Raw genomic sequence first — 57,671 nt, forward strand, 5'->3', positions numbered from 1 at the left:
AACAATAACGCACGTTCCAGAGCAGGGTCTGACGAGCGAATGGCTGCATCCAATAGAAAATTCATTTCTCTCAGCGGGAATACACCGTGTCACGGGCGCTGGGCCTTTCCTACGCATAATCGGTAAGATATTGAACAAGACTGGCCTTTTTCGTAAAGTAATATACAGCGGAGGTGAGGCATCGATAGTTCAACTGGCGCAGTTAACAGCTTATAGAGCATTTCCTCGTGCAATGTGGCAGGAGATTATTCCAGATTGTTTCGACTGCTGGGAGCCTGATTACGCAAAATGGACGGACTTGCTGCAACGTCTAGCGCCCAAGGTCGCTTTCTTCTCGGCACGTCAGTCTGCCGCCTACATGGAGAAAAACGTGCCCGGGCTTCAGGCAATCTGGGCTCCGGAAGGCATCGATCCGACTGACTTCACTCCACACAAACCGTTGCGCGATCGCGCCATTGACGTCTTGGAACTGGGGCGTAGAAACAATTCATATCACGCCGCGATAAGGGGTATTTCCTCACGTCGACCTTATTCACATCTCTTCGAAAAAGAGCCTGGAGCGATCGTCTTCGCTTCACGGGAGAAGCTCGTCGCTGGACTCGCCGACAGTAAGATATCCATTTGCTTTCCATCATCGATCACGCATCCGGGCCGCTCGGGGAACGTAGAAACGTTGACCCAGCGCTATCTTGAATCGATAGCGTCCGGCTGCATCCTTCTCGGTCGTTGCCCGATTGAGCTACACGACCTGTTCGGCTTTGATCCGGTTATAGCGGTAGACGAAGGCGATCCGGTTGGCCAAATCGAGCATATTGTGGCCAACATCGACGATTATACCGAACTGACTCATCGGGCGCTTATCCGGCTCCATGAGGTTGCAACGCTTGAGGTGCGGACACAGCGCATGCTGTCGCAATTAGAGGCCTGCGGCTATCGTCGATAATTAAGTGGCGGACACCGCTTTGTGAGGTGGCCCCCTGAATGACCTGACAGGGCCCGCTCTCAAATATAAAATGAAGCGCATGACTGACAGACTGATGGACTGACGTAGACCAAGCATTATAACGATGGCGAGGTTCTCTCCGGTGTTCAGCGCCGGAGACGGTCGAGATCTGAGGAAGGGGTCGGATCGGCGAGAAGACGGATCTGCCCGAGGTGAGCGTTACTCCTTGCCCGCCAGCACGACATTGCTGGAAATCAGATATTACCTGGCGGCGCCTAATGGTGTGAGGTGTACCAACGGCCGTGGCAGTTGGTGAGGAAGCGGTGCCGGTGTCCGAGTACCGTGCGCTCGAGGCGCGGGTGCGCGAACTACGCCGGCTGCTCGGCAAGAAGGCCTGTAGAACGAGCTACTCGGCAAGCCGCGTCCCCGACCACGGCTACCAGATGCCGATTTGCTTGCCGACATCCGCGTGCTCGTCGCCGATTTCCTAACCTACCGCTAACGCCGCGCTCATGCTCTGCTGCGCCGGCAGACCGAAAAGACCGGAGCAAGGCGCCCAATCTGAAACGCGTCTACCGCATCATGAAAGTGCACGGGATGCTGCCATAACGAGACGGCGAATGCCGCGAGAACGACGTTACGATGGTCGCGTTGCCGTCGATCTGCACAATACCCACTCGTGCTCCGACAGTTTGGAGATCACCTGCGACAATGGCGAGAGGGTACCTGTCGCATTCCCGCTCGACTGCTGCGACCGCGAGGCGATGGGACAATGGAGACAACGGGCGAATGCACAGAGTGCTATCGCCTAACTGCTTGGGTAGCACATTCACCGCGCTTCGCATTATCAATCACCCAAAGTGTTTATCGCGCGACTTTTCGAGGTCTTGTTAGGTCTTTATAGGGTGACAACACGTTGCGTGGCACCAGGATGACGCGTATGCGGCAGCTTCGCGTAAACAACCGTAGCGCGGCGCGGGTGCGATTGTCGGTAGCAGGTCAGCGGTCACGTACGACGTCGCAATGGGCACTGTTATTATGTGCATACCGGCGGGGCTCACCCGCCGGTTCGATCCAACCAGCAAGCGTTTGGAAAAGGGGCTGCGTTAATGCGCATCGTAATATCAGCTGTTAATCTCACTGAAGGTGGCCCGCTCACCGTGCTACGCGACTGCCTTGCCGCCGCGCGCGCCTCGCTTCCACAAGAGACCGAGATCATTGCGCTGGTCCATCGCGCCGCACTGATCGAGACGCCCGGTATTCGCCTCATCGAGTTTCCCACTGTCAAATCGTCATGGCGTCGCCGGATCGCCTTAGAATATTACGGATTCCAATCGCTTGCGCGGGAGCTGTCGCCTGATTTCTGGCTGTCCCTTCACGATGTCAGCCCGCGCCTGGGGAGCACCCGGCAGGCTGTCTACTGTCACAATGCCATCCCCTTCTCCCGCTTGGTGCTGCGCGACATCCGGCTCGATCCTACACTTTTAATATTCCGACTCGCCTACCGCTTTCTCTACCGCTTTAACATCCACAGCAACGCAACTGTGGTGGTCCAGCAGGAATGGCTTCGTAACGAATTTCTGAGCCGTTTTGGCGTACAACGAGTGATAGTGGCACACCCAGACGTTTTTGACTTGCCACCTCCGCAAAAATCGTCGCGCAATCCGGAAATACTGTCACTATTCTATCCGACCGTGCCACGCGGATTCAAGAATGTGGAACTGCTGTGCGAAGCGATGCGCGATCTACCGGACGGCTTGCCACGGCGTCCTGAACTATGCGTGACGATCGACGGGACTGAGAACCGCTACGCGCGTTTTCTCCTCGACCGCTATCGCGATGTGCCTGGAGTGCACTTCGTCGGACGTCAATCGCGTCCAGAGATGGCGCGGCGCTATGCCGAGTGCGATGCGCTGCTCTTCCCCTCGCGTGTGGAAACGTGGGGCCTGCCGATTACCGAGGCTAAACAGTTTGCCCGACCGATGCTGGTAGCGGACGAACCCTATGCGCGCGAGACAGTGGGAACGTACGACGCCGTTGCATTCCTACCGTCGGATCAGCCACAATGTTGGCGAGACGCTATCGTCCAAGCCGCGAAGGGTCAGGCACCTTGGGGACCTGTTTCCACCCCGCCTCCAGCATCACCCTATGCAGAAGGCTGGATTGATTTGTGGAAGCAACTGCTCAACGCATGACGTCAGCGACGGCATGGTTTTAAGTCGCCCTGCCATCTTATAAGATCGGGCTTATCTGCAGCATGCCGCTCATCCTAGGCCTCCTCACGGGGATCAACCAGATCGCGCTTCTCACATCAATGAACCTGACCCTCACATCCGCCTAAAGTTAATATTTCAGTTAGTTTCATATTTATCTATTCATCGGCCAAGCATACACCGGAGGCGAAACCCGAGGGTCGCGCGCCATCGATCAACTGTAACAATCCAAACGGGAAGCCCCGAGTGACGCTGCTTGGCATGTGCTGTCTCAAGGAAAACTCGGTTGGACCGCCCTGAGCTAATCCCGCCCACGCCCATTTGCACGGTAATGACGTTTAAAAAGGCAGTCTTCAGTGTGTGGCCTGCACGCAAAAGTAGTTCATAGTCGCCGGTGATTATGAAACTATCATCGTACAAACCGATTCGGTCGAACAGAGAGCGCCGGTGCATGGAGCCGACATGCGCTGTCGTCATATATCGGCGGAATTTTTTCCATTGCCAAGGCAATCCTATTATTCGCGCATGTTCACCTTCACCGTAGCGTACACGTGAGGACAAAAATTCTGCCTCGGGCGATATCGCAATCTGCTGCGCGTAGGCGTCTATCGCTCCAGGTAAAAGAATGTCATCAGCGCCAAGGAAGCAAATATAATTCCCATGCGCCGCACGCACGCCTTTATTCCAAGCATCGTAGATACCGCTATCAGGCTCACTGATCCAATAGTCTATCTGCGACTCATAGCGCCGTATGATATTAATTGTATGATCGGTCGATTGACCGTCTATTACAATTAATTCAATATCATTCCGACCCTGCATCAAAACGCTATTGATAGCGTCTGACAATGTCGAAGACGCATTATAGCATGCTATAATGAGCGATACCAAAGGGGTTGTCTTAGATGACATAGAATTTACAAAATCTCATCGTTATTCAATAAAGTTATGCCTAAAGATAACTCGTAATTAAAAGCTCGGTGATTTTTAACTTTCCGATTGATAGAATCAAACATACAAATGTTGATCACTAAGTTATATATTCAAAACTAATCTATATTATTTGAGCTCGGGATCTTTTCGCAAATATCGTACCAAATCGACGATTAGCAAGCACATCAGCAGGCCGTATGCAACGCGGCTCAGCGCCGCGCCAACCAGATCCAGATGCTTTATGAGGAGCCACGTTGTCGCTAGCGAGATCACACCGCCAGCTAGACTGATCTGCGCGACTGCTCTCACTCTTCCCATCGCTAAAAGCACGTAATAGGCTACGCTGCTGAGCGCGAGGCAAATATACGCAATGACGGTCACGCGCAGGATTCCGGCACCGCGATCCGCGATCGCGCTACCAACCCACAGACGAAGGATATCGTGACTGAAAATGCTTAGTGGCAAGGCGATCGCTCCTGTCATCAGCGCAATGACCACGAAGGCGCGGCTGGTGATGGAGGTGATGTGACGTCGGTCATCGATGCGGCTGATGCGTGGCAGCAGGATTTGTCCCGCCGCAGCGGGAACGGCGTGAACCTGCTGGGCGAGTTGTATACAGACACTATAGGTGGCTAGCGCGCTCGCCCCAAGCATCCCGCCGACCAAGAAGCGGTCAACCGTCCCAAAGAGCGTTCCACCGATCATTTGCGCCCAGCTCCACAATCCGAACGAAAGCATGCCCCTGATGCGCCGAGGATCCCATGCTGGCAACAACGGCCCGGCCCCCATCAGGTACGACACCATGGTTGCCTTGATGGTAGTACGCAAGCACGTCAGCGCCAGCGTAGCCAGTATCACCGCACTTAGCTGATGAGTTGCCCAAGCCGCAGTCACCGCGGCGGTAATCGTGGCTAGCTTGCTACCAATCTCGACCCGTGCCGACCAGTCAAACCGTTCCAATCCACGCAACGCCGCGACAAAGATTCCGTCGATTTGTTCCAGCGCGATCAGCCCCGCCGCGCCATAGAACAACATCCCAACCGTCGCGGATGAGCCCATCCGTTTCAGTAATTCCGGTCCGTCGGTTAGCCCCACGATGATGATCGCAGAGCACAGGAGAGTGGTGGTAATCAGCGTCAACGCTAGCCCGTTCCGCACGGCGGCGATCGCCCCCGCGACATCACCACGGGCGTGCTGTTCCGACACATCGCGAACTACCACCGTCCCCATGCCAAACCCGGCGACCCCGCCAAAGCCGTTGAAGGCCAGGAGCAGCAGCCACTGGCCGTATTGCTCGGACCCCAGCAGCTTGAGGTAGATCGGCGTCGCCACGAACATCATCGCCGGGTAGGCGAGATATTCCGCCATTGCCCATATACCCTGCCGGCCCTGCCCGCCCAGACGCCGCAGCCCAGCTAGTCGCGCGCGTACGCTTATCATTGGTGCGGCCGCACGGGACGTAGCCAGTGGGTGGCAAAATACCGCAGGTAGCTTGCGGCGTGCCAGCGCAGGAATTTCATTTGACGGTGACTGTCGCGGCGCGCGTCATGGATGGCCGCAACCGCGGGGCATAGCATCACCGATCGTTTCGACCGCCACATTCGCGCACAGAGATCGATGTCCTCGCAATATAGGAAGTAACGCTGGTCGAACCCGCCGACCGCGCGATACGCTTCGGTGCGGGCAAGCATGAACATTCCCGCCACCCAATCGACCGGGGTCGGTGTGTCACCGCGCGCGTAGCGGTAGCGACCGTCGTCACCGCCCGTGCGCCGGCGCAGCAATGACCAAGGCGTCGGAAAACGACGCGCACTGTCCTCAACCGCCAGCGCCGCAGACAGGATCGCTGGCGCGACCAGTCCCACTCCCATGCGATCAGCCTCGCGCAGCAACGCAGGAAACGGGTTTTCAGTTAGGCGAATGTCAGGGTTCAATACGCACACATGCGTGCCTCGTGCCAGCGCCAACGCTTGGTTATGATTATGCCCAAAACCAAGTGGGACCGGATTGTCGATGATCTGCCCCGACAGTCCTGTCGGCAATTCTGTTATGCCTCCACTGGGCAAATTGTTGGTCAGGATGACCTCCAGCGGCGTAACCCGTGCGATCTCGACGAGATCGCCGAGCAGCGCGGCAACGAGTGAGCCTTGCCCATGACTGACGACGGAAACGCTAAGCATTTGTGCGAATAACCCTAGCGACCGTTGCCAGCAAGCCGCTGCGCCACGGACTGTGGCACATCGATAACCGAGCGCAGCGGTACGATTGAGAAGAGTAAAGCCCCCACCACGAAGTGTGAACGTGAATACGTCGGTTCCTTCAAGAGCACCCCGAACACCAGCGTAAAGGCAAAGGTGAAAAGAAATACTTGGGCCTGCGATTCTTCACATACCGGCAGCAATCCGCTGCCGGTCGCCCGCCATAGCTGTAACAGACGGGAACCGATGCCGCACAGCACAGCTGCCGTTAATATTGGGCCCAGTTCGATAGTGATTCGGAACAACCCCGAGAAGGCATCCTGGCGGTTGAGCTCGCTCAATCCAAGAGAGGCTAGTTCGGCCGAGTAAGGCGAGTAGAAGTCGAACTGGCCCGTTCCGCCAAGGCCCGCACCGACCAGCGGATAGCGCCAAAACGAGGCAACCATCTGATCGAAGCCCTGCAGCCAAGATAGCAATGAGAGATTTGACGAAGCACCCTGCACGTCGATCCGGCTATGATAATGCGGATCGTAGGTGAACAGCCAGTACAGCACTGCCAGTGCGATTCCGCCCAAGATCAAGGTGCGCATATTGATAGAACGCGACAGCAGGCCCAGCGATGTCAACGCAACCACGAACGAAAGGATATGCGTAGATTTCGTTAAGAAAGAGACACCGAAGATTAGCACCCCCCCCAAGACCGACAGCCGCGCTCTAGCACGGGTGGGCGCCCAGCGTGCGGAGAGTAGAAGACCTGCCGCCGTCCCCACCAATACGAGACCGGCAACGCTGGGCTCCGCCATTAATCCCGACGGGCGATCCTGCCCTTGCACCATATAACCAAAGAGAATGGAACTAGCTACCAATGCAACCCCTGTGAGGACGGTATAAAAGGCAGGCTTTGCATTTAACGGTAGCGAATCACGAGCACCAAATATTATAATGATACTAGAAAGACAGACGAACGCCGATGCGAACCGCGGGAGCGTTGCAGGGCCCACCAGGAACATAATCGCTTCAAGAGTGAGGTAAATAACCAGAAATAACTTGAACGCCTTGCCCCATTGGATATTGTTAACGTTTAACAGTATCAAAGCAGCAAATAGATAGAATACGATGTTCGAGACGTCGAATTTAGAGGTCCCGACATCCAGAGCCAGCCACTGGAATGGGAAAACTGCCAAGACCAGCAAAACGAGATAATGAAGTGCACCGCCCGGTAAGAAGGCTGGACGGAAACGGGTAAGCGCAACGCGATCAGATGAAACGATGAACCGATAAACGGTGTCCGCTCGATTTAGGACGGTCGAAGGGTATTTCATGCTGACTGCATGCCAATATTTGCCCCGAGGTCAAAGACTCGATTATACTCATCATCAACGGCGAGGTGCGCAATCTGAATGCCAAAATTACTGGCTGGCAGTAGCCGCTTTATTTCGACACCGACCGATTTAACGGTCGGTTTGATTAAGTCTTGAAGCACGGCGCGCTCACTGTATTATCTCCGGCAGACTGCTCCTGCCGCTGGCACAGGCCGTATGCCGCAATGTTCCGAAGCGCAAGCGTTCCCCGCTTTCATTGACGGCCGCGAGCATGCGTGCTGAACGCAATGCTCCCGACCAACTCGCCCCTATAGGAAGCAAACCGTGAAGCGAGCCTTCGACCTCATCCTGTGCCTTGCCCTACTGATTCCAGCCGCTTTGCTATGCCTGGCCGTGTTGCCGATTGCATATCTGGACACGCGCGCGACGCCATTGTTCGTGCAGCGCCGCATCGGGCGCGATAAGCGACCATTCCGGTTGGTCAAACTACGCACTATGCGTGCTGATACCGGACACGTTGCCTCGCACGAGGTCGGCGCTGCGCAGATCACCACCAGCGGCCGCTGGCTCCGACGGTTAAAGCTGGACGAACTACCGCAACTTCTTAACGTCCTTACGGGAAGCATGAGCTTGGTTGGCCCGCGCCCGTGCCTGCCGGTGCAGCACGAATTGATTGAGGAGCGAGACAAGCGCGGCGTGTTCGGGCTACGGCCCGGCATAACCGGTCCGGCACAGGTTGCCGGGGTGGACATGTCCACCCCGGCCGCCCTGGCGGAACTGGACGCCACCTATTTAGCGCCGTGGTCGCTTCACCGTGATCTGGCTCTCCTGTTGGCTACTGCGACCGGCAAGGGGCGCGGTGACGCTGCAATGCCTGGTAAGCGGCCGATACCGTCGCTCGGCAGTGGGGATGAGCCCCCGCCCCCCGGCGTTACCCGCTGAGACCAAGCGATGTCATGCGCGCGATCAACGCTTCGATTGCCCGGCGCGCCTCCACGTCGCGAACAGCGCCGCCGACAGGCTTTGCCAGTACGTCGCCCGCACCGCCGAAATAGTCCGGATCCACCCGTCCCGTCGACAGATTCCGCAGCATGAATCGGCGAGTATTCGTCCCCGTATCCGTGAAACGCCCGCCGGCGGCTGCATAGGAAAGCGCCTCGAAGGCATTTCCATCGCCGCTATTCGACAGGGCATTAAACAGACTACCGCGCACCCAATTGCTTGTGCCTGCAAAGCTTGACGATTTGTCGTCATAGGTACCAATGAAGCCGTTACGTTGCCCCTCGCAATGAACACCGTATTGCCCGTTGACTTCAAGGTCGAGCCCGATGAAGGTATTGCCGTTTGAGGCCGCGGCAACGTGAACGCCTCCAACTCCATTTGACTCACTGGTGCCGGATAAAAAGGTGCAGTTGCCCGCCTCAACCAAGCGAATGCCGATGTTGCTCACCTGCTCGATGATCGGTAGGTGGAACAAGCAGTCTGACGTGCCTTCTGACTGATTACGCGCTTCCAGAACTAAGCCGTCGACCGGGACCGGGTTGTGCCCGTTGATCCCCAGTCCGCTGGCCCGAATACGGAACTCAGTCGCGACGGCCCAACGCGTTCGCAGCACTGCGACGGCACAATCGCGGATATTGGCCGTAATCACCGAATGATGCAACGCGCGCACGTCCACGCCGATATCGGTATGCGCATTGCCTCGTACCGTGGGCATGCCCAAGATGTAGACGCGGTACGCTCCGCTATCCTGCGCGCCTCCATCAAGCACGAAGGCAGGACCTGTACCGCGATGGTGGAATGTTACGCCCGCCGCGCAGTCGAGTGTTAACGGGGTAACCGCAAAGTTTGGTGATCGGTCGTAGGCATAGCTTCCGGCAGGCACATACAATCTGGGTGAGGCGCCGCCGGTGTCGCTATGGACCCGCCCAACCCAAGCGAGTGCGCGGCGCAGTGCGTCACCGTCGTCGGTCACACCGTCACCGCGCGCGCCAAACGCAGTAACGGACACAAAAGGCGTACGCGGATCGGGGGGTAGGTCGGAACCCTGCCCGATCCCGGCTTGCGTTGCGCCAACCGCGCTCATCCCGATCAAACCGGAAGCACCGCCAATCAATCGCCGCCGCTGTTTATCCATTAGCTATATCCGACGGCTTCGTTCGGCCATTTGATGCAAGGTCCATGACTGTCATTAAAGAAAAACTCCTAAGGCGCCCGGCACAAGACGCCTAACGCTTCGTCAGATTAATCCGGTATTAAGCCCCTCGTTACCAGAAAGTTGCTTTTGGACTACGGACACAACATGCTTTTGCCTGTTCAGTTCACCCTTCCCCGCCACGACGATGCACGTAGCTAGTTTACCGAAACCTACACCCGCAACGAGTTCGCTGAGCATGGCATCGACGTGACTTTTGCCCTGGACAACCACTCCCTCTTGACGGACTAGCTGCATCCGCGGAAGAGCCTCCGACATCGCTGTGGATTTGTGGAACGGATCGCCGACCTACGGGCGGTGAGCCCTACCAAGCTTCGCGCCGAGAATGGTGACCAGCTGTTCAACCCCGTCGGCTTTGCTCATGGTTTCTGACGCTCGAGCCAGATTGCGAGGTCATGGACAAATGCTCCGACCGTACGCTCCGCAAGCGAATGCCGGGATCACGTGGGGCAGTGCCGGGATCGACTGGCCGCTACGCGACGGCACCGCACCAGAACTCTCCGATAGGGAATGGCGCCAGTCTACTCTCGCAGGGTTAGACAGCCCCGTTCCCTTATGACGGGCGTCCGCTTGCTCAGCTGTTGAAACGTCTACGTATCGATATTGCGAACATTAATTGCGGGTACCGGGACGGCGATCAACCATTCGAAGGGGTGGCGGATCGCAACGAGCCTCTGTTCGACGGTCGGGCGACGCCGCGCATCAGTTCATCAATCCATGCGGAGACGCGAAGCGGCTGATCTGTGCAAGTGCCCAAAGTCACGACCCACGCATCATGCAAAGTCTTACGTTACCCCCATCCTGCATATGGGAACACCGTGTATACGCGTCTCGGATGTGGATTGCGGACTGTCGCAGCAAAACTCAAGGAAGCGCCTGGCGTCGGCCACGGCGCTGATCGCGAGCAGGACGGGCGCGGCGAACGGAGCTAACATGGTATGGGCAGACCGTAGCACGATGTCAGGCAGGAACTATTCGCCGTCGAAATTACGACCTCGTAACATTTTGGCGGCATGTCGGTGGTCTACCCCGCTGACGCAGGCCGTTTAGACCGTGACGCGGTCTCCGAGGCGCGATAATGGACAAGAATGAGGCGACAGGACATATCTCGAACCGGACGGGTGCAGACCAGTCGGGGCTTTGCTGTCATTGCGGCGTTGGCGATCACGGCCTTATCGCTCAACACCTCAGTGAACGCGCAGACGCGCACGGCGCGCGATACCACGACCGCTTATGGCGCGAGGCTCAACGCCAAGGGCGAGCCTACGAACCTCAACCCCAAGCGCATCAACAACCGGGTCACCAGCCGTATCGACACACGCCTCAGCCTCCGAATTGAGCGCTACCGCACCGACAGCACCAACAATCCAGCTGCGGCGTTTGCAGTAAAGTCGACTGACAACACGCGCGTTGGCACCAAGACGACGCTTTCGCCCTTATCTACATCCGCTCTATCGGACATGTCGCAGACGTTTGAAGCGTCGTCGCAGACCACTTCAGGGCTGCGACGCGACAACGCTCGCGCCGTTCGATGACCTAGGGGTTACACATGGCCATTTCACGTCTGCGGGAGCCCCGGTTCAGCCCCGACATATCCTTAGTGCTGCTGGCAGCGCTGTTCCTCATCTTGTGGTTGGCGGGCGGGGCATCGCGCGAGGACGTAGTCGGTCAGATCGTCACACGCGCCGCGTCGTGGACCGCGATCCTGGTGGCAGTACTGGTTGCGCGTGGTCCGCAGATCGCGAAAGCAAAAGGAGCGACGATGTTTCTCCTCGCGGCAATACTGCTATGCTTGGTGCAACTGGTACCCTTACCCCCGGGCGTATGGCGCGCGTTGCCGGGTCGCGCAGCGTTCACCAATCCCTTGATATCGCCGGCTGATCTATGGCGCCCTTTATCGCTTGTGCCGGGCGCGACGGTAAACGCAATGTTTTCCCTAGTTACGCCGCTGGCGGTGCTAGTGCTCGCAACGAGCATACGCGAAGACCAGAAACGCTTTACCCCTGTCGTAGTCCTGGCGGTGATCGGCCTTGCGTTGTTGGTCGGCCTGCTCCAGTTCACCGGCGCCCAACTGATCAACCCGCTCGTCAACGGCTCGGCTGGGGCGGTCAACGGCTTGATCGCCAACCGCAACCATTTCGCGCTGTTCCTTGCGATCGGGCTGCTGATCGCGCCAGTATGGGGAGTGGAAGCCGGTAGTGCGTCGCGAGTGCGTGCGCCAATCGCGCTTGGCCTCATCCCGCTGCTCGTCCTCACAATCTTAGCATCTGGATCGCGCGCCGGCATCGCGCTTGGGGGAGTCGCATTCTTGCTGGGGCTGACTATCGCTCGACGCGGCGTAAAGTCGGCGCTGCGCCACTACCCGCGCTGGACGCTGCCCGCCATCGGCATCGGGGTTATCACACTGATTGCGATCTTCGTGCTCGCTAGCGTCGCGACGGACCGCGCGGTGTCGTTGAATCGCCTCGTCGAAATGGACACGGGCGAAGATATGCGCACCCGCGGTCTTCCAATAGTGCTGGTAATCATCCGCACCTATTTCCCGTTCGGGAGCGGGTTGGGAAGCTTCGATCCTATCTTTCGCATTCACGAGCCGTTCGGGCTACTGAAACCGACCTATTTCAACCATGCCCACAACGACCTTTTGGAAATCGTCCTCACCGCCGGGTTACCCGGGCTTCTTCTGCTCGTCACCGCGATCGGCTGGTGGCTCTGGCGAAGTATCGGAGCTTGGCGCGCCGATGCGGTACTGCCCAAGCTCGGCTCGGCCACGTTGCTGCTGATCATCCTTGCGAGCATCGTTGATTATCCCGCGCGCACGCCAATCATCATGGCGATGACGACCATCGCAGCGATTTGGCTCGGAGGCGCAGAGCGTGTGAGTCATGCCATGGGAAAAGCACCTTTACCATCGACGGGCCGCGACCTATGAGCTTTTTTCCTGTCCCCGCCTCCAGAGTAACTTTTTCGCGTATGCGCAAGATCTGTCCCGCCCTCTTGGTGATCGGCGCCCTTACGGGATGCGCGCATCAGCAACCGCTAGTTTCGACCGGTCAGCTTACCGTCATCCAAGACAGCGCGGCGTTACCTCCGCCCGAGCGGCCCGACTTGATCGCGGCCGATCGCCAGTCACTGATCGGTCCGCTCGACACGATCCAGATCGATGTATTCAATGTCCCTGACCTCAGCCGCGAGGTGCAGGTCGATGCTGGTGGGCAGGTCGCGATGCCACTGATCGGTACGATCGACGCGCGTGGACGCACCGCGCAGGAGCTCTCGCAAAAGATCGAAAGTGCATTGCGTGGACGCTATGTACGTAACCCGGACGTGACGGTGAATATCAAGAGTTCGGTCAGTCAGGTTGTTACCATGGATGGGCAGGTCACCGAGCCTGGCCTATACCCGGTGACCAACCAGATGACGCTGCTACGCGCAATCGCGTCGGCTAAGGGCCTATCCGAATTCGCGAAGCAGGAAGAGGTCGTTATCTTGCGCACGGTAAACGGGCGCAAGATGGCCGGGCTCTACAATATTGATGCGATCCGACGCGGGGCCTATGCCGACCCGGCGATCTACGCCAACGATATTGTCGTAGTCGGCGATAGCCCGGCGCGACGCCGATTCCGCGATATCGTGTCGCTGGCACCGCTTCTCGCCGCGCCGCTGATCGCGGTCCTAAATTAAGGTTTGACGAGCGTATGAATGTTATCATGTCAGACCTGCAATACGGTTTTGCTGGGAATGGTACGACAATCGCGCCCCAATCAGTGGAGAGCGATCGGCCGCCTATAATTCAACTGTATCTGCGGATCGCCTTGCGCTGGAAGTACGTCATCATCGGCGTGACTGTCGCCTGCATCGTACTCGGCCTCATCGTCACTTTGCTTATGACGCCGAAATACACCTCGACGGCGACCGTCGAGATTGCCCGCGAAGCATCGCAGGTTACCAATATTCAGGCGGTCGAGCGCGACACCAGCGTCGCGGACCAAGAATTCTACCAAACCCAGTACGGCCTGCTGAAATCGCGTGCTCTGTCCGAGCGCGTGGCAACCCAGTTGCAGCTCGTTGACAATCCCGATTTCTTTAAGATGTTCGGGACGAGTGATAAGAACCCGGCATTCGACCTGACCAACAACCGCTACACTTCAGCGGGTCGCGCCGAGCGCCAACGTGTAGCGGGCGAGATTTTGCTGAGGAACCTGTCGGTCGATCCCACTCGGCTTTCTCGCCTCGTCGATATTGCATTTACTAGCCCGCAAGCTGCTTTTTCAGCGCGTGTAGCCAATGCGTGGGCAGAAAACTTCATCCAGACTAATCTTGAACGCAAGGTGCAGGCTACCTCCTATGGTCGCAACCTGCTCGAGCGGCAGTTGCGGCTCCAGAAGCAGCGGCTCGACGAAAGTCAGCGCCAGCTCGTCGGCTATGCGTTGCAGCAAAAGATTATCAATCTCCCCGCGCAGACCGGCAGCACGGCTGGCGGGCCAACCGTCGAACGATCGATCGTTGCAGATGATCTCGCTGCGCTAAATACGGCGCTTACACAGGCAACCGCCGACCGGATCGAAGCGGAGGCGCGCTACCGGTCGGGCAGTGCCGGTGGCACCTCGAGCGAAGCGCTTGGCAACGTCGCTATCAATAATCTGCGCCAGCGCCGGGCCGAACTTGCCGCGCAATATCAGCAGATGATGGTTCAGTTTGAGCCCGGCTATCCGGCTGCACAGGCGCTAAAGTCGCAGCTCGACCAGCTCGACCGCGCAATTGGGCGCGAAGAGTCACGCGTAAAGGGATCGATTGAGGGTGCGTATCGAGCCGGAGCCGCGCGCGAGAGTGCACTTCAGTCAAAAGTAGATCAGCTGAAGTTAAGCTATCTCGATAATCGTAGGCGCTCCATTCAGTACAATATCTTCCAACAGGAGGTTGATACCAACCGGGCTCTATACGACGGACTTCTCCAACGCTACAAAGAGATCGGCATCGCCAATGGCGTCGGTGTCAATAACATCTCGGTGGTAGACACCGCAGATGAGCCGCAGAAGCCATCGAGCCCGCGTCTATTCCTGAACCTGCTGATCTCCCTGCTAGGCGGCCTTGTACTTGGCGGCGTTATAGCTTTCGCGCTTGAGCAGATGGACGAAGCCTTCGGCAATCCCAGCGAGGTGGAGCGCAAGCTTGGACTGCCGCTACTTGGCTCGGTGCCCAAGGTCGATGAGGATCGCGAGCCACGCGACGATCTGCTTGACCGCAAGTCGGATCTTGTCGACGCCTACCTTGCGATAAGCACTAACCTCGGCTTTACGACCGAGCATGGCGCACCGCGTTCCTTCTCCGTTACGTCGACGCGCCCTGCGGAAGGCAAGTCGACCACTGCTCTCGCACTTGCGACGATGCTAGCGCGGGCCAACAAACGGGTGATTATCGTCGACGGCGACATGCGCTCGCCTTCGATTCATCATTTCGGGAATGTCGGGCACGAGCGTGGCCTCAGCAATTTCCTGGCTGGCGAGGAAGGCATCGAACCACTGACCTTCCAGATACCCGATCTCGGACTTACTGCGATGTCCGCTGGCCCGATCCCACCCAACGCGGCGGAGTTGTTGACAGGCACCCGCCTCACGACGCTGATCGACCGACTGCTTAAGGATTACGATCATGTCGTCATCGATAGCCCGCCGGTTATGGGTCTTGCCGACGCCCCTCTGATTGCCGCGCAGGTCGAAGGTGTCGTCTATGCGGTCGAGTCTCATGGTATCCGTGCGACGCAGGTAAAGACTGCCCTGCGGCGCCTTGAGGCCGCTAACGTACGTATCTTTGGCGGCGTGCTCACCAAGTTCCAAGCGCGCCGTGCCGGCTACGGTAATAGCTATGAATATGGCTATGGCTACGGGCGCGCGAAGGATGACGCCAAGGGCCAGGGCTGAGCCTCCTCATGCGGTCCCGGACGCATCTCTCAGGTCGCGGACGGCGATCAAGCCGCCAATGGGCAGGTCGCATCGCGCTAGCCTGCGGCGTCGCGGTTTTAGGGTATCAGGGTGTCGCTTTCTCGGTCGCACATGTTGTGAGCAGGTCGCGACCCCAAGCTGCCGACTCGATCGTCTCATATGATGGTCGGTTGATCGCCGCCCATGCAGCCTCCCTGATTACGCCAGGCATTACTGCAACTAAACGCAACGAGGCGGAGGTACTGTCGAGCGCGGCGCTTCGCCGCGATCCGACCGCAATTTCGGCCGCAGCAACACTTGGCGTCGTTGCCGTGGCGCGAAACGACACTGCCTACGCCCGACGCCTACTCGTTTATTCGCAAATGCTCTCACGTCGCAACACCACGACTCAATTGTGGTCGATTGAGGACGCGGTCGGGCGCGGCGACATCGCTAGCGCGCTTCGCTGGTACGATATTGCACTGCGCACAAAGCCGCAGATGAGCGATCTTCTCTACCCCGTACTGAAACAAGCCTCGCGTGATCCCTTGATCCGCGAAGCACTGGTGCGCAGGCTCGAGGGTAAACCGCCTTGGCTGAACAGTTACGTCCGCTATGCTGCGGCGCAGAAAGACGATCCGCAGACCACTGTGGCACTGTTCAAGGGCCTGCAGGTGCGTGGTGTCGCTATTCCTGGTAGCGCGCAGACTTCGATCATCAACCTCCTTCTCGATGCTGGTAACACCGACCAAGCGTGGCGCTATTATGCCGCTGTCCGCCCTGGCGCGATCCGCACCCGTGCGCGCGACCCGCAGTTTACGGCATTGCTCGAGACGCCATCGCAGTTCGACTGGATAACGTTAAACGACAACAGCATCGGCGCCTCGATCGAGCGCACGCGCGATGGCGGAACGTTCGAATTCTCCGCACCTGCAAGCATCGGCGGGCCGGTCCTCCAACAGGTCCAACTTCTGCCGCCTGGAACCTATCGTCTTTCCGGCCACAGCAGCGGCATAGCACAGGATGCACGCGCGCTCCCTTATTGGACGCTCACTTGCCGCAGCGACGGGCGCGAGCTCGGTCGCGTGGTGGTCCCCAACTCAGCGCAGGCAGGCGGCGTGTTTGCGGGACTGCTGACGGTTTCCTCAAACTGCCCAGTGCAGACGCTGACGCTCTTCGCTCAGGCTTCCGACGCGATCGGGGGCACCTCGGGACAGATAAATCGGGTCGTGTTGTCAGCACCTGCACAAGGCGCGCGTTGAGCACAGTAGTGCCCTATTTGTACTTTGATCTTTTGCAACGTCCCTACCAGTAAGCTCGCCTGTTCGTCACCGTCATGAAGATGAGCAAGCTGGTAGTGAGGACCGTTCGGACCGATCCCGCACCGCGAAACGCGAAGACCGACAGGGATTGCCCGGTGTGCAGCTTCAACGTGCGGTGCCGCTCGATCAGATCGGCCGTACGGTCGATCGTCTCAGGGCTGACCACGAAACCTTTATTGCATGATCGAGAGTCCGAAGGACCTTCTTATCGAGCAGGCGGGTAAGCGCGGTCTGAGGGCCGCCTTGTAGGCGGAGCGTTCAACGGGTTGATGGCAGCTCTTTGAACGGGGCCGTGATGTCGGACGAGACTATCGAACCAGCTGCAGATGTAGCGTAAGCGCGGTCTGAGGGCCGCCTTGTAGGCGGAGCGTTCAACGGGTTGATGGCAGCTCTTTGAACGGGGCCGTGATGTCGGACGAGACTATCGAACCAGCTGCAGATGTAGCGAGTAGTCATACGACCGGTCGTATGAGTGGTCGTATCGAGATTGTCGGGCGGGTGTCGGGCCGGCGCCGCTGGACGGTCGAGGAGAAGCTGGCGATCCTGCGCGATGCGTTTGGGCCGGATGGGTCGGTCCGGGCGGCGGTCGAGCGTCACGAGGTCGGCAGCGGCGCGATCTACACCTGGCGGCGCCAGGCGATGTCGGGTGCACTGAGCGGAGTGCCGGTCCGGCCTCAGACCGCATTTGCCGAAGTCCAAATCAGCGAGCCGCCCATGATGCTGCCGGCGCCGCCCGTCGAGGCGCCAGCGGACGCCCGGACCGCGGGACAGATCGGCATAGAGCTGCCTTCGGGTGTGCGACTGACCGTCGACGGCACGGTCGACGCCGAGGCGCTGTCGCGCGTGATCGGCGTGCTGACCCGATGATCCCGCAGCCGACATCGACGCGGATATTCCTGGCGTGCGGCGTCACCGACATGCGCAAGGGCTTCGATGGCCTGGCGGTATTGGTGCAGCAGGTGCTCCGGGAGAAACCACATTCCGGTGCGCTGTTCGCGTTCCGTGGCAAGCGCGGCGACCTGATCAAATTGCTGTGGTTCGACGGTCAGGGACTCTGCTTGTTTTCGAAGCGGATGGACCGGGGCCGTTTCGTCTGGCCGGTGACCGCGACCGGCACAGTGGCGCTGACATCGGCGCAGGTGTCGATGCTTCTGGAGGGTATCGACTGGCGCCGCCCAGAGCGGACATGGGCACCAACATTGGCCGGCTGAAAACATAGCTTTTCCGCCATTTCTGCTCGTGTAAGAGTGCGCGAACTGCTATGAAAATGAGGTGTCGCAAGCATCTCTTGCCCCATCTGATGCCGAGGCGCGGATCGCCGTGCTGGAGGCCTCGCTCGCCCGAGCCAATGCAGCACTTGCCGCCCGCGACCTGCTCATCGAGACACTGCGTGGACAGATCGCTCGGCTGCGGCGGATGCAGTTTGGCGCATCCTCCGAGAAGCTGACGCGCGAGATCGCCCAGCTCGAACTCGCACTTGAGGAACTGGAAACCGAGAGCGCAGTCCCGGAGACCGGCGCGGTCTTGTCAGACACGCCCGTGCGGCCGGCACCAGTCCGTGCGTTGCCCGACCACCTGCCACGCGCGGAGGTCGTCCACGAACCCGCCTCCGGCGCCTGCACATGCCCGGACTGTGGCGGTGCGCTACGCCGTCTCGGGCAGGACGCCCATGAGATGCTCGATGTCCTGCCGGTGCACTGGCGCGTGGTGCGGAACGTCCGACCGAAATACAGCTGCCGGACGTGTGAGAAGATCGTCCAGGCGGCTGCCCCGGTGAAGGCAGTCGCACGCGGAAAGGCGACATTCGCAACGCTGGCCCATGTCGTCGTCTCGAAGTTCGAACATCACCTGCCGCTTTATCGGCAGTCCGAGATGATGGCGGCCCAAGGCTTGGACATCGACCGCTCGACGCTGGCGGGCTGGGTCGGTCATGCAGCCGCGCTGCTTGACCCCATCGTCAGTCGCATCCGCGAGGAAGTGCTGAAAGGCGACAAGATCCACGCGGACGACACGCCAGTCCCGGTGCTCGACCCAGGCCGCGGACGCACCGCGACCGGGCGACTATGGGTCTATGCAGTCGATGACCGCGCCTCCGGTAACACGGCTCCGCCAGCGACATGGTATCGCTTCACGACCGACCGTACCGGTGCACATCCGCAAGCCCATCTCGCCGGATTTCGAGGCTTCCTCCAGGCCGACGCCTATGCCGGTTACGACGGGCTCTATCGAAGCGGCGTCACAGAAGTCGCGTGCTGGGCCCATTTCAGGCGCAAGGTGTTCGACCTGCACGAGCGGGTTGCCACGCCGCTGACCACCGAGATTCTTGAACGCATCGGTGCCTTGTACAGCATAGAGGCCGAGGTCCGCGGCAGGCCGCCTGACGTGCGGTTGGCGGCGCGGCAGAACCGGACGAAGCCGCTAGTCGATGCGCTGCGCGAGGCACTGGACGCAGCACTGCGCCGCCTGTCGCCAAAGTCCGACATGGCCAAGGCTATCGCCTATGGCACGAAGCGATGGCTCGCACTGTGTCGCTTCCTCGATGACGGGCGCCTGGAGATCGACAACAACATCGCCGAACGCGCGTTGCGCGGCGTTGCCGTCGGACGGCGAAACTGGCTGTTCGCTGGTTCGAAAACGGGCGGCGAGCGCGCCGCGGCGATCTACACCGTCATCCAGACCTGCAAGGCCAACGGCGTCGACCCGCAGGCCTACATCGCCGACGTCACTGGGAAGATCGCAGCGGATTGGCCGGCCGCGCGATGGGACGAACTTATGCCCTGGAACTGGTCCGCGCAAACCGCAGAGCGAGTGGCGCAAGCCGCGTAATCTGCGGCCTGCCGGCCACGCTTACGATGTAGCGAGTAGTCATACGACCGGTCGTATGAGTGGTCGTATCGAGATTGTCGGGCGGGTGTCGGGCCGGCGCCGCTGGACGGTCGAGGAGAAGCTGGCGATCCTGCGCGATGCGTTTGGGCCGGATGGGTCGGTCCGGGCGGCGGTCGAGCGTCACGAGGTCGGCAGCGGCGCGATCTACACCTGGCGGCGCCAGGCGATGTCGGGTGCACTGAGCGGAGTGCCGGTCCGGCCTCAGACCGCATTTGCCGAAGTCCAAATCAGCGAGCCGCCCATGATGCTGCCGGCGCCGCCCGTCGAGGCGCCAGCGGACGCCCGGACCGCGGGACAGATCGGCATAGAGCTGCCTTCGGGTGTGCGACTGACCGTCGACGGCACGGTCGACGCCGAGGCGCTGTCGCGCGTGATCGGCGTGCTGACCCGATGATCCCGCAGCCGACATCGACGCGGATATTCCTGGCGTGCGGCGTCACCGACATGCGCAAGGGCTTCGATGGCCTGGCGGTATTGGTGCAGCAGGTGCTCCGGGAGAAACCACATTCCGGTGCGCTGTTCGCGTTCCGTGGCAAGCGCGGCGACCTGATCAAATTGCTGTGGTTCGACGGTCAGGGACTCTGCTTGTTTTCGAAGCGGATGGACCGGGGCCGTTTCGTCTGGCCGGTGACCGCGACCGGCACAGTGGCGCTGACATCGGCGCAGGTGTCGATGCTTCTGGAGGGTATCGACTGGCGCCGCCCAGAGCGGACATGGGCACCAACATTGGCCGGCTGAAAACATAGCTTTTCCGCCATTTCTGCTCGTGTAAGAGTGCGCGAACTGCTATGAAAATGAGGTGTCGCAAGCATCTCTTGCCCCATCTGATGCCGAGGCGCGGATCGCCGTGCTGGAGGCCTCGCTCGCCCGAGCCAATGCAGCACTTGCCGCCCGCGACCTGCTCATCGAGACACTGCGTGGACAGATCGCTCGGCTGCGGCGGATGCAGTTTGGCGCATCCTCCGAGAAGCTGACGCGCGAGATCGCCCAGCTCGAACTCGCACTTGAGGAACTGGAAACCGAGAGCGCAGTCCCGGAGACCGGCGCGGTCTTGTCAGACACGCCCGTGCGGCCGGCACCAGTCCGTGCGTTGCCCGACCACCTGCCACGCGCGGAGGTCGTCCACGAACCCGCCTCCGGCGCCTGCACATGCCCGGACTGTGGCGGTGCGCTACGCCGTCTCGGGCAGGACGCCCATGAGATGCTCGATGTCCTGCCGGTGCACTGGCGCGTGGTGCGGAACGTCCGACCGAAATACAGCTGCCGGACGTGTGAGAAGATCGTCCAGGCGGCTGCCCCGGTGAAGGCAGTCGCACGCGGAAAGGCGACATTCGCAACGCTGGCCCATGTCGTCGTCTCGAAGTTCGAACATCACCTGCCGCTTTATCGGCAGTCCGAGATGATGGCGGCCCAAGGCTTGGACATCGACCGCTCGACGCTGGCGGGCTGGGTCGGTCATGCAGCCGCGCTGCTTGACCCCATCGTCAGTCGCATCCGCGAGGAAGTGCTGAAAGGCGACAAGATCCACGCGGACGACACGCCAGTCCCGGTGCTCGACCCAGGCCGCGGACGCACCGCGACCGGGCGACTATGGGTCTATGCAGTCGATGACCGCGCCTCCGGTAACACGGCTCCGCCAGCGACATGGTATCGCTTCACGACCGACCGTACCGGTGCACATCCGCAAGCCCATCTCGCCGGATTTCGAGGCTTCCTCCAGGCCGACGCCTATGCCGGTTACGACGGGCTCTATCGAAGCGGCGTCACAGAAGTCGCGTGCTGGGCCCATTTCAGGCGCAAGGTGTTCGACCTGCACGAGCGGGTTGCCACGCCGCTGACCACCGAGATTCTTGAACGCATCGGTGCCTTGTACAGCATAGAGGCCGAGGTCCGCGGCAGGCCGCCTGACGTGCGGTTGGCGGCGCGGCAGAACCGGACGAAGCCGCTAGTCGATGCGCTGCGCGAGGCACTGGACGCAGCACTGCGCCGCCTGTCGCCAAAGTCCGACATGGCCAAGGCTATCGCCTATGGCACGAAGCGATGGCTCGCACTGTGTCGCTTCCTCGATGACGGGCGCCTGGAGATCGACAACAACATCGCCGAACGCGCGTTGCGCGGCGTTGCCGTCGGACGGCGAAACTGGCTGTTCGCTGGTTCGAAAACGGGCGGCGAGCGCGCCGCGGCGATCTACACCGTCATCCAGACCTGCAAGGCCAACGGCGTCGACCCGCAGGCCTACATCGCCGACGTCACTGGGAAGATCGCAGCGGATTGGCCGGCCGCGCGATGGGACGAACTTATGCCCTGGAACTGGTCCGCGCAAACCGCAGAGCGAGTGGCGCAAGCCGCGTAATCTGCGGCCTGCCGGCCACGCTTACGCAGGCGGATGACACGCCGTATTATCAAAATTGGAACCGTCGGGCGGCTCTAAGGTGGGTCACGTTGAGCCGTTTTCCGGCAGGCTAACGCTATCAGCGTTACTCGGAGAGGCGCCCCTTCTAAGACAACTGATCATTGCAGTTCGGTGGATGCCGCCATAGGACGGCACCATGTCGGCTTCCTCTCCCGTTCAGCTAATACGCCCCCATCGGTTCGGCGATACCCGCGGTTGGTTCACCGAAGTTTATTCGGTGCCCGCATTCGCGGCACTCGGCGTCACGTGTACCTTTGTGCAGGACAATCACTCGTTATCAGCGCCTGCGTTCACGCTACGCGGTTTACATTTTCAGACGCCGCCCCATGGGCAGGATAAGCTTGTACGGTGCGTGCGCGGCGCGATATTCGACGTCGCGGTCGACATCCGTAAGGGTTCGCCGACCTACGGCCAGTGGGTCGGTGCCGAACTGTCGGCGCAGAACGGGCATCAGCTGTTCATACCGATCGGCTTCGCGCATGGCTTCGTGACGCTCGAGGACAATTGCGAGGTCACGTACAAATGCTCGGACACGTACGCACCTGCCAACGATGGCGGGATCCGGTGGGATGACCCTGCAATTGGCATCGACTGGCCGATGCCCGCTGGCACCGTTCCCGAACTGTCAGCCAAGGATGCGGTTCAGCCGCTGCTCGCCGACCTAGACAGTCCCTTTCCCTATGACGGCCGCCCGCTGGCGTCGCTCGCCTAAAGGACAGACCCCATGCGTATCTTCGTTACCGGCGGAGCCGGTTTCATCGGCTCGGCCCTCGTCCGCCACCTGATCGAACACACCGACCATGAGGTCCTCAACTTCGACAAGCTGACTTATGCCGGCACACTGTCGACGGTCGAGCGTGTCGCGAACTCGAACCGCTACCGGTTCGTCCAGGGCGATATTTGCGACGCTGAAACGGTCAAGGCCGCGATCGCCGAGTTCAAGCCCGAGATCGTCACGCATCTCGCGGCCGAAAGCCATGTCGACCGTTCGATCGATGGGCCGGGCGCGTTCGTCCAGACCAACGTCGTCGGCACATTCACGATGCTGTCGGAAGCGCGCGCCTACTGGCTTGGCCTCGACGACGAAGCCAAGGCGGCGTTCCGCTTCCATCACATCTCGACCGACGAGGTCTATGGGTCGCTCGGCGATACCGGGCTGTTCACCGAAGAGACGCCGTATGATCCGCGGTCTCCTTACTCGGCGTCGAAGGCCGGCTCCGACCATCTCGTCAGCGCGTGGGGCCACACCTTCGGGCTGCCGGTGCTGATCACCAACTGCTCGAACAATTACGGGCCGTATCACTTCCCCGAAAAGCTCATTCCGCTGATGATCGTCAAAGCACTCGCTGGCGCTGACCTGCCAGTCTACGGCAAGGGCGACCAGGTTCGAGACTGGCTGTTCGTCGAAGATCATGTCCGCGCGCTGCACGCAGTGTTCGAGAAAGGTGAGCCTGGCCGGACCTACAATGTCGGCGGGAACAACGAGAAGCAGAACCTCGAGGTCGTGAAGACCGTCTGCGCTATCCTCGATCGTCTCCGCCCGCGCGCCGACGGTCAGTCCTACGCGACGCAGATCACCTACGTCGCCGACCGTCCCGGTCACGACAAGCGCTATGCGATCGACGCGAGCAGGATCAAGAACGAGCTTGGCTGGGAGCCGGCCGAGACGTTCGAGACGGGTATCGAGAAGACCGTCGCCTGGTATCTCGACAACCAGGGCTGGTGGGAAGCGATCGTCGCCGAGCACAAGGCGGACCAGCGTCGCGGGCTTTCCGTATGAGCGATGTGAAACAGATCCTCGTCACCGGTGGTAACGGCCAGCTCGGTACCGAGCTGAAGCGCTACGCCTGGCCGGACGGCTGGGCGGTCACCGCAATCGATATCGACGAACTCGACCTGCGCGATACCGCAGCGATCACCGCGATGGTCGCCGAAGGTCATGACGGGCAGCCATGGGCCGCGGTCATCTCGGCTGGTGCCTACACCGCCGTCGACAAGGCCGAGAGCGACATCGTCACCGCCTGGGCGGTCAATGCGATCGCGCCTGCGGCGTTTGCGGAAAGCTGCGCCAAGGCCGGTATCCCGATCGTCCAGGTCTCGACCGATTACGTTTTCGACGGCGCGCGTGATGGCGCGTGGGAGGTCACCGATCCGGTCGCCCCGCTCGGCGTCTATGGCGCATCGAAGCTCGGCGGTGAACTCGCGGTTCGCACGTCGGGTGCACGGTACGCGATTGTCCGCACCGCCTGGGTGGTGAGCGCACACGGCAACAACTTCATCAAAACGATGCTCCGCGTCGGTGCGACCAACCCTACTCTGCGGGTGGTCGACGACCAGCACGGCAGCCCGACGTCGGCCACCGACCTCGCAGCCGCGCTTGCAAAGATTACGATGCGGCTAGTCGAGGATGTCACCGCACCGACAGGCACCTATCACTTCAGCAACGCTGGCGCGGTCACCTGGGCGGGCTTCGCTCGCGAGATCTTCGCGCAGAGCGCCGCACGCGGCGGGGCCAGCGCCGAGGTGCAGGGTATCACTACCGCAGAGTACCCAACACCAGCGACACGGCCAGCCAACTCGCTGCTAAGCCACGACGCGATCATCTGTGACTACGGCATTCATCCGCCAGCGTGGCAGACCGCGCTCGGCAACATTCTCGATGAGCTGCTCGGGGCATCCAACAAGGAAACACGCGCGTGAAAGGCATTATCCTCGCAGGTGGCTCGGGCACGCGGCTCCATCCCGCCACGCTGGCCGTCAACAAGCAGCTGCTACCGGTCTACGACAAGCCAATGATCTATTATCCGCTGTCGGTGCTGATGCTCGCCGGCATCCGCGACATCCTGATCATCTCGAGCCCCGAATATATCGGCAACTACAAGAACCTGTTTGGTGACGGCTCGGCGCTTGGCCTGACCATCGCCTATGCCGAACAGCCCAAGCCTGAAGGTCTCGCTCAAGCGTTCACGATCGGTGCAGACTTTATCGGCGACGACCATGTCGCGCTGGTGCTGGGCGACAACATCTTCTTCGGCGCCCACCTGACCGACCTGCTGGCAAGCGCGGTTGAGCGTAAGAGCGGCGCAACGGTGTTCTCCTACCGTGTCGAGGATCCCGAGCGCTACGGCGTGGTCGAGTTCGGCGAAGGCGGCAAGGCGATCAGTCTTGAGGAAAAGCCCGAGAAGCCCAAATCACATCACGCGGTTACCGGCCTGTACTTCTACGACAACCGTGTAGTCCAACTTGCCCGCGACCTGAAGCCGTCTGCACGCGGCGAGCTTGAGATTACCGATCTTAACCGCCTTTACATGGAAGCCGGCGACCTGTTCGTCGAACAGATGGGCCGCGGTTACGCCTGGCTTGATACCGGAACTCATGACAGCCTACTCGAGGCCAGCGAGTTCGTCCGAACAATCCAGCATCGGCAAGGCATCCAAGTCGCGTGCCTGGAGGAGATTTCATATAATCAAGGGTTCATCACTCGCGACCAAGCACGTGCCGCTGGAGAGCGGTTCAAAAAAACAAATTACGGGCGCGCCATCCTCAACGCGCTGGACGGCCCCCAATAGTAACCATTGAAACAGTACTTTGTCGCGTTAACGCGACTATATTTCATTTCTCTGCTTAATATAGCCTCATTGGCTATTGAGAGAGTTTAGTAATTTCAATAGATTTTCTGTTAATAAGCAAGATTTATATTATCATATTGAACACGACATCGGTCTTGATGTCATAATTATTTATACGAAGGAATTTAAATTGAGCAGCAAGAAAGTAGCTCTTATTACGGGCGTCACAGGGCAGGACGGGTCCTACCTAGCTGAGTTTTTGCTCGAAAAGGGCTACGAGGTTCACGGCATCAAACGCCGGGCCTCGCTTCTCAACACGCAGCGCATCGATCACATCTACCAGGATCCACACGCGCCGCAGCCCAACCTGAAGCTGCATTATGGCGATCTGTCGGATACCTCGAACCTCACGCGCATCCTGAGCGAGGTGAAGCCGGACGAGGTCTACAACCTCGGCGCACAGAGCCATGTGGCGGTCAGCTTCGAAGCGCCTGAATATACCGCCGACGTAGACGGCCTCGGCACGCTCCGTCTGCTCGAGGCGATCCGCTTCCTCGGGATGGAAAAGAAGACGCGCTTCTACCAGGCCTCGACGTCTGAGCTCTACGGCTTGGTCCAGGAGACCCCGCAGAAGGAGACGACGCCGTTCTATCCGCGCTCGCCTTATGCGGTTGCCAAGCTCTATGCGTACTGGATCACGGTCAACTACCGCGAGGCGTACGGCATGTATGCCTGCAATGGCGTGCTGTTCAACCATGAGAGCCCGCGTCGCGGCGAGACGTTCGTGACCCGCAAGATCACCCGCGGCCTCGCCAACATTGCGCAGGGCCTCGAGACGGGCCTGTTCATGGGCAATATCGACTCCTTGCGCGACTGGGGCCATGCCAAGGACTATGTCCGCATGCAGTGGATGATGCTCCAGCAGGAGCAGGCCGAGGATTTCGTAATCGCCACCGGCGTGCAATATTCGGTGCGCGAGTTCATCACCTGGTCGGCTGCGCACCTCGGCATCACGCTGCGGTTTGAAGGCGAAGGCGTCGACGAGGTCGGCATCGTCGACAAGGTTGAAGGCGACGATGCACCGGCGGTCAAGGCTGGCGACATCCTCGTTCGTATCGATCCACGCTACTTCCGCCCGGCCGAAGTCGAGACGCTGCTCGGCGACCCGACCAGGGCGAAGGACCGGCTTGGCTGGGTCCCTGAGATCAGCGTGCAGGAGATGTGCCAGGAAATGGTCGCTGCCGACCTTCACACGGCCAAGCGTCATGCCCTTCTCAAGACCCATGGCTACGATCTTCCCGTTTCGGTCGAAGGCTGATGGAGCAACATCCGATGCGCATCTATGTGGCTGGCCATCGCGGGATGGTCGGTGGAGCGATCTCGCGCAAACTGCGCGAGCGCGGCGCCGAGGTGATCACGCGCACCCACGCCGAACTCGACCTGACCGACCAGGCCGCGGTGCGGGCTTTCTTTGCAAGCGAGAAGCCTGACGGCGTGGTGCTGGCGGCTGCCAAGGTGGGCGGCATTCACGCCAACAACACCTACCCCGCCGACTTCATCTACGAGAACCTCATGATTGAGGCCAACGTGATCCATCAGGCTTACGTCGCCGGCGTGCAGCGCCTGCTGTTCCTCGGCTCCTCGTGCATCTACCCGCGTGCGGTCGAACAGCCGATGCGCGAAGACGCACTGCTGACCGGCGTCCTTGAGCCGACCAATGAGCCGTATGCGGTTGCCAAGATCGCCGGCATCAAGCTGTGCGAAAGCTATAACCGCCAGTATGGCACCGACTACCGTAGCGTGATGCCGACCAACCTCTATGGCCCGGGTGACAATTTTCACCCGGAAAACAGCCACGTGATGCCGGCGTTGATCCGCCGCTTCCATGAAGCGGCTGCCAACGGCGCTGAAGAGGTCGTGATCTGGGGTACGGGCACCCCGTACCGGGAATTTCTCCATGTCGACGACATGGCCGAGGCCTCGCTATTCGTGTTCGATCTCGACAAGAAAACATACGAAGCGAACACAGAACCGATGCTCAGCCACATCAATGTGGGCTACGGCGAGGACATAACCATCGCCGAGCTCGCGCACCTCGTCGCAGACGTTACGGGCTTTACCGGGCGGGTCAGTTTCGACACCTCGAAGCCGGATGGCACAATGCGTAAGCTCATGGACTCAAGCCGACTAAATGCCATGGGATGGAAACCCTCTGTTTCCTTAATCAATGGCGTTCGGGAGACCTACGCTTGGTTTATCGACAATGCTAAGTAAACTATTCAACTGACATTATAGGGTGCGGCAGGCTGAAACTGCCCACCCCGTTACTTGATTCGTTCGGTACAACACACATAGTTTGTTAGCCTGGCATTCGCCCCGCCCGACGCGAACCAGCGCCATTACATTCATCGACGCGGTGGCGAACTCTGCACCGTCAGGCCAATAGACGCGCCTTCGCTGCAATAGAGGATCGCGAGGGCGTCCACCGCTTCGACAAGCCAGCCTATTCCGTAACGATTGACGCCTGACAGAGCAGATGGATCGTCCTAAATATGGGGTATGCGCTATCCCCTAAAAGCATTTTGGCCGTTCACCGTTCTCGTAACGGTCACGGCTTGCAACCCCGTTCAGAAGCCCCCATCCGCAAAACAGGCTTCTGACCAAGACCCGATCGTGCAGGATCTCGACAAATTCGAAGCTTCGGTTCGTATAGCCGCGGCAAATAAGCGTATCAACGAACTTGAGCGGAAAGTTGGCGAACTACAGGCTACGCCTGAAAAGTTAAATCTAGATCTTTTAAACCAACGGGTTACATTACTAGAAGTTAAAGATAATGAGGCGCGAGCATTATTATCCGAAACACCATCAACAAATGATAAGAATGTTAGTTCTCGGCCTACTAGCAGCGCTACGCGGCCAGGCTCTATTGTTCAGAAGTCGCCAACAAGATCATCGTCATTTAAGTTGCCAGATTTAGAACACAGACCTCGCTTAGCAACGCCAGGAGAGACAAAGGCTTTTTCGTCGGGTAAGTAATTTACTACAACTATTTAGGCGCCTAATTGAGCAAAACTCCCGCCACGGCTTTACCGTCTTCGACGAGGGCGCCGGCACGCATTACTATTTCAGCCTTTACTTGACCAATCCATAATAGTTGCGATACCAGTTCACGAAGCATGGCACCCCCTCAGCGATGCTGGTGCGTGGTTCATACCCCAGATCGCGCTGAATCGCGCCGATATCTGCATAGGTGTCGCGCACGTCACCCGGCTGCATTGGCAGCATCCGGCGCTCAGCTCTACGACCACACGCCTGCTCGATCAGCGCGATCATCTCACCAAGATCCTCCGAGCGGCTGTTACCGATATTGTAGATCCGGTGCGGGCTCACGCTGCCACCCGCCTTGATCGCACCGTCGTCGATAGGCGGATTGTCGAGGCACGCAATGACGCCGGCAACGATGTCGTCGATATACGTAAAGTCGCGCCGCATCCGCCCTTCGCCGAACACTTTGATCGGCTGGCCATCGAGAATGGCCTTGGTGAACAGCCACATCGCCATGTCGGGTCGCCCCCAGGGGCCATAGACAGTGAAGAACCGCAAGCCGGTCTGCGGCAGGCGGTAGAGATGCGCGTAGGTCTCGCTCATCAGCTCGTCCGCCTTCTTGGTGGCGGCGTAGAGCGACAGGGGCTGGTCGACACGATCCTCGACGCGAAAGGGCAGAGTGTCGTTGCCACCATAGACCGAAGAGGACGACGCGTAGACGAGATGCTCGACCCGGCGGTTGCGTCCGATCTCGATCATGTTGAGGTGACCGGCAAGATTGGCCTGGAGATAGGCGCGTGGGTTCTCGATCGAATAGCGAACGCCGGCCTGCGCGCCGAGATGGACGATGCGGTCGAAATGCTCGCCGTCGAGCGCACCATCGAGCGCGACGTGATCAGAAAAATCGACGTGCTTGAAGGTGAAGGCCCCGTTCGAATTGACGGCATCCTTGTCAAGCTCGGCCAGCCGCGCATGCTTGAGCGTAACGTCGTAATAGTCGTTGAGGCTGTCGATACCGAGGACCGTGTCGCCGCGGGCAAGCAGGTGGCGACTGACATGGAAGCCGATGAACCCGGCCGCGCCGGTAACGAGAACGCGCATAAGGTGTCTCCCTGTATCGTCCGGGCCTTACGAAAGGACCGTGTTGCCCGGCAAGGAGCATCGACAGCATGCCGAGCAAACGATCCGTTTGGTCAGCCTTTGCCTTGAAGGCGTGAGGGCAATGCTCAGGCCTTGCCGTATAATGTCTCGATAAAAATTTGCCCCAGTCCGAGACGCGAAAAACCCGCCTGCCAAAGAGCGACGTATACCGTGCCACTTCCGGGTTTGTTGTCGACGCGGTCGGGCCGTTTGCCGACGCCCAACCCCGCCCCTTCTTTAAAGGGAGGGCGGCTAACGGATAACCTTGCCACGCCAGGTGGTGATGTAGTCGATGTTACCGCGGCATTCGCCCATGTCGGCCTGCTCGGAGAGGCGGAAGCGCGTGGCGTCCCAGACGAAGCTCTGGTGCGATCCGCAGTCACCCAAGCCGCGGCCCTTGGCATAACTTGTGAGGACGCCGTCTTTGAACTCGCCGTTGATGACGCTTTTCACAGAGGTGCCGGTGTCGGCCCCAGTTGCTTCGAAGCCCGAACGGGCATCGAGTTGGGCGGGGGTGATCCTGGTGCCGTCGACGATGAAGAGCGCGCCGATCAGATTGTAAGCGCCGGTCGAGCAAGGAAGAATGACCAGTGACTTGCCACCGCCGAGGGCATACGTTTCGGGGGTAGTGATCGACTCACCAGCGCCGTCGGGAAAGCTGCCAAGATCGCAGGTAGCGCGCTTGCGCATCGTTGCGACTTGGGCAGCAGTCAGCTTTGCGGGGGTACCGGAGGGGGCGATCGCGGTGATGATCGGCAGCGGCGGTGTGGGCGCGCTCGACGGCACAGCGCCCTTGGCGACGATCGCATCGATGCTGCCGGCGCGGCCTTGTTGCGCATCGATGTAGCGGAGCGCAGCGGCTGCGCCTTTCAGCGAAAGGGTGGCCAGCGTGCCACCCTTCACGTCGAGGATTTTTAGCGATTGGCCATTGGCGATAGCTGCGGTGAGCGCGGTAGCGTCGTGCAGGGCTATACGCTTGCCGTCGGCCGCAAAACTGACGGGCGGGCGCTTGGTGGCCTCAACGTCGTTGCTGGTTTCCAGCGCCAACGAAATCTTGCCGCCGCCACCCGCCACGGGGCCGGGCTCACGCGACAGGTTGAGTGTAATCATGTCTTCACCGCCCATCTCGGGAAGAAGCGAGCCGAGCGTACAGTGCAGTGTGTTGTCGCAGCCGACGGTCCAGTCGGTGAACGTCTTCAGCTCGCCTGGTTTTGGACGCGTATGGGAGTCGGCCGTGGGTCCTGGCTGGGATACTGCTGTCGTGACAGCAACTGACTCAGCTTTTGGTGCCGTCTCGGCCTTGGGCTGAGGTGCGGGCTGGCTTGCCGAACAGGCTGCGATCGGCAGCACAACGAGGGGCACGAGAGCGGAAAAGATCGGTTTGCACAGCATAGTTGCAGCCTAGCGGTCTGGCAGCGTGAGGAAAAGCAGCTAGGGAGGGGCAACAAATCAGGAGAGTGATGTGCAGACGATCGGCGTGATTGGTGCAGGGCAGATGGGCGCGGGGATCGCGCAGGTATCGGCGCAGGCGGGGTACCGCGTGCTGTTGGCGGACGTGTCGCTGGACGCGGCCAGCAAGGGCAAGGCGGGGATTGCCAAGGCGCTCGCGCGGCTGGTCGAGAAGGAGAAGATCGCCGGCGACGCGCGCGATGCAGCCCTTACGCTGATCGAGCCGGTCGCAAGCGTGGCAGACATGGGCGACTGTGCGATCGTCGTCGAGGCGGCGACCGAGCGCGAGGGCGTCAAGCGCGCGATCTTCACCGAGGTCGGCAACGTACTGGGAGCGGACGCAATCCTGGCGTCGAACACGTCGTCGATCCCGATCACCCGGCTGGCGCAGGCGGCCCCCGATCCGGCGCGGTTCATGGGCGTGCATTTCTTCAACCCGGTGCCTGTGATGCGGCCGATCGAGCTGATTCGGGGTCTCGCGACGTCAGATGCCACGGTAGCGGCGGTCGAGGCGTTTGCGGAGAAGCTCGGCAAGCAGGTCGTGCATGCGAACGATGCGCCGGGATTCATCGTCAACCGCGTGCTGATGCCGATGATCAATGAGGCGTGCTTCGCGCTGGGCGAAGGCGTGGCAAGCGTGCGTGACATCGATCTGGCGTGCCAGCTCGGGCTGAACCATCCGATGGGGCCACTGACGCTGGCAGACTTTATCGGGCTCGACACGTGCCTTGAGATCACGCGCGTGTTGTTCGAGGGAACGGGCGATCCCAAGTTCCGGCCGGCGCCGCTACTGGTGAAGTATGTCGAGGCCGGGTGGTTCGGGCGCAAGACAAAACGCGGCTTCTACGATTATTCGGGCGCGGAACCTGTGCCAACCCGGTAATCCATCGCAGGCACCCTGTATCCGGCGGGTGAACCCCATCCGCCATACGATCCAAACTCATGTCCCAGGCCGTGATGCAGCCTGGGACGTGCGGTCGACGATCAGGTTTTGATGCGACCCCATGGCAATGACGGCTCGGTCGACCGGATCGGCGGTGTGGACCAGCTACGGCGACTTTAGCCGATGATGATGGGCGGAGTGTGGCACCGCTGCTGACGTTGCACCCGCCTCCCCTCGGCTCCACTGCTACAAAATTCAGTAATGGCAGCGAGTTGCAGCAACGACACGACTAGGTCGCTTACGGTTCGGACGGACTGCCACCTAAAACAGTACGTCCGGAATAAAATGCAGTCTTTGATACCTATTGCAACAAGCAAAATACAAAGCGCCATACCACCTGTTAATTATCAAGATATTGGTATTGTTTTGATATTGCAGACGTGACAGCATGTGCCTGTCCGAGGGTCCGGATGGTACTGCCGAACAGTGTCGACAAGATCACGGGGCAAAAGATCCCAATGAACGAGCGACAGAATGTTCACCGATTGCTTCCGAACAGGGTCGGCAGCATTGGATATCGCGCGGCATCATCCATGCGACCCGATCGGCAGCACAGGGGGTGATCGAATGGTGTTGTTCAAGGGGTTGATGACCACGACATGTTGCGTGGCCGCGTTGGTCGCGTTGCCGGCTCAGGCCAAGGCCCAGTCGTCGGGGACGTCGAATACAGGTGCGAGTGACGTCACGCAGGACGGCCAAGCCGCAATTGGTGATCCCGTTGCCTCCGCCAAGCTAGCTGCAGACACGGCACGCACCGGAGAACGCGAAGGGTCGGACATCGTCGTGACCGGCACGCGCATCACGCGCCCGAACAACCGGTCCGCCGCGCCGATCGTAACCACGACCGCTGCAGAAATTGCAGCGCAAGGCGCGACGACGATTGAGGAGGTGCTGAACCGCCTGCCACAGGTCCAGGTGAACTCGGAACAGAATTTCAGCGATTCCGAAGGTCGTCAGCGGATCAAGCTGCGCAGCTTAGGCTATGAGAGGACGCTGACGCTGATCGACGGCCTACGGGTCGGACTTGCCAACACGGTCGACGTCGGCATCATCCCCAACGCGCTGGTCGAGCGTATCGACGTGCTGACAGGTGGTGCCTCGTCGGTCTACGGTTCGGACGCGGTATCAGGCGTCGTCAACTTCGTCCTGAAGAAGAACTTCGAGGGCATCCGGGTCGACGCGAACTACAGCTTCTTCAATCACGACAACGACAGCAATGCCGTCACAGACGCAGCGGGTCGCGCGGGGTTCAACGCCAAGCGCGGACTGACCAACGATGGCGGACGCTCCGACGTGAGCCTCGCGGCAGGCGCAAACCTGTTCCACGACCGGGTGAACATCACCGGCTTCGTCAATTATCGCCAGTCCAATCCAGTCGAGCTGGTCGATCGGTCCTACTCAGTCTGCGAAGCGGTGCAGCCGACCAATACCTCGCCGCTCGGCTGTTCGCGCGCCAGCTTTACGTCGGCAGGCACGATCATCCCGCAGTCGGGGCCGCGCGCCGGGCAGATCCTGGTCAACAATCCCAACGGCAACGGCACGTTCATTCCGATCAACAGCGGACCACCGGGGACGTCGGCCAACCCTTATGACAATTGGGCGGTGCAGCGCGCGTTCAACCGCATCAACGTTGGCGGTTTCCTGACCGCGAAGATCAGCGACGACATCGAGCTTTACGGCAACGGGCTGTTCTACCGCGACAAATCCTACAATACACAGCTCAACCGCACCTTCAACTTCGGCGCGTACGGCACCGATCCGTTCCGGGTGAATTGCGACAACGCGTTCCTGTCGGGCTCGCAGGCACAGGATCTGTGCGGCGCCAATGCCGGCGTCGCCGGGCAATATGCCCCGATCGACGTACGCTATCGCTTCGACGGACTGCCGCTGGTCCAACAGCGCTTCACCAACGAAGGATACCGGATCGTCGCGGGGCTTCGCGGGCGCGGGTTCAACGACGTGTGGTCCTACGATGTTGCAGGCATGATCTCGCGCGCGCGGCTCGACACCATCGACGTGCCGTTCGCGCGCTACGACAACATCAACCGATCGCTCGACGTCGTCCGCGTCAACGGCACGCCGACCTGTCGCGCGGTCGTCAACGGCACCGATCCGTCCTGCGTGCCGTTCAACGCGTTCGCGCCGTTTAACCAGGATGCCGCGCTCAACCAGTATCTCTATGGCGGCGCGACCGGCGGGATCAGCACGCGCATCCCGCGGCTGTTGCAGTTCGTCGGCACCGTCAGCGGCGACCTGGGCAAATACGGCATAACCTCGCCGCTCGCGGAACAGGGCATCGCGATCGCCTTGGGGGCGGAATATCGCGAGGAGATGGAACGCACGATCGTCAACGAGATCTTCCAGCAGAACAACGGCGGCGAGAACCAGCGTTTCACGCAGAGCATCCTCGAGGCCAACGCCGAAATCCAGGCACCGCTGATCGAACACCGCCCGTTCGCAGAACTGTTGCAGGTCAACGCCGGCTACCGCGTGTCGCAATACAACCGGCTCGACGGCAAGTTCGATACCTGGAAGGTCGAGGGCCTCTGGGCGCCTATACCCGACATCACGCTGCGCGCGTCCTACAACAAGTCGCAGGCCGCGCCAGGCGTCAGCACCGCACAGGGTGCCGCGAACATCTTCTGGAACCAGGGATTCTATTCCGATCCTTGCGCGCCACGGATCGATCCGTCGAACCCCAACGGCGGGCGCTTGGCGCCGTCCGCAACGTTGCAGCAGTGCCGCAACACCGGGCTTCCCGACAATCTGTACGGCAGCGCCTCGCTGATATGCCCCGATGATCGGTGCACGGTGCGCGAAGGCGGATTCGAACTGAAGCCGGAAAGCGCCTATACCAAGACGTTCGGCGTCGTGCTGCGCCCGCGCTTCCTGCCCGGCCTGACGGTGTCGATCGACCGTTGGCTGATCGACCTGAAGGACCAGCTCGACTTCCTCCAGCCACAGAACATCATCGGCGAGTGCCTGGCCACCGGGAACGACTATTTCTGCCGCGGCATCGTCCGCAACCCCGGCACCGGCACGCTGTCGAGCTCGCCTGCGACCAGCCCGGCGACGGGTTGGGTGGCTCGCGGCTCAGCCAATGGCTACAAGTCGCAGTCGCACGGCTGGGATTTCCAGGGGCAGTATAACGTCGGCCTTGGCGGTGCCGGGCGGCTCGACATGAGCTTCAACGGCACGCTGATGACCCGCGTCGGTTCGCAGTCGTCGCCGACCATCGAACCGCGGAACTGCGTGGGGTATTTCGGCAACCTGTGCGGCGAAAGCATGCCGCGCTCGGCGCACCAGTTCCGCACCACCTGGACCGCACCCGACCGCTCGACCAGCCTGTCGGTCAACTGGCGTCACCGCGGCGCGATGCCACTCGACAACTATGCGCCTACGGACACCGGCATCCCGGCGCAGGACGCCAGCGCACTGCGCGATCAATATCCAGGCGTCGGCTCGTACAACTGGATCGACATCGCGCTCAGCTTCGACATCAACAAGCAGATGACGTTCCGGCTGGCTGCGAACAACGTCTTCGATCGCGATCCGCCGCTTGTCCCGGACAGCCGTTCGCGGATCGGGCTGCTCCGCGGCAACACTGTGATGGGGTATGACTTGCTCGGAAGGCAACTCGTCGCAGGCGTCTCGCTGCGGCTGTAACAACAGCAGGTGCCTGATACTGGGGTCCGGATCCATCTCGATCAGGATCCCAGACTATATTCAATCTTTCACTGTGGCACTCACCGGCTACGCGCATCGGCGCGACGCGTAGGCGCATTGCGGGTTGTAGCAGCGAAGACTCCGGAAAACAGCGATAGCCGCGTTCATCAGCTCATCCCAGCAGCGCGAGTAGCACCAAGGCCGGCGCCAAGGCATGGCCTGCGTCACGATGTAATGGCCGGGACGGATGCTTATAGAACGTCAGGACACTAGGTTTGTTGGCCAACGCAGCCCCAGTGCTCGAACGGGGCGATCGCCGGCAATCCGACCGGCAGCATCGTCGTCAGCTCCGGCCAGATCCTTTCGGTCTCGGTTACCGTGAACAGCCGGCTGGCATCGCCCTCGTTGACGTCAAGCGCGAGCACAAGCATCTCACCGTCACCGCGCGCTGCCAGACCAGCGACGACAGAGCCGATCGTCGAGCAGAATGCCGTGCGGTCATGACCCGAGATCGCATGTGCCAAACCGGCTTGGGAGGCTGCTTTGACAGCGTTGCACGCTGCCACCCTGGGCAACGTGTGGTGCATTAACCTAGCGAGACGCCGCGTAACGTGGCGTCGCCAACGATGATCTCCGCGACACCGGCCTCGACGATGAGGTTCATGCGACGGAGCGCGGTTTCAATCGCGTCACCAGGGGTAAGGCTATTCAGCTTGCTCAACTTTAGATAAGTCCATATTTGCGGTGTATGAAGAGGCTTTGGGTTGAAAAAGTGCAGCAAGAGGCAAAGCCTCTCCGTGGAATCGCGATAAGCTTTGTGTTCGCTGTACCATTCTGGTGTTTGTTAATGTTTCTATTATTTATCAGGTGACGTCCCATGCCCCCTGAAGGGCTTGCATCACGCGAAGGCAGACGTGTTCGATCGTCTTGCGCTCGGCAACAGTCCCGCCTTCCCGAGCGCCCCGGACAAAAAATCGTTCACCAGCGTCAACTCGCCGATCTTGGCATGCAACGTCTTTACATCAATTGCAGGCTTGGCTGGTTCACTATGGCCGTCCGACCTGAAAAACTCCTGCCGCCCCTCCCAGCAGCTGGCCGCGCCATATCGTGATCTGGTTCGGATGTACGTCGAACTGCTGCGCCAACTCGATTAGCGTCTTTTCGCTCTTCACGGCAGCCAACGCCACCTTCGCCTTGAAGGCCGGGCTGTGGTTCCAACGTGTTCGTTTCGTCACTGATCTCCTGTTCGGCGCCATGCTGGCCCCCTTCAGGCAGAAACTCCACTTAGCAGCCTGTCCAGATTTCCCGAGCCATCTGTGGCGTCCACCCCATCACCTCTCACGAAACTGACACCCAACCATGTCGACCGAGTGGCCGCAACTGATCGCGATATCCAGGAACGCTCCGCGCCATCATACGAGATTGCCTGCGCGCCATCACAGGAATCCGCATACTGACCCCGGGAGGAGCCGGCTACCCCATGGTTGGGGCCTCCTTGGATATCGGTTCGCCGTCAATTAAGATGTCACAAGATGAGCACGGACTTGTGGCCGTGATCGCTTCGGCACGAGACCTTTGAATGACGACAAGACTTCACCTGGAGGACATCATCCAGCCGGCCGCGCTTGCCTTCGGAGCGCGCGTCAAGGCGCGACGGAAGGTGCTTGGGCTTACCCAGACCGACATCTATAAGCGTACGGGGATCGGGATCGGCTACCTGTCCTCGATCGAGAGGGGCCGTGCGAACCCGACGCTGGACATGATGATAAAGCTCTCGGCAGCGTTAGGTCTGGAGATATGGGACTTATTGCGTCCTACCGACGAGTAGCCAGGGAGCTGGGCGCGATATGAGGCTAAGCGTCGTCAATTGATCTCGTCGAAGGTATCCGGGAAAATGTTGACGATGTTGGTGTCGCTAGAGTCCCGGCGAAAGGTCTTCGGATCGATATAGGTATCAGCGAAACACGGATGGATCGCCCGGTCAAAACACTCACGGAGCCATTTCACTGCCGCAAGAATGGCTGGGGATGGCTTAGCCTTGGAACGATATACGAGGCGGAGCTCCCGTCGTATGCTCAATTCCAGAGGTACGGGAGCCGCAGCACTTGTGATTTCGCTGACAAATGTCGGCAGTGCACCGATACCAACCCCCCTCGTGACCGACCAAAGCTGAGATAGCGACGAGTTGGTTCGCATCGCGATGAAGCCTTGGGGACGTTCCGTACCGATTAGGAAGTCGAGAAGTTCCGAGCGCACACCAGGACTGACATGCTCCACAACCCGATGATTTTTAAGCGAGTCCATCGTTGATGGAATGCCATGGCGCTGAATGTAGCTTTGGCTCGCATACACAGCGAAATGAATCGTGGCCAGTTTCGAGGCAATGAGATCCGCCTGCGTTGGCTGTTCATACGTCAACCAGATGTCGGCCTCGTGGGTCCGGTCGCGCTCAAGATTGTAGTCGAAATCCAAACCAATGGTCATTTCGGGGAGGACCGCCTGCAGCCTCGACATCCGCGGCGTGAGCCACAATGTTCCGATACCCTCGGTGCAAGCGATGGTGAGCTCTCCAGGCTTCACGAGAACGTCCTTGCTACTCGCTGCAAGATCCCACTCTGCGGCGTGGCCCATCGCCTCGCCAATTCTAAGGAGCTTTTCTCCGTCCTCGGCAAGCACGATCCCGTTGGCGCTGCGATGTACCAAGGTCAGACCGAGCCTTGCCTCAGTGCGCCCGATCCTCCGCCGTATCGTGTTGACCACGACCCCGTGATCCGAAGCAACCTTTCGCATGCTGCCGAGCCGCTGGATGGCCCGGAACAGCCTCACGTCGTCCCATTGCAGGTCGGCGAACTCGGCATGGTGTTCAGTGTTCACCCCTGGAACACGTGGCTCAACTTTTATGAGCCTGTCAGTCAGACGCCTTCGCAATATCACCTCCGCTACGACGCCGTTCGCATGACAGCCCCGGGGATATCGAATGTTTCAAGACGTTGGCAATCCGATAGGCTCCCAACCGACCTCTTTCTGGGATGGTTGCTTCAACGAGCGCATGGGTGCGCTCATCGCGCGTAATCACCGTCGGCAAGTCCGGCTGCAGCGGCTCCCTTCCGGTAGCACCATGAAGATGATCGATGAGGTGCGCGCGCTGCTTTCTTTGGCGGACGGCGTCCATGTTGCCCGAATGCTCGAGAAGAACCCTGATATCGTCCGATCCGTAACCGTGCCCGGGGAAGATGGGCCAGCGGGCATCTTCGCCTACCTCCCGCTCAATGCGTACGGAGCATGGGCGCTGATGACCAGCCGGTATGATGGCAGCAGGCCCGACCCGGCATGGATCTGCTCGGCAGGCGAAAAACCGTCGGCTATCGCGATCTGGCTGATCGTCGCGCCGGGGCTGTTGATCCACATGTTCGAACCCATAGCGCGGCTCTTTCGCGAACTTTGTCCGGAGGGCTGCGCCATATTCTCGTACAAAGCGACGGATGCTTCGGCGAGCATCCAACGTGCTGTCGGTTTCCGTCCGGCTCAGGAGATGTTCCCCGGGGCCTCCGCCCATTTGGTTGCGGCATGCCTGGACAATGCCGTACCGATCGATATCGCCCGGACCATCGAACGGGCACGTCGGGGGCATATGCACGTCGGCGTGGCACGCTCGATCGAGGATATGGCCAAGGTCTTCTCGGTCCGCTCCGCCACCTTCCAAGCTGAACAGTCATGCCCTTACGAGGAAGAGTTCGACGGCAACGATTTTTGTGCGACACAGCTTCTGGCTTATGTCGGTGACGATCCGGCTGCGTGCATTCGCATCCGCTATTTCGGGGATTTTGCGAAGCTCGAACGCCTTGCCATTCGCCGCGAGTATCGAAGCCGGAGCTTATCGCGGCCTTTGGTCGAAGCGGCACTCGCTCACTGTGCGCGGAAGGGCTTCCGCCGGATATACGGACATTCCCGCTCGGACCTGGTCGGATTTTGGCAGCGTCTGGGTTTTGAGGTCATCCCGGAACGCCCGCCCTTCTGGTTCTCAGACGTGGAATATGTCGAGATCGTCGCGGAGCTGACCGCGGATCCGCTCGAAATCCGGTTCGGGATAGATCCGATGATGGCGATCAGACCGGAGGGCCGTTGGGACGAGCCGGGTCCCCTCGATATGTCGCTCGTCCGTTCGTCGTTAGCGGCATGACCAGGGTGTCGAGCCGCCCTCAGGCGGAACCCACCATGGCATCGGGGGCAGAAGGGATAGCTGTGCGGGATAGCGCAGAGGTGCGATCGCGTTTTGCGGACCGAGTTCAAGCCTTGCTCGGCGAAATGGGGCTATCAAAGGACGAGCTTGCGGAGCGAAGCGCGCTGCCGTCAAGCCGGGTCGATCGCATCCTAGCCGGCAGTCTCGTCCCGGTCACTTTCCGCGACATGACTGTCATCGCCGCTGTTCTCGGGACGCCGGTTCACGCCCTTCTTCTCCCGACCAGCGCGGCGGTCGAGGTCGTATCGCTCGAGGTAGTTGAAGAGCGTCGACCGGGCGACGCCTAGCTCTTGGGCGACGTCCGTGGCGGTCGCACCTGGAGCGCTCAGTCGTTCGCGGATTTCCGGTAATTTATCGGGACCAAGCAATTGCTTGCGACCTGGGGACGACATCTCGGCAGGATGCGTCTTTATGCCGTGTAGGTGCCGGTAATGGCTGTCGAGTGCATCGAGCATCGCGTGGAGTTTATCATCGGCGCCGGGCTCGACAATAATCCGGGGCGTACAGATTTCAAAGCTGACGCCATTCTGAAGCAACTTGGCTATCGCTCGCACGAGCATGGGGGTCGCGATCGCGAGGCATGAAAGATCATGGACTTTGACGCGATCACCGGCCTCAAGGCCGATGCCCTTGCGCTCCAGCAGCTCGCTGAGCTGACTGAACGTCTTGCGGCCCGCGAGGACCTCGATGTCATCAGGGTTGAGGCATGATTGTTGGTTTTCGATCGTCGCCGAGCCCGGTGTTTGCGCGAGGAAAGCGACGCTTTTGCCCAATCTTCTGCCCTTTACGCGAAGCGCATTATCCTGAGACCGCGACGACGCTTCGCGCCGTCACGACTAAAAAAGAGATTTTCTACGCCAGGCGACCCGGATCGGCAACCGGGCGAGAGCGTGACAGCGGAAGCGATCTCAAAGTCGCAATAACCAGATACGTCATTGCCACCTTGCGATTGGTGTTGCCAAATCCGTCAGTTATGCAATAAGGATCAAATCTGTACTAAGCTTACGGAAGGCGGTCATGCTTCCAGTGGGTCTCACGGCAAAGGCGATCCAGCTCTGCGCCGCAGGGCTCGGAGGTGGTGTGACGCCGCTGCCAACGCCTTATGCGATCTCGGTACATGCAGGCGCGGCGCTGAGCCGTGAGCCCGTTACCGAAGCGGACGCAGAAGCGACTGTTCGGGATCTCATCACGTTGGGCGCGGATTTCGTGGCGGGGCCACTTGCGATTAGCGGACGCGACTTTGCGACCTACGGCGTTACGCCCGCATCAGTTTTCGATGCCTGCTCGCTCGCGCATATCGATGATGGGGCGGCTGGCACGCCAGCAAACGATGCGCCGACGGTCTCGAATGTCGCCGCGCTGGTCCGGCGCGCCTTCGACGCCCGGATCACCGACACGATCCGCCCTATGAACGCGAGCTACGGCGCGCGGTTTAGCTGGCACAAGGTCGGCCAGGCGGTCGATTTCGTGCCGGCAGGTGGCGTCAATTCGATCAACCGCGATCAAATTCGCGCGCTGATGGGACAGAGCGGGATCCACCTGATCGAGCTGCTAGGCCCGGGTGATCGCGGACACTCCAATCATTGGCACGTCGCCTTCGCGCGTCCCGGTCAAGTGATCGACCGGACACGGCCGGTCGAGGAGGATGAAGACTGGATCGTCAACGTCGCCAGCGCTGATGCGCCGGCGTCGGCACCGGTTGCGACCGATGCGCACACCGCGCCGGCCTCGGTCCTGCAAACCGCAGCAAAGGCCCCGCCACAATGGGACGTCTTCGCCAGCGCGACTTGGCGCGCTTCTCAGGGAGGTGGTTCATGATGCGACGTGTTCTGAATAAGCTGAGCGGTGCCACGGGAGCGATCACGCTGTGCGCGGGCGGTTTGGTCGCCGTCGCGGCGCCCCAACCGGCGTATGCGTCGGATTGGGGCTGCCAGGTGGTCCTGTGCCTCGCTACGCCGGGGTCGCCGACAAAGTACGCGGAGTGCGTGCCTCCGATCACGAAGCTGTGGAACGCGCTGGCGATGGGCGGCGGGTTTCCGTCCTGCACCGGGGTCGGCATAAAAACCAAGTCGGCGAAGCACGGTTATACCATGACCGTGACCCAGCCCGACGGCAGCACGTCGCGCTACTCGCTGGATACGCGCTACCAGACGGTGACGCAGCAATGATGCACGCCATTGCCGCCCTCACCGTGCTGGTGCAGCAATGCGCGTCCGAGGTCGCGACTGAAGCGGTCGTGCCGCTCATCGTTACGGAGAGTGGCGGCGACGATCTTGCGATTAACGTCGATCGTGGCCCGCGCGTGCGCGCCGGCTCTATTGCCGAGGGTGCCGCGCTGGTTCGGCGCTATGTGGCGCAGGGCTACACGGTCGATGTGGGCTTGGCGCAGATCAACTCGGCCAATTTCGCGCGGCTCGGCGTCAGCGTCGAACAGGCGTTCGATCCGTGCACGAACCTGCGTCTCGCGTCGTCGCTGCTGCAAGAGGGCTATGGTCTCGCCAGCCGCCACTACAGCGGCCTCGACGCGATTTCCGCGACCTATTCGCTGTACAACACCGGCACGCTGACGCGGGGCTTTCGCAACGGGTATGTCGGCCGCGTGTGGTCGGCCGCGAGCGGAATGGGCACGATTCAGGCCGCGCCGCCTATTCCAGGTGCGCCCGCTGTGTCGGCCGCTGCAACCAGCGCGGCCAAGCCCGCTAGTAGCGACGATAGCTGGGTGGTCGGTCAGATCGCTTCCAACTCAGTCAAGGTCTTCAAATGAGCGTGGATAATATCGTCGCACGGCCTGGGCGGGACGTGGAGCCGGAAGCCGGAGAGGCTGGCTTCAAGCTGCCACCCGATCTGGCCGAGCGGTACGACGTTCGCGTTGTCCCGGCAAAAGACCCCAACGAAGTTCGTATGGGCATGTTTCGACCCGGTGATCGCGGTGACCCGTCGATCGAGGTCTTGGGCAACGGCGATCGGATCGTTGCTCGGAAGGAGGACCCTGAAACCGTCGCGGCGCTCGTGAAGATCGCCAAGCATAACGGTTGGGAGGGTATCGACGTCGATGGATCGCCCGAGTTCAAGAAGGCCGTATGGGAGGCCGGATCACGCGAGGGGCTGACGGTCCGCGGTTATGAACCGAGCTTCGCCGAACAGGAGCGGATGGCGGATGTGCGGCGTGCCGAAGAAGCACGGCGCGAGCGCAAGGCGGCGGCAAAGCCTGTGCCTGTGGTCGAACAGGTTGCGCCGATCGCAGCAGCCGTGGCGATCGAAGCGACGGCTCCGGCGCGGTCGGCCGATGTCGGTCGGGAAGCCGTTGCGGAAGCAGCGCCAGCGCAAGGCAGCACAGAGTTGTCGGATGCCGACAGGCGTCCGCTGCTAACGCTGAGCGTCTATACCCAGGACCATAAGGCGCTCTCCGAGAGCCTCACACCGAACCTGGAACCGATGGAACGGGAGTTCCGGTACGAGCGCCTCGAAGTGAACAACGAGGCGCTTAACGGTGCGTTGGAACGTGCGCTCGAAAGCCCGACGCTGGTCAGCTCATTCTCCAAAGCGGGCTACGAGCCCGACGATCTGCGCAAGATGGCGCGCGCGGGTGAGTGGGAGGGTGAGGTCGCGGATGCGGTCTACATCGTTCGGTCGGGGCTCAATCGTCATGAGGTGGCGAAAGAGTTGGTCGCGTCGTTTGTAGAGTCGGAGCGGGCGGACGAACGGGCTGGGACGCTAATACCGTATCCGCATCAGCAGTCCGAACCGGCAATCGTTCGCGAGAAGCGGGTGCACGGCGCTGACGCCGCGCGAGACGAGAATGAGGAATTGGCGGAGCTGTTCCTGCGCGGCAACGCCGAGCGGATTGCGGCTGACCCACGCCTTGCCAATGCGGTCGAAGCGCAGGTGGCAATGGAGCAGCATATTAGCGCGGCGTTCGAAGGAGACGCGGACCGGATCATGTCCGCCAACCTCGAGAGCCGCGAATTGGTCTCGGCCGCGCTGGCGCGCGGCCTGGATGTTTCGGTGCGTGAGTCAACCCCCGTTCGGCAAGTCGAACCGATCCAAATTACCCCCGACCTCGAGAGGTAAACGCAAACCATGGAGACCCGTATGAAGTTCACTCAGCCGATGGGCCGGATGATGTCCGATCGCCGTGCTCGCCAAATTATCGGCATCGCAGGTGCGGTTGCCCTCGTTGCGATCGCGCAGCCCGCCCTCGCACAGAGCGGCGGTACGTCGATCGAGACCGGGCTCGGCACGATCAAGACGTGGATGACGACGGTAGCCTCCGTCGTCGGCGTGATTGCCGTGATGGCGGTCGGCTATGCCAAGCTGACCGGCCGGATGGACTGGGGCAAAGCGGTCACGGTGCTGATCGGTATCGGCATCATCTTCTCAGCCGCGACGATCGTCGGCTGGATGGGCGGCTCGGCATAACATGGAAGACAAGCTCGCCGAGGATAGAGTGTTCCTCGCCCTGACCAGGCCATCGGTGTTCATGGGATTGCCGCTCGAGGCGATCCTGCCGATCATCATGGTCTGCATGGTGTTCTGGGGGATATTCCATAATCCCTTCTACCCCCTGGCCTTGTTCGGGGCGCTCTACCTGCCGGCACGCGCGATCTGTCACTACGACTTCAACGCGTTCCGGCTGTGGGGCCTGTGGTTCCAGACGGGCTTTCTATCCAAGAATCGCAAGTTCTGGGGGGGCGGAAGTTACTCTCCCGTTCGCCTCGCCAAAGGCGTGAAGCGGAAGCATTTCGGCAATGACTGATTCCAAGCTGAAGCATAAGAAGATCGCGCTTCGTGAGGCGGATGATATCAAGTTCATCCCCTATACGCGACACGCCGACGACACACTGGTCGCGCTCGAAGACGGCTCGCTCATGCGCATGTACCGCGTCGATGGGCGGTCGTTCGAGACCAGCGACATTTCCGACCTCAACACATGGCATAGCAAGCTCAACATCGCGTGGCGCTCGATCGGTGATGATCGCGTGGCGATGTGGACGCATCTTGTGCGCACTGTGACCGACCCGGTTCTCGGAGGCGATTTTCACTCCGCCTTCGCGCGTCAGTTGCAGGACAGGTACGCGGAGACGCTGCGCGAGAAGGTTCTCTACCATAACGAGTTTTACGTCACGATCCTTGTGCGCCCGTCGAGCATGGCCGGCGATCAGGTGGGGCGCTTCTTCTCGAAGAAGCAGGCCGACGCACAGATCGATGATCGCGCGATGACGCTCATGGCGGACAAATGTCGCGATTTTGAATCGCTGCTTGCCGACGTCGCGCCGGAGGCGTTGTCGCTCTACGAGCATAACGGCGTCATGTTTTCCGAACCGATGGAGGTGTTGCACTTCATCCTGACGGGCGATCGCATTCGTATCCCACTGCTCAACGGCAGGCTCGGTCAAGCGCTCTATTCCTCGCGCATCGTGTTTGGCCGCGAAGCGGCCGAGATCCGCTTGCCGCACAAATCCCATTACCTCGGCATGTTCGGGGTGCGCGAATATGTCGCCAGCACGCGTAGCGGGCAGTTCAACAGCCTGCTGACGCTCGATTTCCCCTTCGTGCTGACGCAGAGTTTTGCGCCGCTGGTGAAGTCGATTGCGAGCGATCGCTTCACGAAAAAATACAAGCAGATGGTGTCGTCGGACGACGCCGGCGTCAGCCAGGCGGAGGAGCTGCTCGAGGGTGTCGACGATCTCATGGCGAACCGCTTCGCCATGGGGGAGCATCATCTATCGATTTCGGTGATCGACGAGGATCCGAAGCGGCTGCTGGAGCGCCTGTCGATCGCCCGGTCGGCCGCAGCCGATACGGGCATGGTGATGGCGCGCGAGGACGTCGCACTGGAAGCCGCCTTCTGGGCGCAGCTTCCCGGCAACTTCCGGATGCGCGCACGCCCTGCGGTCATCAACACGCGCAATTTCGCGGCGCTTAGCCCGTTCTACACCTTCCCGGCCGGTCGCAAGTCTGGGAATCACTGGGGCGATGCGGTCACGCTGCTGAAGACGCGGGCGGGCTCGTCGTTCTGGTTCAATTTCCACCGCGCCGATATCGGCCACACGCTCATCATCGGCCCAACAGGCGGTGGTAAGACGGTGCTGCAAAACTTCCTGCAAGCGCAGCTCGAAAAGACCGGCGCCAAGCAGGTCTTCTTCGACAAGGATCGCGGTGCGGAGATCTTCGTGCGCGCCTGTGGCGGCACCTACCTGGCGTTGCGTAATGGCGAGCCAACCGGCTTTGCACCGCTGAAGGGGCTGACCGCCAGCCCGCACAACATTGCGTTCCTGCGGCAGTTCATCCGCGTGCTGGTGCGCCGCGAGAACCGCCCGCTCAGCGTCGCCGAAGAGCGACTGATCGACGAGGGTATCGACGCGGTGATGCGCCTTCCGGCGCCATCGCGTTCGTTCAGCGCGCTGCGCGAGATGCTGGGCTACGCCGATGCCGAGGGCATCGGGGCGCGGCTCGAGCGCTGGTGCCTGGGCGGGCCGCTCGGCTGGGCGTTCGACGGACCGGAGGACGAGGTGTCGATGGCGGCGCAGTTCGTCGGGTTCGACATGACGGACTTCTTGGAAAACCCGGAGATCCGCACGCCGACGATGCTGTACCTGTTCCACCGTGTCGACGAGCTGCTGAACGGGCAGCGTGTCGTGGTCGACGTGGACGAGTTCTGGAAGGCGCTTGAGGATGATGCGTTCCGCGCCTTTGCGCAGGACGGCCTGAAAACCTTCCGTAAGCGCAACGCCTTCATGGTGTTTGGCACGCAGTCGCCGGCCGATGCGCTGCGCTCACCGATCGCGCACTCGATCATCGAGCAGACGGCGACCAAGATCCTCCTGCCTAACTCGGACGCCAAGCGGTCGGATTACTGCGAGGGGTTAGGCCTGACGGAGGCCGAGTACCGGCTGATCCGCGAGGATCTGACGCCGGAGAGCCGCACCTTCCTGGTCAAGCAGGGCCATACCTCGATCGTGGCGAAGCTCGATCTGGGTGGGATGCCGAACGAGTTGAAAGTGCTTTCTGGTCGCGAGGAAACCCTCGTCGCTATGGAGGAGGCCATTGCCCTGGCAGGCAACGATCCCGCGGCGTGGCTGCCGCACTTCTACGCCAACCAACGGAGAAGCTGACATGTCGCTAAAGCACATCATCATGGTTGCAGCCGCGCCGGTCGCGCTCGCTGCGTTCGCGTCGCCGGCCTCGGCCCAGGGTATCCCCGTGTTCGATACCTCGACCTACGTCCAGGCGCTCGCGCAGGTCCAGAATACGGTCAAGATGATCGACCAGGGCAAGCAGCAAATTCAGCAGGCGCAGGACTCGTTCAATTCCCTGTCGAAGCTGACCAACGTTAACAGCATCGCGCCACAGTTGCTCAACTCACAGGTCCGCAACATCCTGCCTAACACGACGATCGATGCGTCGACGCTTCTGAGCGGCGATTTGTCGAAGGTTGGCTCGCTAGGGTCGCTCGCAACCAGCATCCAGTCGCGTTACGCGCTTTCGTCCTCAGGTTCGGACGCTGACGCGGCGTATAGCCAGGCTTTGAAGGATTCGACTGGATCGGCAGCGACGATGGCGGCGCTGGGCGAGAATACGCTCAGCATCACCCAGACCCGGATGCAGGGCCTCGACCAGCTTCGGGCACAACTCGATACGGCCAAGGATCCCAAGGACGTGATGGATCTGCAAGCCCGTATCGCGGTCGAGCAGGCGCACCTGCAGAATGACATGCTGAAAATGCAGGCGATCCAGATGGCACAGGCTGGTGAGGCGAACCTCGCAATTTCGGCTGCGGAGACTGCGACCGCGCGGAATGCCTCGTCCTTCTACGACGCGAACATCTTGAGGAAGTGAAAATGCGTAAGCTCTTCATTGTACCGCTCATCTTGGCCGCGAGTGCCTGCAATCAGAATGTTCAGGTTCCCACGACCAATGAGCTGATGGCCAATCCTCAGCTCCTCAGTGAATGGCAGGCTAAATGTGACGCCGGGGAGTACAGCCACCTTCCTGCAGATCAGAAACAGAATTTCTGTTTCACCACACAGGAAGCGGCCCGGTCTGTTGCAGTCAAAAAATTCAACAGCGTTTAAATCAGGCGAGCATCCGGGAGGTACAAGGTCGGTCCGATGGATTCCACTCCAGTAAACATCATGGTCTTGTTCACGACCATGTACGGCTATGTAGAATCAGCCATCACGGGGGCCGTGGCGAGCTTCGGGTCTGGTTTGGTTAGTTTCGTCGCGGCTCCACTCGCCTTGGCGGCGACGATATACTTCTTATTGTTGGGCTTCGCTGTTTTACGTGGGGCGATACAGGCGCCCCTTCGCGAACTCGTATTTCAAGCGGGCAAAGTCGGCTTCGCACTCGCGGCCGCAAGTGCGATCGGGTACTCAGCTTTCGTAGTGAACGTGGCGACAAACCTGCCCGGCGAAATCATCGCGGCAGGTTCAGGTACACCCGTGACCAATCCTGGCAATACCTTCGACCTCTATGTCTCAGACACGGGCAAGCTGTCGAAGCGGATGCAGGCCGCAAACGCCAGAATCCAGGCGATGCCCTCACAGGGTATAACTGATTTTCGTACGCCAATCATCCAGTTGCGGTCCTCCTTGGTTACATATGGCTGCATTGGCATCCTCTATATTTTCGCTTTCCTTTCCGCCTCCGTCGGGTTCTGCATCGTCACCTTCGCAAAATTGTCGGTTGCGATCTGCGTGGCATTAGCCCCGCTAGCGTTAGCCTGCCTGCTCTTTAACTCGACTCGTTGGCTGTTCGACGGATGGCTTAAGCAGACCGCAAATTACATTCTGCTAATGGTCATAATGGCAATCATGACCAAGTTTATTACCGGTCTCCAAGAAGCGGCGATGGATGGGATCCTTGGTGCGATCGGCGACGGCACCAAGTTCGTTCACATGGAGGGTCTCTATGCTGACCTAAACATGGATCTAATGGTCGTCGCCACGATCGCGTGCGCGGCGATCTACATTGTCGGCACGATCTTCTTCTTTCAGTCGCCGGCGATTGCCGCTGGGATTGCGGGTGGCGCGTCATCTGGCGGCCACGGCTTCCTCTCAACCGGCGCCAACATGTTGTCCAACAAGCTCATGTTCCGGCGCGCGACGCAGCAGAAACAATTCATTCCAGGCAGTCCGGGCGGGTCCGCAAGTCGATCGTCGTAGATCGGCTGACCGGCCGCTCTCGATTTACCAATCACGCACACCGCTCGCGCGGCAAAGATACGAACGGAGACCGTATGAAAAGGCTGACCATCGTGGCGTTAGGCGCGGTCGCGGTTAGTGGCTGCACCGGGACTCCCATTAAACCGCCATCGGTTTGTGACGGCAAGCATCGCCGCCCAGCGAACCTGTACGGGACGATTCTGCCCAGCCTGCCAGTGCCGCTTCCGGCATCCCAGCAAGGCGTAGGTCGGTCGATGGTCGCGCCGCCAAGCAGTGCGATGACACCGGCGCCGGCTCCTGTCGTACCGTCGGATCCGGTGTTGATGCGGGATGACGCGCCCGCTTCGGCACCCACGCCTTCCCCGTCCCAGACGCCTGACACAGCACCAGTTGCGCCGATCGAGCCTGGGCGATGAATATTCCGCGACCAGCGCCAAGGATGCCCCAGCCGGGTGTCGCGCTGTCCTACTCCTCCTGCTGAAGGGATCGACGCCATGGGCGCGGTGAAGTCCGAAGATAAAGAGAAATACTTCGAGACCTCGAGGACGTGGGAATACGACCGTATGCGGGCGGCTATCCAGTCCAGCAAGATCGCTTGGGGTGTTGCCGCGGGGGCCTGCACCCTCGTCATAGCGTCGGTTGCGGCCGTAGCGATGCTAGCCCCGCTGAAGACCGTCGAGCCCTATGTCATCCGGGTCGACAAGTCGTCCGGCGAAACGCAGGTCATCACGGCCCTGAAGGGTCCGCAGCCGCGTACTTATGACGATGCTGTCAACCGCTACTTCATCTCGCAATATGTTCGGCTGCGCGAAGGCTGGCTGAACGATGCTGCGCGTGAAAACGCCTATACCGTGATGCTGATGAGCGACCAGCTCGAGGGCGCGCGTTACCTGAATGGTGTCTCGGCGAACAACAAGAACGCGCCTTCAAACATCTACGGCGACAAGGGCTTCGTCTCGATCTCGATCCGGACGATCAGCTTCCTGAGCCCAACGGTCGCGCAGGTCCGCTACACCAAGATCATCACCATCGGTCAGAACACACCGGTCGCGCAGAATTGGAACGCGATCATGACCTACCGATACACCACGGCGCCCGAGCATGAGAAGGATCGCAACATCGATCCGCTCGGCTTCCAGGTCGTCAATTATCGTTCCGACCCGGAGGCGTGAGATGCGCGATCAGTTAAACACGTCGGACGATGGCGAGCGCGTCGTCGTCCCCTTCATGCCAGAGCTTCGCAAGAAGCTGGCTGTTCGCCTGTCACCATCAACGACAGAATTGGTGGTGACAGATATCGGCTCGAAGAGCCGGTTCTGGCGCGGGGTTGGGGCGGTGTGGCAGCGCCTGATTGCGTTCTCGATCGTCGGGGCCGCTGCGGTCACGTTGATGCCACAAGCGGCATTTGCGTCGGAGACCCCTATCCCTGGCGGGAAGGACGCGCGCGTTCGCAACGTCAATTACGATCCCGACCAGGTGGTGACGATCGTCGGCAGTTTCCGCCACGCGATCGAGATCCAGTTCAGTCCCGGCGAGACGGTGACGCAGGCGGCACTCGGCGACACGGTGTCGTGGCAAATCGCCCCGGTCGGCAACGTCGTCTTCCTGAAGCCGCGTGAGAAGGCGGGCGGGACAAACCTGATCGTTATCACGAACGCGGGCGGAACGCCGCGAACCTACCATTTCAATCTGTCGCTCGGAACGGGCGATACGATGTACGGTGTCCGCTTCCGGTATCCGCGCGAGGAACACGCCATGGCGGCGCTCCAGGTGCAGCTCGCCCAGGCGCAAACCGCCAAGGCGATCGAGACGAACGTCGCCCAGGCGGCGCTCGACCATGCCGTAATCGAGGGCACTCGGAACATGAATTATATGGTGCAGGGCGACTCCGCGCTGCAACCGACCGAGATCTCCGACAATGGCGAGTTCACGGTACTGCGCTATCCAGGGCACGCCGACATTCCCTCGATCTTCGCAGTCGACGTCGACGGGACCGAGACCATCGTCCCCTACGATGTTCGCGAGGATTTCGTCGTGATCCATGCAGTCTATCGTCAGATCCGCCTTCGGCGCGGTTCGACGGTGCTGTGCGTCTACAACGAGGCTCCGCTGCGCAATGATCGCGGCGATCGCACGGGCACCGTCTCCAACGTGGTCGAACGTAAAGTGAAGGGACAGTAACATGGTCGGCACCGTCATTGACCGGGGCGGCGACGTCGCTGCGGATACCATCCCTTCGAGCGATATCGATAGCCCGGTCGCACGCAGTGGCGGGTGGGGCAACATCGCCTTGATCGGCGCCGGGGTCGGTCTCCTCGGCACGATCGGTGGCCTCATGATTGGCTATAGCGCGTTTCACCAGTCCGCCAGCACCGCGTCGGCAGCTCAGCCCGCTAAGGCCAGCGAGCGATCTGTGGACGATGTGATGGACTCTGCGAACGCGCAGCGGGCGGCGTTGGCGAGCCAGCTTGGGCAACCTAACGCTGTACAGACTGACGTGTTCGGGCGACCGATTACGCCTGCGGCCGGTACCCAGGTTGCGGATGCGAACGCGAACCCCGTCTCGACAACCACGACCGCGTCAAACGGGCAGCAGTCGCCCGCGCAGCGACGGGCCGAGCAAGCGCGCGCGATGGCGGATGCGGCGCGGCGATCGCCGATCATGGCCTTCGGCAATACCGGCACGGCATCGGCCGTGCCTGGCGCGGGCATGGAAGGGCAGCAAGGGGCGGGCCAAGGCGATGGGTCGCGTGGCGGGCAATCCACGGTTGCGCGACAAGGGTTCGGCGCAAGCGGTTTCGGGCCGTCGGGTGCCGATGCGCCGACTGCGCCGGCAAAGGGCGCCACCGATTTCAACGACCAGCTCAGCCACTCCGCGATCCAGACCGTGCGCGCCACCATGGTCGCCGACCGGAATCTGCTGCTGAGCGCGGGTACAGTGATCCCCTGCACGCTTCAGACCGCGATCAATTCGACCCAGGCCGGGTTCGTGTCGTGCGTCATCAATCACGACGTCTATTCCGAGAACGGTCGCATCGTCCTCATCGACAAGGGGACCAAGGTGCTTGGGCAGTATTCGGGCGGCATCACGCAGGGGCAGGCTCGCCTGTTCGTGCTTTGGACCCGCGCTCTGACCCCCCGTGGTGTTGCGATCGATCTCGGCTCGCCCGCGGCCGACAGTCTCGGCCGCGCAGGGCTTGCAGGTGGTGTCGACACGCAGTTCTGGGCGCGGTTCGGCATCGGGCTTGTCATCTCGGTGCTGGAGGATGCCTCGCAGATCGCCGGTCGTGCCGTTGCCAACGAGGGGAGCAACACGACGCAGGTTCCGGGGCAAGTCGGCCAGACCGTCTTGCAGCAAACGATGCAGATCAAACCGATCCTGAAGAAGAACCAGGGCGACACCGCTGCGATCTTCGTCGCCAAGGACTTCGATTTTCGCTCGGTTTATGACGTGGGGCTAAGGCGCTAAGCCGATGGCATCCAGCCCAACGTCGCTCATCTACGAGCATAATGCCGAGCCGATCCGACGGCATCTTCTTCGCGACGACGTGACCGAGCTGGTTATCAACGAGCCCGGGATGATCGGTCTCGAGACGCGCAACGGGTGGGAATGGCATGACGAGCCGGCGCTCGACAATGCCGCTCTCATGACGCTGGCAAAGCTGATCGCCGGGTTGACCAAGCAGGACATCAACTCCGAATATCCGGTCTGCTCCTCGGTCCTGCCGGGGGGCGAACGCGCACAGGTCGTCGTTCCCCCGGCCGTCGAGCAAGGCTTCATCTCGATCACGATCCGCAAGGCGTCGGGCGTGACCATGAACATTGACGATTTCGAGCGCGCCGGACTGTTCAGCGAGGTTCGCGCGCACGGTCTGTACGGGGATGTCGATGCTGATCTCTTGCGCCTGCGCGCAGCGGGGAACTGGCGTGGCTTTTTCAAGCTGGCGGTCGAGGCGCGCAAGAACATCATGATTTCCGGCGCTACCGGCTCGGGCAAGACGAGCTTCTCAAAGGGGCTCATCAAGCTGATCCCCGACTATGAGCGGATCCTGACGATCGAGGATACGCGCGAGCTGGTCGTGCCGCAGCGCAACCACGTCCACATGATGTACGCCAAGGACGGGAAGAGCCTCCAGAAGGCCGGCGCCAAGGAGTTGCTGGAATCGGCGCTGCGGATGCGGCCCGATCGCATCCTCCTGCAGGAGCTGCGCGATGGCACGGCGTTCTTCTACCTGCGCAACGTCAACAGCGGCCATCCCGGCTCGATCACAACTGTCCACGCCAACACGGCAGAGGGCGCGTTCGAGCAGCTGACCCTGCTGGTCAAGGAGTCGGAGGGCGGCAACGATCTCGACCGCCACGACATCCGGTCGCTGCTGCGCTCGCTGGTCGATATCGTGGTGCAGATGCACCGGCTGCCGCCTGGTGAGGGTCGGCCGGCGCGCTATCGCATGACGGAAGTTTGGTTCGATCCAGCGAGCAAGCCGAACGATTAGGGAGACTATGGCGTGAGCGGTAAATGGATGCGAAGCGACGAGGGGTCGCAGCCGGCAGCTATCGCGTTTTTGGCGCTGATTGGGTTGGTGATGAGCGCGGCGATCGGCGCGGTCGCCGTCCTGTTCAAGGCGCACTTGCTCAATGCACATACGCCGTGGCGCAAGGTGCCCGCCGCGCTTTGGGCGCTCAAGGGCTATCCCATCGTCTATCAGCCGTTCCTGATCGGCTTCGGGGTCGGCATGGTGCTGACCGTCATCATCATCATCTCGACGCTGTTCACGCGACAAAAGCTGCATGGCGAAGCACGCTGGGCGCGCATCAACGAGGTTAAGAAGGGCCTGCTGCTATCCCAGACCGGCATCGTGCTGGGCAAATTCAACGGCAAGGTGATGCGTTTTGGTGGCCCCGAGCATGTCATGCTCGAAGCACCGACCCGCGCGGGTAAGGGTGTCGGCGTCATCATCCCCAATCTGCTCGACTGGCCGGACTCGCTGGTCGTTCTCGACATCAAGCAGGAGAATTACGAAAACACAGCTGGTTATCGCAAAGAGATCCTTCGTCAGATCGTCCTGTTGTTCAATCCACTCGATACGGGTGGCCGCACAGTGCGGTGGAACCCGCTGGGCTACATCAACCGGCGTGATCCGATCGAGGTCGTCAACGAGCTGCAAAAGATCGCCGCGATGCTCTACCCCGATCCGCTGACTGGCGAGAAGTTCTGGGCCGAGGGCGCGCGCACCGCATTCCTCGGCGTCACAGCGTATATCGCCGCAACCGTCGACGATGGGGAGAACGCCCTCCCCTTTACGCTCGGCGAGGTTTATCGCCAGTTCGCGGCCGTCGATGCACAGCGCCGTTTCCCCAAGATCATCGCTGCTCGCGAGAGGGCCGGAAAGCCGCTCTCGACCGCGTGCATCTCGGCGATCCAGGATTACACCGGCTCATCGGCAAACACCTTCTCCGGCCTGCGTCAGTCCGTCACGTCGAAGATCAATGCCTGGCTCAACCCGTATGTCGATGCGGCGACGTCAGAGAGCGATTTCGATCTGAGCGAGTTCCGCGACAAGCGGATCTCGCTCTACCTCGGCGTCTCGCCGGACGATCTGGAACGGGTCGCGCCGATCTATGGGCTGCTTTTCCAGCAGCTCATCGACCGCAACGTCCGCGAATTGCCAAAGGAGGGCCTCCACCAGGTCAAGGTGCTGCTCGCACTCGACGAGTTCGCCAGCCTTGGCAAATGCACCGTGCTGGCGAACGCCTTCAGCTATGTCGCTGGCTATGGATTGCGGATGCTGCCGGCGTTTCAGTCGCTCGAGCAGATTCAGGGCGTCTATGGCGACAAGGTCGCGGCCGACATCGAGCGCAACTGCGCCGTGCGGCTCGTGCTCCGTCCGGCCGCCTTGTCCGAGGCGAAGAAGATTTCGGACCAGCTCGGCAGTTACACGTACAAGGCACGGTCGCGCTCGATGGGCACTTGGGGTGGCGGAGGCGGATCGACGTCGGAGTCAGATCAGCGCCGGCCGCTGATGCTCCCACAGGAAGTCGAGCTGCTGCCGGAAAACGATCTGATCGTCTTCCGGCGGGGCATGTACGCGACCTACGGCAAGAAGGTCCGCTATTACGCGGAAAAGCACCTGATCGAGCGCACCAAGATACCAGTGCCGCAAATGCCCCCGATCCGCGTCGACCCCGCAATCGCGGCGAATAGCTTGCGCGTGATCGAGGCGACGCAGGCTGCAGATGACACTGGCGCGGCCACCACGAGGCATAGTACCACGCCCTCGTCCGCGTCTGAAGCTGCTAGCCCGTTTGGAACCCGGACGAAGAGGGCTCGGAAAATCAACCAAGCGGCGATCAGCGACTGTCTTGCTGTTCCGCCAAAGCAGCAGGTCCGTAAGCTTTTCGACGGTGTTTGTACGGTCGGAGAGAAAGCAGCGTAGTTTGGTGATATACGTTCGGTGGTCGCGCTAGCGCGACGACGACCGGGTCGAGGACGCTTCTCAGCCGTACTCATTGGTCTGCTCAGTGCTCGAGGTCGCCGCGATCGATCTGCCGAACCGGGGGCGTTATCGCGGGCGTCGGGTCGGTTCGTTGTTTCGCCAGTTCGAGGTTAATGCCGTCGGCGACGGCTGTCAGCCGGTTTAGAGCCGACGCGCCGGGTTCGTGGATAATCGTGATATGGCCGCTGCTGACGTTCGCCAGGCGGTCTGTCAGCGCCGAGACCGTGCCTTCGCGGGCAACCCAGTCGCGCATGTTGGTCGCCCGGTCGAGTTCGGCTGCGGGCTCCTTCTTCCGTAGGACGGCGAGCCGTATGTCTTCGACGTTCCGCTCTGCCTGTTTTTGGGCGATCGGCTCGATCGCGACGATCTCGCGCGCTACTTCCCTTATCGACATGCGCCGGTCGTATGGCTCCTGATTGCGACCCCGCTCAAGCGAGCGTCTGACCACTTCCTCAAGCGGGTCAGCATTTTTGTAGCGCTCGACTTGAGACGCCAGTTTGTATTTGAGTTCGTAGTCTTCGCGCTCGCTTGCGGCCATTGCGTCCGCCATCGAGACGCCGGGGTTGCGAAGCTGAATCACTGCCATGTCACGCGCGATGTAGAGGGCGTCGCGCGATTCAGGCGTGACATTCGTTGTGCCCCAATCAAGCTTGTGGCCATTCTCGTGCGCCAGTTGCTCGGTGAAGGTCCGAAGCGTGCGACTGTTGCCCTCTCGGAACGGATGAAGGTAGTCGAGGCGCGCATAGGTCTGTGCGACGGCCTCGGACATCTCCAGCATGTCATAGCCTTTTAACGCTTTGCCCCCGTCGAGCGCCGCGAGCGTCGGTCCGAGATTGCGGTCGATTTCGGGCCGGAGCGCATAGGGTACGAGGACGCGATCGCTCGACGATTCCAGCTCGCGGTTCTTGAATTGGCCCGGGGCGTCCGGCCGGAACTCGCCGGGGCGATGTTCCGGCAGATCCTGGAAGATCCGACGATGCACTTCCTGGAGATGGGCCACATCGAACTGGCCTTTTACAGGATCATGTTGAAGCTCCCGAAGCCGTGCAAAGGTAAGTGCGGCTTCGCGCTGGCTAATCAAGCCGCGCGAACAGTGTCTGATGCGAGGATCGCGGCGGTCAACTCGTCGCTGGTAATTTCGCCGGCGACGTAGCGCGCGTTAAGGCGCTCGATCTCCTCCGAGAGGATTCCACCCTCGTAGCGAACACTGCCTCGCGCGAAATTTACCTCGCTCAGCCGGTGCGCACGTTCTGCCTCACTGATCGCCGGCGTGGATGATGTGATGGGCGTTACGACCTTCATCGGGCGATCCTTTCGAGAGAGCCTTCATAGCACAAAGCCGTGCCCGATACGACAAACACCGTGCAGCCTCACCTCTGACAATGCTGACGGCCGTTGGCCGGCAGGCGCTCGTGGCACCGCCTTTGTCGGTGCGCAGGGAGGGGGGTGCATCCCCCTCTGGGCAAGGGCTAGACCGTCTTCGCGCGAGCGCTCCGGTCACCCGGATCGATAACCCATGTATGTTACATTGGCGTGAGGTTTATCTACAAGCCTTTGACGCTGATCTAATCAGTTTCCAAAATGTCCGA

General features: G+C 60.6%; 54 protein-coding genes and 1 pseudogene. 40 read left to right on the forward strand and 15 right to left on the reverse strand.

The genetic code is table 11. The features are described from left to right. The 3 genes from AC1ME3_RS18460 to AC1ME3_RS18470 all read left to right on the forward strand — a co-directional run. Window positions 1-943, forward strand: a 943-nt coding sequence (locus tag AC1ME3_RS18460) for a glycosyltransferase (protein WP_480955895.1), incomplete at its 5' end; no start/stop codon positions are given. A gap of 329 nt (window positions 944-1,272) precedes the next feature. Continuing rightward, window positions 1,273-1,434 (forward strand): hypothetical protein, encoded by a 162-nt coding sequence (locus tag AC1ME3_RS18465; RefSeq protein WP_480955896.1) that lies wholly within the window; start codon window positions 1,273-1,275, stop codon window positions 1,432-1,434. 618 nt (window positions 1,435-2,052) lie between these two features. Continuing rightward, window positions 2,053-3,138, forward strand: a complete 1,086-nt coding sequence (locus AC1ME3_RS18470) for a glycosyltransferase (protein WP_480955897.1) — start codon at window positions 2,053-2,055, stop codon at window positions 3,136-3,138. A gap of 180 nt (window positions 3,139-3,318) precedes the next feature. On the opposite strand, the gene AC1ME3_RS18475 is transcribed toward AC1ME3_RS18470, so the two are convergent. The 4 genes from AC1ME3_RS18475 to AC1ME3_RS18490 form a co-directional block, all read right to left on the reverse strand. Beyond that, window positions 3,319-4,068 (reverse strand): glycosyltransferase family 2 protein, encoded by a 750-nt coding sequence (locus AC1ME3_RS18475; protein WP_480955898.1) that lies wholly within the window; start codon window positions 4,066-4,068, stop codon window positions 3,319-3,321. A gap of 147 nt (window positions 4,069-4,215) precedes the next feature. Further along, window positions 4,216-5,457 (reverse strand): oligosaccharide flippase family protein, encoded by a 1,242-nt coding sequence (locus AC1ME3_RS18480; protein WP_480955899.1) that lies wholly within the window; start codon window positions 5,455-5,457, stop codon window positions 4,216-4,218. Window positions 5,458-5,525: 68 nt separating this feature from the next. Then, window positions 5,526-6,269, reverse strand: a complete 744-nt coding sequence (locus tag AC1ME3_RS18485) for a glycosyltransferase (RefSeq protein ID WP_480955900.1) — start codon at window positions 6,267-6,269, stop codon at window positions 5,526-5,528. A gap of 14 nt (window positions 6,270-6,283) precedes the next feature. Then, on the reverse strand, window positions 6,284-7,609 hold the full coding sequence (locus AC1ME3_RS18490; protein ID WP_480955901.1) for a hypothetical protein: 1,326 nt from the start codon (window positions 7,607-7,609) through the stop codon (window positions 6,284-6,286). Window positions 7,610-7,933: 324 nt separating this feature from the next. Here AC1ME3_RS18490 and AC1ME3_RS18495 point away from each other — a divergent pair, with 324 nt between their 5' ends. Continuing rightward, window positions 7,934-8,551 carry a sugar transferase gene (locus AC1ME3_RS18495; RefSeq protein ID WP_480955902.1) on the forward strand — a complete coding sequence of 206 codons (618 nt, stop codon included), beginning with the start codon at window positions 7,934-7,936 and terminating at the stop codon, window positions 8,549-8,551. Here AC1ME3_RS18495 and AC1ME3_RS18500 read toward each other — a convergent pair. Beyond that, window positions 8,541-9,746, reverse strand: a complete 1,206-nt coding sequence (locus AC1ME3_RS18500; RefSeq protein ID WP_480955903.1) for a glycosyl hydrolase family 28-related protein — start codon at window positions 9,744-9,746, stop codon at window positions 8,541-8,543. The two genes, AC1ME3_RS18495 and AC1ME3_RS18500, sit on opposite strands and share 11 nt — an antisense overlap. Window positions 9,747-10,981: 1,235 nt before the next feature. On the opposite strand from AC1ME3_RS18500, the gene AC1ME3_RS18505 reads away from it, so the two are divergent. From AC1ME3_RS18505 to fcl, 17 genes are all read left to right on the forward strand, one after another. Further along, a complete protein-coding gene (locus tag AC1ME3_RS18505; RefSeq protein WP_480955904.1) occupies window positions 10,982-11,359 on the forward strand; it encodes a hypothetical protein in 378 nt (125 codons plus the stop codon). A 14-nt stretch (window positions 11,360-11,373) separates the two neighbouring features. Next, window positions 11,374-12,756 (forward strand): O-antigen ligase family protein, encoded by a 1,383-nt coding sequence (locus tag AC1ME3_RS18510; RefSeq protein WP_480955905.1) that lies wholly within the window; start codon window positions 11,374-11,376, stop codon window positions 12,754-12,756. Next, entirely contained in the window at window positions 12,753-13,508 is a 756-nt protein-coding gene (locus tag AC1ME3_RS18515) for a polysaccharide biosynthesis/export family protein (protein WP_480955906.1), read from the forward strand. Before AC1ME3_RS18510 ends, AC1ME3_RS18515 begins: the two co-directional genes overlap by 4 nt. Window positions 13,509-13,522: 14 nt before the next feature. Then, the gene (locus AC1ME3_RS18520) at window positions 13,523-15,745 is read left to right on the forward strand and encodes a GumC family protein (protein WP_480955907.1); all 2,223 of its coding nucleotides are present in this window, start codon (window positions 13,523-13,525) and stop codon (window positions 15,743-15,745) included. A gap of 191 nt (window positions 15,746-15,936) precedes the next feature. Next, a complete protein-coding gene (locus AC1ME3_RS18525) occupies window positions 15,937-17,007 on the forward strand; it encodes a hypothetical protein (protein ID WP_480955908.1) in 1,071 nt (356 codons plus the stop codon). A gap of 528 nt (window positions 17,008-17,535) precedes the next feature. Next, window positions 17,536-17,934, forward strand: a complete 399-nt coding sequence (tnpA, locus tag AC1ME3_RS18530) for an IS66-like element accessory protein TnpA (RefSeq protein WP_480954038.1) — start codon at window positions 17,536-17,538, stop codon at window positions 17,932-17,934. Beyond that, window positions 17,931-18,278 carry an IS66 family insertion sequence element accessory protein TnpB gene (tnpB, locus tag AC1ME3_RS18535; RefSeq protein WP_031439429.1) on the forward strand — a complete coding sequence of 116 codons (348 nt, stop codon included), beginning with the start codon at window positions 17,931-17,933 and terminating at the stop codon, window positions 18,276-18,278. The genes tnpA (AC1ME3_RS18530) and tnpB (AC1ME3_RS18535) overlap by 4 nt, the downstream gene beginning before the upstream one ends. A gap of 61 nt (window positions 18,279-18,339) precedes the next feature. Continuing rightward, a complete protein-coding gene (gene tnpC, locus AC1ME3_RS18540; protein ID WP_480955909.1) occupies window positions 18,340-19,893 on the forward strand; it encodes an IS66 family transposase in 1,554 nt (517 codons plus the stop codon). A 55-nt stretch (window positions 19,894-19,948) separates the two neighbouring features. Beyond that, window positions 19,949-20,347 (forward strand): IS66-like element accessory protein TnpA, encoded by a 399-nt coding sequence (gene tnpA / locus AC1ME3_RS18545; RefSeq protein WP_480954038.1) that lies wholly within the window; start codon window positions 19,949-19,951, stop codon window positions 20,345-20,347. Next, the gene (gene tnpB, locus AC1ME3_RS18550) at window positions 20,344-20,691 is read left to right on the forward strand and encodes an IS66 family insertion sequence element accessory protein TnpB (protein WP_031439429.1); all 348 of its coding nucleotides are present in this window, start codon (window positions 20,344-20,346) and stop codon (window positions 20,689-20,691) included. The genes tnpA (AC1ME3_RS18545) and tnpB (AC1ME3_RS18550) overlap by 4 nt, the downstream gene beginning before the upstream one ends. A gap of 61 nt (window positions 20,692-20,752) precedes the next feature. After that, window positions 20,753-22,306, forward strand: a complete 1,554-nt coding sequence (gene tnpC / locus AC1ME3_RS18555) for an IS66 family transposase (RefSeq protein ID WP_480955909.1) — start codon at window positions 20,753-20,755, stop codon at window positions 22,304-22,306. Between the two features lie 196 nt (window positions 22,307-22,502). Next, a complete protein-coding gene (rfbC, locus tag AC1ME3_RS18560) occupies window positions 22,503-23,078 on the forward strand; it encodes a dTDP-4-dehydrorhamnose 3,5-epimerase (RefSeq protein WP_480955910.1) in 576 nt (191 codons plus the stop codon). Between the two features lie 12 nt (window positions 23,079-23,090). Continuing rightward, window positions 23,091-24,146 carry a dTDP-glucose 4,6-dehydratase gene (gene rfbB / locus AC1ME3_RS18565; RefSeq protein WP_480955911.1) on the forward strand — a complete coding sequence of 352 codons (1,056 nt, stop codon included), beginning with the start codon at window positions 23,091-23,093 and terminating at the stop codon, window positions 24,144-24,146. Beyond that, window positions 24,143-25,066, forward strand: coding sequence for a dTDP-4-dehydrorhamnose reductase (rfbD, locus tag AC1ME3_RS18570; RefSeq protein ID WP_480955912.1), 924 nt, complete (start codon window positions 24,143-24,145; stop codon window positions 25,064-25,066). The genes rfbB and rfbD overlap by 4 nt, the downstream gene beginning before the upstream one ends. Continuing rightward, window positions 25,063-25,935: a glucose-1-phosphate thymidylyltransferase RfbA gene (gene rfbA / locus AC1ME3_RS18575; RefSeq protein ID WP_480955913.1), complete on the forward strand. Its 873-nt coding sequence runs from the start codon at window positions 25,063-25,065 to the stop codon at window positions 25,933-25,935. Before rfbD ends, rfbA begins: the two co-directional genes overlap by 4 nt. Window positions 25,936-26,125: 190 nt before the next feature. Beyond that, window positions 26,126-27,253, forward strand: a complete 1,128-nt coding sequence (gmd, locus tag AC1ME3_RS18580) for a GDP-mannose 4,6-dehydratase (protein WP_480955914.1) — start codon at window positions 26,126-26,128, stop codon at window positions 27,251-27,253. Between the two features lie 14 nt (window positions 27,254-27,267). Further along, window positions 27,268-28,209 carry a GDP-L-fucose synthase gene (fcl, locus tag AC1ME3_RS18585; protein WP_480955915.1) on the forward strand — a complete coding sequence of 314 codons (942 nt, stop codon included), beginning with the start codon at window positions 27,268-27,270 and terminating at the stop codon, window positions 28,207-28,209. 858 nt (window positions 28,210-29,067) lie between these two features. Here the strand turns inward: fcl and AC1ME3_RS18590 are convergent. Both AC1ME3_RS18590 and AC1ME3_RS18595 read right to left on the reverse strand, forming a co-directional pair. Then, window positions 29,068-30,081, reverse strand: a complete 1,014-nt coding sequence (locus AC1ME3_RS18590) for a GDP-mannose 4,6-dehydratase (RefSeq protein WP_480955916.1) — start codon at window positions 30,079-30,081, stop codon at window positions 29,068-29,070. A 291-nt stretch (window positions 30,082-30,372) separates the two neighbouring features. Continuing rightward, entirely contained in the window at window positions 30,373-31,512 is a 1,140-nt protein-coding gene (locus AC1ME3_RS18595; protein WP_480955917.1) for a DUF1176 domain-containing protein, read from the reverse strand. A gap of 70 nt (window positions 31,513-31,582) precedes the next feature. On the opposite strand from AC1ME3_RS18595, the gene AC1ME3_RS18600 reads away from it, so the two are divergent. Further along, a complete protein-coding gene (locus tag AC1ME3_RS18600) occupies window positions 31,583-32,452 on the forward strand; it encodes a 3-hydroxyacyl-CoA dehydrogenase NAD-binding domain-containing protein (protein WP_480955918.1) in 870 nt (289 codons plus the stop codon). A 648-nt stretch (window positions 32,453-33,100) separates the two neighbouring features. Then, window positions 33,101-36,178 (forward strand): TonB-dependent receptor domain-containing protein, encoded by a 3,078-nt coding sequence (locus tag AC1ME3_RS18605; RefSeq protein WP_480955919.1) that lies wholly within the window; start codon window positions 33,101-33,103, stop codon window positions 36,176-36,178. Window positions 36,179-36,447: 269 nt separating this feature from the next. Here AC1ME3_RS18605 and AC1ME3_RS18610 read toward each other — a convergent pair whose 3' ends face one another. From AC1ME3_RS18610 to AC1ME3_RS18620, 3 genes and pseudogenes are all read right to left on the reverse strand, one after another. Beyond that, complete coding sequence (locus AC1ME3_RS18610; RefSeq protein WP_480955920.1) at window positions 36,448-36,765, reverse strand: hypothetical protein; 318 nt, start codon at window positions 36,763-36,765, stop codon at window positions 36,448-36,450. After that, window positions 36,765-36,899: a hypothetical protein gene (locus AC1ME3_RS18615; protein WP_480955921.1), complete on the reverse strand. Its 135-nt coding sequence runs from the start codon at window positions 36,897-36,899 to the stop codon at window positions 36,765-36,767. The genes AC1ME3_RS18610 and AC1ME3_RS18615 overlap by 1 nt, the downstream gene beginning before the upstream one ends. A 199-nt stretch (window positions 36,900-37,098) precedes the next feature. Next, a pseudogene (locus AC1ME3_RS18620) lies at window positions 37,099-37,413 on the reverse strand (transposase); the annotation flags it as partial. Window positions 37,414-37,757: 344 nt separating this feature from the next. Here AC1ME3_RS18620 and AC1ME3_RS18625 point away from each other — a divergent pair. Beyond that, window positions 37,758-38,006 (forward strand): helix-turn-helix domain-containing protein, encoded by a 249-nt coding sequence (locus AC1ME3_RS18625; protein ID WP_426283620.1) that lies wholly within the window; start codon window positions 37,758-37,760, stop codon window positions 38,004-38,006. A 35-nt stretch (window positions 38,007-38,041) separates the two neighbouring features. Here AC1ME3_RS18625 and AC1ME3_RS18630 read toward each other — a convergent pair whose 3' ends face one another. Further along, entirely contained in the window at window positions 38,042-39,052 is a 1,011-nt protein-coding gene (locus tag AC1ME3_RS18630; RefSeq protein ID WP_480955922.1) for a LysR family transcriptional regulator, read from the reverse strand. A 244-nt stretch (window positions 39,053-39,296) separates the two neighbouring features. Here AC1ME3_RS18630 and AC1ME3_RS18635 point away from each other — a divergent pair, with 244 nt between their 5' ends. Continuing rightward, on the forward strand, window positions 39,297-40,358 hold the full coding sequence (locus AC1ME3_RS18635) for a GNAT family N-acetyltransferase (RefSeq protein ID WP_480955923.1): 1,062 nt from the start codon (window positions 39,297-39,299) through the stop codon (window positions 40,356-40,358). Between the two features lie 191 nt (window positions 40,359-40,549). On the opposite strand, the gene AC1ME3_RS18640 is transcribed toward AC1ME3_RS18635, so the two are convergent. Next, window positions 40,550-41,191, reverse strand: coding sequence for a recombinase family protein (locus AC1ME3_RS18640; protein ID WP_480955924.1), 642 nt, complete (start codon window positions 41,189-41,191; stop codon window positions 40,550-40,552). Window positions 41,192-41,435: 244 nt separating this feature from the next. Between AC1ME3_RS18640 and AC1ME3_RS18645 the strand changes: the two genes are divergently transcribed. Genes AC1ME3_RS18645 through AC1ME3_RS18655 form a run of 3 tightly spaced genes read left to right on the forward strand, consistent with a single transcriptional unit; the run spans window position 41,436 to window position 43,182 of the window. Continuing rightward, window positions 41,436-42,236: a lysozyme family protein gene (locus AC1ME3_RS18645; RefSeq protein ID WP_480955925.1), complete on the forward strand. Its 801-nt coding sequence runs from the start codon at window positions 41,436-41,438 to the stop codon at window positions 42,234-42,236. After that, on the forward strand, window positions 42,233-42,586 hold the full coding sequence (locus AC1ME3_RS18650) for a hypothetical protein (RefSeq protein ID WP_480955926.1): 354 nt from the start codon (window positions 42,233-42,235) through the stop codon (window positions 42,584-42,586). Before AC1ME3_RS18645 ends, AC1ME3_RS18650 begins: the two co-directional genes overlap by 4 nt. Then, the gene (locus AC1ME3_RS18655; RefSeq protein WP_480955927.1) at window positions 42,583-43,182 is read left to right on the forward strand and encodes a lytic transglycosylase domain-containing protein; all 600 of its coding nucleotides are present in this window, start codon (window positions 42,583-42,585) and stop codon (window positions 43,180-43,182) included. Before AC1ME3_RS18650 ends, AC1ME3_RS18655 begins: the two co-directional genes overlap by 4 nt. Here AC1ME3_RS18655 and AC1ME3_RS18660 read toward each other — a convergent pair. Continuing rightward, entirely contained in the window at window positions 43,146-43,445 is a 300-nt protein-coding gene (locus tag AC1ME3_RS18660) for a hypothetical protein (protein ID WP_480955928.1), read from the reverse strand. The genes AC1ME3_RS18655 and AC1ME3_RS18660 overlap by 37 nt on opposite strands. Here AC1ME3_RS18660 and AC1ME3_RS18665 point away from each other — a divergent pair. The 12 genes from AC1ME3_RS18665 (at window position 43,428) to AC1ME3_RS18720 (ending at window position 56,022) form a co-directional block, all read left to right on the forward strand. Further along, a complete protein-coding gene (locus AC1ME3_RS18665; RefSeq protein ID WP_480955929.1) occupies window positions 43,428-44,489 on the forward strand; it encodes an LPD7 domain-containing protein in 1,062 nt (353 codons plus the stop codon). The two genes, AC1ME3_RS18660 and AC1ME3_RS18665, sit on opposite strands and share 18 nt — an antisense overlap. A gap of 21 nt (window positions 44,490-44,510) precedes the next feature. Beyond that, window positions 44,511-44,837, forward strand: a complete 327-nt coding sequence (locus tag AC1ME3_RS18670; RefSeq protein ID WP_426283629.1) for a TrbC/VirB2 family protein — start codon at window positions 44,511-44,513, stop codon at window positions 44,835-44,837. 1 nt (window position 44,838) lies between these two features. Next, on the forward strand, window positions 44,839-45,174 hold the full coding sequence (locus AC1ME3_RS18675; RefSeq protein WP_107955824.1) for a VirB3 family type IV secretion system protein: 336 nt from the start codon (window positions 44,839-44,841) through the stop codon (window positions 45,172-45,174). Continuing rightward, window positions 45,167-47,533 (forward strand): VirB4 family type IV secretion/conjugal transfer ATPase, encoded by a 2,367-nt coding sequence (locus tag AC1ME3_RS18680; RefSeq protein ID WP_480955930.1) that lies wholly within the window; start codon window positions 45,167-45,169, stop codon window positions 47,531-47,533. Before AC1ME3_RS18675 ends, AC1ME3_RS18680 begins: the two co-directional genes overlap by 8 nt. Before the next feature lies 1 nt (window position 47,534). Continuing rightward, on the forward strand, window positions 47,535-48,257 hold the full coding sequence (locus AC1ME3_RS18685) for a TrbJ/VirB5 family protein (protein WP_480955931.1): 723 nt from the start codon (window positions 47,535-47,537) through the stop codon (window positions 48,255-48,257). A 2-nt stretch (window positions 48,258-48,259) separates the two neighbouring features. After that, complete coding sequence (locus tag AC1ME3_RS18690; protein ID WP_480955932.1) at window positions 48,260-48,493, forward strand: EexN family lipoprotein; 234 nt, start codon at window positions 48,260-48,262, stop codon at window positions 48,491-48,493. A gap of 60 nt (window positions 48,494-48,553) precedes the next feature. After that, a complete protein-coding gene (locus AC1ME3_RS18695; protein WP_480956092.1) occupies window positions 48,554-49,585 on the forward strand; it encodes a TrbL/VirB6 family protein in 1,032 nt (343 codons plus the stop codon). A gap of 494 nt (window positions 49,586-50,079) precedes the next feature. Beyond that, window positions 50,080-50,757, forward strand: a complete 678-nt coding sequence (locus AC1ME3_RS18700; RefSeq protein WP_480955933.1) for a VirB8 family type IV secretion system protein — start codon at window positions 50,080-50,082, stop codon at window positions 50,755-50,757. Between the two features lies 1 nt (window position 50,758). Next, complete coding sequence (locus AC1ME3_RS18705; RefSeq protein ID WP_480955934.1) at window positions 50,759-51,766, forward strand: TrbG/VirB9 family P-type conjugative transfer protein; 1,008 nt, start codon at window positions 50,759-50,761, stop codon at window positions 51,764-51,766. 1 nt (window position 51,767) lies between these two features. After that, on the forward strand, window positions 51,768-53,054 hold the full coding sequence (virB10, locus tag AC1ME3_RS18710) for a type IV secretion system protein VirB10 (protein WP_480955935.1): 1,287 nt from the start codon (window positions 51,768-51,770) through the stop codon (window positions 53,052-53,054). Between the two features lie 4 nt (window positions 53,055-53,058). Beyond that, window positions 53,059-54,081 carry a P-type DNA transfer ATPase VirB11 gene (gene virB11, locus AC1ME3_RS18715; RefSeq protein WP_480955936.1) on the forward strand — a complete coding sequence of 341 codons (1,023 nt, stop codon included), beginning with the start codon at window positions 53,059-53,061 and terminating at the stop codon, window positions 54,079-54,081. A 12-nt stretch (window positions 54,082-54,093) separates the two neighbouring features. Next, window positions 54,094-56,022, forward strand: a complete 1,929-nt coding sequence (locus tag AC1ME3_RS18720; protein ID WP_480955937.1) for a type IV secretory system conjugative DNA transfer family protein — start codon at window positions 54,094-54,096, stop codon at window positions 56,020-56,022. An 82-nt stretch (window positions 56,023-56,104) separates the two neighbouring features. Here AC1ME3_RS18720 and AC1ME3_RS18725 read toward each other — a convergent pair whose 3' ends face one another. Then, a complete protein-coding gene (locus tag AC1ME3_RS18725) occupies window positions 56,105-57,163 on the reverse strand; it encodes a Fic family protein (protein WP_480955938.1) in 1,059 nt (352 codons plus the stop codon). Continuing rightward, entirely contained in the window at window positions 57,160-57,384 is a 225-nt protein-coding gene (locus tag AC1ME3_RS18730) for an antitoxin VbhA family protein (RefSeq protein ID WP_480955939.1), read from the reverse strand. Before AC1ME3_RS18730 ends, AC1ME3_RS18725 begins: the two co-directional genes overlap by 4 nt. Window positions 57,385-57,671 lie beyond the last annotated feature (287 nt).

Source organism: Sphingomonas sp. BL2, from assembly GCF_056680015.1.

What these genes read in the sequence shown, in the direction of transcription:
- AC1ME3_RS18650 (WP_480955926.1), top strand. Translation starts at nt 42,233, where the DNA reads ATGATGCGACGTGTTCTGAATAAGCTGAGCGGTGCCACGGGAGCGATC.
- AC1ME3_RS18705 (WP_480955934.1), top strand. Translation starts at nt 50,759, where the DNA reads ATGCGCGATCAGTTAAACACGTCGGACGATGGCGAGCGCGTCGTCGTC.
- AC1ME3_RS18625 (WP_426283620.1), top strand. Translation starts at nt 37,758, where the DNA reads ATGACGACAAGACTTCACCTGGAGGACATCATCCAGCCGGCCGCGCTT.
- virB11 (WP_480955936.1), top strand. Translation starts at nt 53,059, where the DNA reads ATGGCATCCAGCCCAACGTCGCTCATCTACGAGCATAATGCCGAGCCG.
- tnpA (WP_480954038.1), top strand. Translation starts at nt 17,536, where the DNA reads ATGAGTGGTCGTATCGAGATTGTCGGGCGGGTGTCGGGCCGGCGCCGC.
- rfbB (WP_480955911.1), top strand. Translation starts at nt 23,091, where the DNA reads ATGCGTATCTTCGTTACCGGCGGAGCCGGTTTCATCGGCTCGGCCCTC.
- AC1ME3_RS18635 (WP_480955923.1), top strand. Translation starts at nt 39,297, where the DNA reads ATGAAGATGATCGATGAGGTGCGCGCGCTGCTTTCTTTGGCGGACGGC.
- AC1ME3_RS18645 (WP_480955925.1), top strand. Translation starts at nt 41,436, where the DNA reads ATGCTTCCAGTGGGTCTCACGGCAAAGGCGATCCAGCTCTGCGCCGCA.
- AC1ME3_RS18515 (WP_480955906.1), top strand. Translation starts at nt 12,753, where the DNA reads ATGAGCTTTTTTCCTGTCCCCGCCTCCAGAGTAACTTTTTCGCGTATG.
- AC1ME3_RS18520 (WP_480955907.1), top strand. Translation starts at nt 13,523, where the DNA reads ATGAATGTTATCATGTCAGACCTGCAATACGGTTTTGCTGGGAATGGT.
- tnpB (WP_031439429.1), top strand. Translation starts at nt 20,344, where the DNA reads ATGATCCCGCAGCCGACATCGACGCGGATATTCCTGGCGTGCGGCGTC.
- virB10 (WP_480955935.1), top strand. Translation starts at nt 51,768, where the DNA reads ATGGTCGGCACCGTCATTGACCGGGGCGGCGACGTCGCTGCGGATACC.
- AC1ME3_RS18485 (WP_480955900.1), bottom strand. Translation starts at nt 6,269, where the DNA reads ATGCTTAGCGTTTCCGTCGTCAGTCATGGGCAAGGCTCACTCGTTGCC.
- fcl (WP_480955915.1), top strand. Translation starts at nt 27,268, where the DNA reads ATGCGCATCTATGTGGCTGGCCATCGCGGGATGGTCGGTGGAGCGATC.
- AC1ME3_RS18655 (WP_480955927.1), top strand. Translation starts at nt 42,583, where the DNA reads ATGATGCACGCCATTGCCGCCCTCACCGTGCTGGTGCAGCAATGCGCG.
- rfbC (WP_480955910.1), top strand. Translation starts at nt 22,503, where the DNA reads ATGTCGGCTTCCTCTCCCGTTCAGCTAATACGCCCCCATCGGTTCGGC.
- AC1ME3_RS18695 (WP_480956092.1), top strand. Translation starts at nt 48,554, where the DNA reads ATGGTCTTGTTCACGACCATGTACGGCTATGTAGAATCAGCCATCACG.
- AC1ME3_RS18475 (WP_480955898.1), bottom strand. Translation starts at nt 4,068, where the DNA reads ATGTCATCTAAGACAACCCCTTTGGTATCGCTCATTATAGCATGCTAT.
- AC1ME3_RS18685 (WP_480955931.1), top strand. Translation starts at nt 47,535, where the DNA reads ATGTCGCTAAAGCACATCATCATGGTTGCAGCCGCGCCGGTCGCGCTC.
- tnpB (WP_031439429.1), top strand. Translation starts at nt 17,931, where the DNA reads ATGATCCCGCAGCCGACATCGACGCGGATATTCCTGGCGTGCGGCGTC.
- AC1ME3_RS18590 (WP_480955916.1), bottom strand. Translation starts at nt 30,081, where the DNA reads ATGCGCGTTCTCGTTACCGGCGCGGCCGGGTTCATCGGCTTCCATGTC.
- AC1ME3_RS18610 (WP_480955920.1), bottom strand. Translation starts at nt 36,765, where the DNA reads ATGCACCACACGTTGCCCAGGGTGGCAGCGTGCAACGCTGTCAAAGCA.
- AC1ME3_RS18510 (WP_480955905.1), top strand. Translation starts at nt 11,374, where the DNA reads ATGGCCATTTCACGTCTGCGGGAGCCCCGGTTCAGCCCCGACATATCC.
- tnpA (WP_480954038.1), top strand. Translation starts at nt 19,949, where the DNA reads ATGAGTGGTCGTATCGAGATTGTCGGGCGGGTGTCGGGCCGGCGCCGC.
- AC1ME3_RS18480 (WP_480955899.1), bottom strand. Translation starts at nt 5,457, where the DNA reads ATGGCGGAATATCTCGCCTACCCGGCGATGATGTTCGTGGCGACGCCG.
- AC1ME3_RS18690 (WP_480955932.1), top strand. Translation starts at nt 48,260, where the DNA reads ATGCGTAAGCTCTTCATTGTACCGCTCATCTTGGCCGCGAGTGCCTGC.
- AC1ME3_RS18680 (WP_480955930.1), top strand. Translation starts at nt 45,167, where the DNA reads ATGACTGATTCCAAGCTGAAGCATAAGAAGATCGCGCTTCGTGAGGCG.
- AC1ME3_RS18605 (WP_480955919.1), top strand. Translation starts at nt 33,101, where the DNA reads ATGACCACGACATGTTGCGTGGCCGCGTTGGTCGCGTTGCCGGCTCAG.
- AC1ME3_RS18700 (WP_480955933.1), top strand. Translation starts at nt 50,080, where the DNA reads ATGGGCGCGGTGAAGTCCGAAGATAAAGAGAAATACTTCGAGACCTCG.
- AC1ME3_RS18660 (WP_480955928.1), bottom strand. Translation starts at nt 43,445, where the DNA reads ATGCTTGGCGATCTTCACGAGCGCCGCGACGGTTTCAGGGTCCTCCTT.
- AC1ME3_RS18670 (WP_426283629.1), top strand. Translation starts at nt 44,511, where the DNA reads ATGAAGTTCACTCAGCCGATGGGCCGGATGATGTCCGATCGCCGTGCT.
- AC1ME3_RS18675 (WP_107955824.1), top strand. Translation starts at nt 44,839, where the DNA reads ATGGAAGACAAGCTCGCCGAGGATAGAGTGTTCCTCGCCCTGACCAGG.
- AC1ME3_RS18500 (WP_480955903.1), bottom strand. Translation starts at nt 9,746, where the DNA reads ATGGATAAACAGCGGCGGCGATTGATTGGCGGTGCTTCCGGTTTGATC.
- AC1ME3_RS18595 (WP_480955917.1), bottom strand. Translation starts at nt 31,512, where the DNA reads ATGCTGTGCAAACCGATCTTTTCCGCTCTCGTGCCCCTCGTTGTGCTG.
- AC1ME3_RS18490 (WP_480955901.1), bottom strand. Translation starts at nt 7,609, where the DNA reads ATGAAATACCCTTCGACCGTCCTAAATCGAGCGGACACCGTTTATCGG.
- rfbD (WP_480955912.1), top strand. Translation starts at nt 24,143, where the DNA reads ATGAGCGATGTGAAACAGATCCTCGTCACCGGTGGTAACGGCCAGCTC.
- AC1ME3_RS18730 (WP_480955939.1), bottom strand. Translation starts at nt 57,384, where the DNA reads ATGAAGGTCGTAACGCCCATCACATCATCCACGCCGGCGATCAGTGAG.
- AC1ME3_RS18470 (WP_480955897.1), top strand. Translation starts at nt 2,053, where the DNA reads ATGCGCATCGTAATATCAGCTGTTAATCTCACTGAAGGTGGCCCGCTC.